A 57,671-nucleotide genomic window follows, 5' to 3' on the forward strand; every position below is an offset into this window, starting at 1 on the left:
AAAGCTATATGAGTGAACCCACCGCCAGTGCCGCAGATGGGTACGAGCTGCCCATGTCGCTGCGCGTCGCGCTGGGCCAGATGGCCGTGGACAAGTATCCACTCCCCCCGCACTGGGCATTAGCCTGGGCGCTCGCTGAGCCAAACATTTCCAGGCGCACACCTGTGACCCGTTGCCCTGAGCAATTCGCAGCACTCTTCAAAAACGAATTCGCAAAACGGTATCCCAATGGCCTTGTGCTGCCTCAGAACAAGACCAAGCTGAAGATTGCCTATCGCCCTGCTTCTTCCGGATTGAACATCCCGGCAGCAGCCGTGGGCGACCTCCCCGATGTCGCGGCAACCTCAGGAACGCGTAGCAAGCTGCAGGTTATAGTGGAAGAGTGCACCACCGTTCTAGACGCTTACAGTCGATATCTGGGCCGCAACCCAGACGCTGGAGATAGTCTGGAAGCCATCCTGCAGTTGCCAACAGAACTCTGGCCTGCTGAAGCAAAAGCCGAACTCGAACAGTTGGAACAACGCGTCGGCGGCGAAACTATCTGCATGAGTTTCGCTGAGCTGGCAGGCCGTTTCAAATCCGCCGGCGCGCTTTCCCGCGACAAAGTCGTGGCACTCGCCCGGGCCTTGGAAAGCAAGCGGATCGGATTAGAGCCCGATGTGCTTTCTGGCAGCCGTACGCCCAAGGCAGAAGACACCATTGCACTGTTCGCAGCGGACTCTGATGAAGGCACTCTTCGGTCGACCGATGCTTACAGCGCTGCAGCAGTGACTTTAGACCTGGCCAGTGCAGTGGCTGCGGTAGACGGTGACACCTCGCTAGAAGAGGTGGGTCTGCTGTCCGGCCACATTGACTCATGGGATCACCTCTGCGTCGCGCATCGAAAACGCTTGAAGGCGCACCTCCAGATTCAACTGAAGCAACCGCCGACATTGGCAAGCCTCAAGAAGAAGCTTGAGCCGCTGACGATCGAGGCCAAGCGGAAAATTGCAAGCTTCCTGGCCCACCTGGCACAAGCGGATGGCGAGGTGACGCCACAGGAAGTTAAGCTCCTTGAGCGCGTATACAAGTCGCTCGCCCTCGATCCGCAGTTCGTCTACAGCGACCTCCACAGTGCAGCTGTTCGTCCCTCCCATGGAGTGGAGGCACTGACTGCGAATGCCGCGCTGGCCACTGCGACACAGACATCAGAAAGCACTGGCTCTGGCTTTGCACTGGACATGGACAAGGTCGCTCGCTTGCAACAAGAAACGGCAGAAGTGTCGGCGCTCCTGGCCAGTGTCTTCAATGAAGAATCGCTGACTGAGACGCCTAGCGCCCTGGAGCCCGAGGCGCCCCAACGGCAGGAAGAAAGTACCGTCGAACAGCTTGCTACCGTACATGGTTTGGACGTCGAGCATTCAGCGTTCCTTCGGCTTCTGGTGTCACGGCCTGAGTGGAGTCGTGCCGAGCTGGAAGACGCAGCCAGTGATATGGAACTGATGCTGGATGGCGCCTTGGAGCGGATCAACGACACAGCGTTTGAGCTGTTCGACATGCCCGTGACCGAAGGTGATGATCCCATCGAAATCAACCCCGACATTCTGGATGAGCTAGCCCTATGAGTAAGATACGAGCTAAGGATCGCGACGCGGTCATTCAATCGCTGCGTGCGGGTGTAGTGCCCCGTGTTGGGCAGCATCTCATCCAGGTAGGTCGAGCGGGTGAACTCGATTCGCTGCTCAAAGATGTGGATCGTCTCGCGGATGGCGGCTCGGCTTTTCGCGTTGTCGTTGGCGAGTACGGCGCGGGCAAAACCTTCTTCCTAAACCTGGTGCGCGGCATCGCCATGGAGCGCAAGCTTGTCACCATGCACGCCGATTTGAATCCAGACCGCCGCCTTCACGCTTCAGGTGGCCAAGCGCGCTCGCTTTACTCGGAGCTGGCTAAAAACATGGCCACCCGCACCAAGCCAGAAGGCGGCGCTCTGCAGGGTATCGTTGAGAAGTTCATCTCCCAGGCTAAGACGGAAGCCAAGACCAAAGGTGTCGAGAGTGAGGCGGTCATTCGTGAGTACCTGGCAGAGCTCACCGAGATGGTCAATGGGTATGATTTTGCCGACGTCATTGCCGCCTACTGCCGCGGCTTCGAGGAAGGTAACGAGCAGCTCAAGGCTGACGCCATTCGTTGGCTACGCGGGGAATTCTCCACCAAGACTGACGCCCGCGCTGCGCTGGGCGTGCGGACGATCGTCGATGATGCTTCTGTCTACGACCAGCTGAAATTGCTGTCACGATTCGTACGCCTGGCTGGTTTCGGCGGCTTGATGGTATGCCTAGATGAACTGGTCAACCTGTACAAACTGGCAAACACCCAGGCCCGTAACGCCAATTACGAACAGATTCTGCGCATCCTCAACGATTCGTTGCAAGGTTCCGCTGAAGGCCTGGGTTTTGTATTGGGCGGCACACCAGAGTTTCTGATGGACACTCGTCGGGGGCTCTACAGCTACCCTGCCCTGCAATCCCGCCTCGCTGAAAACAGCTTTGCTAAGTCTGGCCTGGTCGACCTTTCTGGGCCTGTCATTCGACTCAGCAGCCTGACACCTGAAGACTTCTACGTGCTTTTGCAGAAGCTGCGCAACGTATACGCCTACGGTGAGCCTGAGAAGTTTTTGCTGCCGGATGAAGCCATCCCCGCTTTCATGGCGCACTGCAATCAGCGCTTGGGCGAGGCATATTTCCGGACGCCGCGCACGACCATTACGGCTTTCATCAACTTGCTCGCGGTGATCGAGCAAAACCCTACCGCGGATTGGCGAACCTTATTGGGGGCCGTGGAGCTGACCAAGGATGAGGCCGGGCAGCAAGATCTAGAAGTTGAGGCCGACGATGAGCTCGCCAGCTTCAAGCTCTGACTCTTCTTCGTTCGAGCGTTTACACCCGGAGGTTCAGCAATGGATCTGGTCACAGGGGTGGACGTCTCTGCGTGATGCGCAGGAGTGGGCGGTACCGGCATTGGTGGGCGCCGATCGCGATGTGATCATTGCAGCGTCCACTGCCGCAGGTAAAACAGAGGCCGCATTCCTGCCGATCCTGACCAACCTGCTCAACAACAGTGAGCCAGCAGGCGCGGTGCTGTATATCAGCCCGCTCAAGGCGCTGATCAACGACCAGTGGGACAGGCTTAGCCGGTTATGTGAGAGGCTCGAACTGCCCGTCGTTGCTTGGCATGGCGATGTGGCAGCAAGCAAGAAACAACGGTTTTTGAAATCGCCTGAGGGCATCTTGCTGATCACTCCGGAGTCCCTAGAAGCTCTATTCGTAAACAGAGGCTCAAGCTTAGCTGGGGCTTTTCAGAACCTTCGCTACATCGTCGTCGATGAGCTTCATGCCTTCATCGGAAGTGAGCGTGGAAAGCAGCTGCAATCGCTCATGCAACGGGTTGAAATTGTCGTGGGTAGAACGCTGCCTCGTGTAGGGCTTTCGGCGACGCTTGGGGAGATGTCGCTGGCCCGCAAGTTCCTGAGGCCAGTGTGCCCGGATGGCATCACGGTTATTGAGTCAAAGTCCTCTGGCCAAGAGCTCCAGGTACAGGTGCGTGGCTACATTGAGCAGCCCATGCAGCAGCTGGTGGTGGAGCACTCGGGGAATGCGTCAACAGATGAAGGCGCAGAGAAGGAAGACACCTCAGGTACCAAAGTGGCTATCGCAGGTCACCTGTACAAGGTGCTGAGGGGGCATAACAACCTGATCTTCCCCAACAGACGCCAAGAGGTTGAATGGTTTGCCGACCGTCTGCGCTCACTATGCGAAAACGATGGTGTACCGAACGAGTTCTGGCCGCATCACGGTAGCTTATCCAAGGAGCTACGCCAGGATGCCGAGCGGGCGTTGAAAGCGGGAGATCCTCCAGCTTCTGCCGTATGCACTACCACACTGGAACTGGGTATAGACATCGGTAGTATCAGGACGGTCGCACAGATCGGCTGTCCACCCTCTGTGGCAAGTCTCAGGCAACGGCTTGGCCGCTCTGGTCGTCGACCCGGTGAGCCTGCGATGCTCAGGGCATACTGCCGGGAGCGCCCTTTAACAGTTAAGTCGGATCTCTCCGATCAATTACGTGAGGGCCTTGTCCAAACGGTCGCTATGATCCGCTTGCTGATCAGTGGATGGTTTGAGCCGCCTCGATCGGGAGGCCTACACGCCTCGACACTGGTGCAGCAGTGTTTGTCTTCGATTGCTCAGCTCGGCGGTGCCTCGGCGGCGCAATTATGGGGAAATCTCATAGCAAGCGGCAGTTTTGCGAGCGTAACCAAGCCTGATTTCCTGGCTTTGCTCAAGGGTATGGGTGAGAAGGAATTGATCGTCCAAGACAGCTCAGGACTTCTGCTACCAGGCGAACTCGGGGAGCGGTTGATCAACCACTATGAGTTCTACACCGCCTTCACAAGCGATGAAGAGTTTCGTTTGCTCCGGGATGGGAAGCCACTTGGCTCGCTGCCCGTCAGCAAACCCCTGACCAAGGGACAGCGCATCATCTTCGGTGGAAGGCGTTGGCAGGTTCAGGATGTCGACCTTGAAGCGAAGGTGATAGTGGTCACGCCGGCTCGGGGCGGCGAGCCTCCTCAGTTTGATGGGCTTGGTGCCCAGGTGGATGATCGTGTCAGGCTTGAAATGCGAAACGTGTTGGTGGAAACCACGTCCTGTCCCTTCCTGGACAAACACGCTCAAGCTCTCCTAGACGAGGCTCGGAGTAACTTCCGGGCTCTCGGGTTGGGTGACGCGGCGATAATTGGCTCTGCCAGCGTAAGCCATGTGGCAACCTGGCGAGGGGATTACACCAACGATGCGCTGGCCTTGTTGCTCAGGCATGTGGGCATTCAGTGTGAAAACACCGGGCTATTCCTGGAAGTTGCATTCGGCGCGGAGGACACATTGCGAGCGTTGCGCGTGGTCGGTCAAATGGACATCTCGAACGTAGAGCCGATTTTGGAAAATGTTGAAAACATGATCCGAGAGAAATGGGATTGGGCCCTTCCTCGCCCGCTCCTCATGAAGTCGTTCGCCTCAAGCCATCTTGATCTCCAAGCCGCGGTCACCACAGCTCGACTCCTTACACTGGAGTCGCTGAGAGAGGAATAACGATAGCACTACTCTCATTCCGACGCCCATTTTTCGAGATCGGCATCGAAATTGGAAAGCTTCTGCAGCAACTCAGCTTCCCACTACTTCCTCGCGGCGATCTCGAACAGGGCATAACTAGCCTATGCGTTGGCCTGCTTGGCCAAGTCGGCATCAAACGCAATTTCAGGCTTGGTGCTGCCCCCCGGTTGCCCGCTCAACCTCGGAGGTAAACTTATGCGCCGCGCTTTCAGGCGGCGTTTTTGCTTCCTCCAGTCCACTAACTCCCATCAGGTTCCTCAGAGCATATCGATCCGTTAACATGGAGCCAAATGGCCATCACCAAAAACACACCGCGTGTGCCCTCAGAGCAAGGACGTCATGAGCATGAAATTCATCAAGGTTCAACACCGAGGTAAGCTCCAGCAGGATGCAAGAAACTCTGGGGTTTTGTATGTAGATAACTGGGACGACTACGGCTACAAAACTAAATTTGTCCTTATCATCTTTGATGGGTCTGGGGTCGAACATAGAGTTGGTGACTTGAAGATCGCTTACCAAGGGCAATCTGAAGGCTGGACTGAACATGGGATGCCTGATGAATTCACGTCGTTAGAACCCAAATTTTTCAGCCTGGGGCAGGACGTCGAATACTATCGGAAACTACTTGAGCTGTTTTCGCTGGAGGAGGCTCATGCAATCCTCCACGCGTTAGGGGATGTGGCTTTCTCCAAGGAGCGTCGGGAGGCTTCCTCTTCAGAGTTAGCGTTTAGCACTTCCCTGCTGCGGGCAGTGAACCCAACAACGATTGACCACCAATTCAAGAGGATCCTCACCGGGGACGCCCCATTGACCCCTTACGACTTCTTTTACGAAAAGGCAAGATCAGACGGAATCGCACCGCTGACTCTCGAGTTCAGTGTCGATCCAGATGTCAAACCCTCCAGTAATGTTCACATCTTGATTGGCCGAAACGGGGTGGGTAAGACAACCCTGTTGAATGGCATGGTTGACTCCTTGGTCACGCCAAGTGAGGAGGTGTACGCCAAAGGCTGCTTTTTCAACAAGAACATGTGGAGCTTCAGGCGACCGCTGACCAATGATGACTTTGCAGGTGTGGTGTCGGTTTCGTTCAGCGCGTTCGATCCATTTGATCCCCCGCCGAACCAGGATGACCCCAATCAGGGGATGAGATATCGATATGTAGGCCTTAAGCACAAGGTGCTAGCCGCCGAGGGAGAGGATGTTTGGGGGTTGAAAACCAAGCCCCACCTCTGCACTGATTTGGCCGATAGTCTCAAAGTCTGCCTTAGCCTAAGCGCAAAGAGAGCACGGTGGATCAAAGCTATTCACAAGCTCGAATCTGATTTCAATTTCGAGGAAATGAACCTCATCCAGCTGATTGAGGTTTTTGACGCCGATGGATCAGAAACCAAGGCCGAGTTCGTCCGACGCAGCACTACCATGCTCGAAGGGATGAGCTCTGGCCACGCTATTGTTCTGCTGACCATTACCCAGCTCGTCGAAACCGTAGACGAGAAAACGCTGGTGTTGATTGATGAACCAGAAAGCCACCTGCACCCTCCTCTGCTTTCTGCTTTCACCCGGGCATTGTCCGATTTGCTCACGGCGCGAAACGCTGTAGCGATCATCGCCACCCACTCACCTGTAGTTCTGCAGGAAGTACCCAAGTCTTGTGTATCCATCATCAACAGGAGTGGCGAGACAGCGACTGTCGACCGCCCGGATGCCGAGACGTTTGCAGAGAATGTTGGCGTCTTGACTCGACACGTCTTTGGTCTGGAGGTGAGCAAATCGGGCTTCCATGAGCTCCTAGCCGCCGACGTTCGAACGGGTGCTTCCTATGAGCAGATTAGGGGGGATTACGCAGGTCAGATTGGCACCGAAGGCCAGGCACTCTTGAGATCCATGACCATCGCACGTGACAAGCAGTGGGAGTCTGACCTATGAGAGCCATCAGCGTCCCCGCTCAGGATCCGCAACTGGTCTACGACCTCTGTGTAAACAGCATTGCTGACGAGGATCTGAGAGCTCGCTTGCAAGCCATTACAGCAGAGGTGGTTGCCGCTGCAGTAGACTACCAGCAGAAAGGCCTTATCAATCAACTCTTCACGATCCCCGCTATCGACTGCGATAACGACGACATCGTGGTTGGCCAAGTAACCAAGAAGGAGCTGAAAGCTACCTACTCCTCTCACATGGTGGGTGACTCGAAACCCGCTAGGCGGGTGTACACCGACATACTCGGTAAAGCTCCGCGCAAAAAGTGCCCATTCTGTGGGTTCGGCCAGGCGAGCACTCTCGATCACTACCTGCCGAAAGCCAGATTCCCGATTCTGTCCGTCTTGCCGTGGAACCTCGTACCCGCCTGCAAGGACTGCAATACTGGCAAAAATGCAGCCACTGCGACTGCGCAAAACCAACAAACCCTCCATCCGTATTTGGAGCATCCGCGGATAGTTAGTGACCAGTGGCTACACGCGCGGGTGCTTACTGGAACCCCGCCCGTTCTCGAGTTTTTCGTGAGCCCCCCAGAGGATTGGGATCAGGTCGATAAGACCAGAGTGCTAGCGCATTTCAGGGACTACAAACTGGCTTCAAGGTTCTCAATCGAGGCCAGTAACGAACTCGCGAATCTTAAGGACACGCTCGACCTGGTCTGGTCGGACTCCGCCCTAGCCGGAGTACAAGATCACCTTCGGGTAATTGCGGCCGGAAAAAAGGCTGTCCATGTGAATGCTTGGGACACCGCCATGTACCAAGCGCTTCTCAGAAGTGAGTGGTACTGCGACGAGGGTTTCCGGGCATTCGAGTAAGTATTCCGTTTCACCTACTCCAACGATAAGATCTGCCAAGGACTGCATGTCCTTCACTCAGATGTCCCGTTGGTGCGGGTGCCACCGAATGGAAGGTTGCGATCAATGAAGGCACTGCGCATACCGCCGGCTTTTGCCCAAAGCAATTGAAGGCATGGTTGGCAACGAATAGAACTTCGCCCTTCTCCACGCCTATGATTTCAGCCGCTTATGTGTAGGTGGCTGCATGGGATTTGAGCGAGCTGGCTTCGGCTATACAGACACTGGTAAGCCTGAAGTTAGAGGGTATGGCAGGCGCTGGTTCGCATGAGGACTACCTGGCTCGGATCGCGAGCTGCAAATTGAGAAGGAGTACAAATGTGCTCCGCGAAGTGCTAATGGGTTCAAGGTTCTCTGGATTACGCCTGCGATCCATCCGCCTCACTCGATTCGCGCAAAGCAATGAGCTCAGCCTCTGCGGTGGTGAGTTTGTGTGCCAGAGCCACCTCCCTTAGCTTCGCGGCTGACAATTGCGAATGAGACTCACCAGCCTCTTTATTCTTTGCTTCCAACTGTTGAGCGAGCAGTTCCTTCGCACCTTCTGCACGCGCAGTAATAGCATTGGCAATGCTCAGCTCACCCCGCAGGGTTTCGACAGCCCCACGATGTTGCGAGGCTTCCCTGGCATGCTGGCGATTTTCGGCAATGAAGCGCTCGTTATCCCGGATCAATCGGGTGATCTCCTCCTGCTTGACCATGAGCGTCTGCTGAAGGACGGTCAGCTCCTGCTGCATTTGGTAGACCTGGGACTCGTGGCGGTTCAGATCCTGGTCACGCTGTTCCTTGATCGAAGCACGGTAGTGTTCGAGGGCCTCCCGGGCATGCGTATGCTTTTGCTCCAGAGACTGGATCTGCCCATCCTTCTCTTGAATCCGGACTTCGAAATCACTGTTGCTCTGGGTGAGCCTGACGTTGCGCGTGATCTCAGTCTGCAGTGTGGACTGAGTGGTTTTGAGCTCTTCAGTTTGAGTAGCCAAGATATGCCCTTGCGCGTCGAAACGGAGCTTGAGTTCATCGAGCTCGCTCTCAAATGCCTCGGCTCGGGAGATCAATAGCTTGCGCTCGTGCTCGAACTCCGCACGTGCCTCAAGAAAGGCCTGGCTTCCCTCCTCCTGGACTTGATCCAACAAGCTTTCGACGACCCCGCGCAGCGCGCCGCTCATGCGTTCACGAGGGTTCGCTTCTGATCCTACAGATTCCAGCTGCTTTAGATACCGAGCGATCGTGGTCTTTGAGCCCGTATTTCCAATCTCCACCCGCACTGCATCGATGCTGGGATACGCACCGCGCATTAGCAGGCTGTTCCGCGCCTTTTGCACCACCGCTAGGTTAACGCCGCCTCGCGCCATACGCCCTCCAGACTATTTCGTGTCATGTCACATGTCATGCAATTACATAATACGAAAATGCCCAACCTTGCTAGTAAGTTGCCGACAACTGGCAAGATATAATCGAGGGTTATGGCTTGTTAGGCCTTTGAGCAGGGGTAAAATGGCCTGAATGGTGGTACGGCTGGTCAACGAGCCACTGCAGGCTCGAAACGGGGAAATCGGGTGGTAGAAGTGGTGAGCAAGGCAGACAGGTACCTAGAGGCGAGCGTTCGTCAGAACACGTCGAAAAGCTATGCAGCCGCCCTCTCCCATTTCGAAGTGGCCTGGGGTGGATACCTACCCACCACCACAGAGTCAGTAATCCGCTACATCGCTGAGTACGCCGACCAGCTGGCACTGAGCACGCTGAAGCAACGCCTGGCTGCGCTCGCAAACTGGCACCAAAGCAACGGCTTCCCAGACCCTACCAAAGCCCCCAAGGTCAGGCAGTTGCTGAAAGGCATCCGGGCGGTACACCCCGTGCAGCAGAAGCAAGCAGCTCCTCTGGCGTTACTGCACCTCGAAAAAGCAGTGGCACACCTGGAGGATGAGGTTGCTCAGGCAAGAGCCGTCGGCAACATGGCCGCCCTTCTCAAGGCGACCCGTGACATCGCCTTGCTCACCATTGGCTTTTGGAGGGGATTCCGCGGAGACGAGTTGGCCAGGCTCACGATCGAAAACACGCATGCCGAGCGCTACGTCGGAATCAGGTTTTACTTGGGAGCTACCAAGGGAGATCGGCAGAACATAGGGCGCGAGTACAAAACCCCATCGTTGAGCAAGCTTTGTCCGGTAGAGGCCTACCTTAACTGGATTGAAACTGCCGGCCTTACACGCGGTAGTGTGTTCAGGGGCATTGATCGATGGGGTAACATCAGCGATAAGCCGCTTGTGGCCCACAGTCTGATTCCTCTCCTTCGCGACATCCTTGATAGGTGTGGGTTGCCTTCCGAGATCTACAGCGCCCATTCGATCCGGCGTGGGTTTGCGACCTGGGCAGCGAGTTCGGGTTGGGATATCAAGACGCTCATGGAGTACGTAGGGTGGAGCGATATGAAGTCAGCACTGCGCTATGTGGAGCCAGCACAGCAATTTGGTGGGTTGATCAGAAAGCTAGAAGGGTGAGTGCTGCAATGGTGATTGCTCAAGCGGGCTCGGCTCAGCAGGGCAGCACTCTCGCATCGACAGGGAAATCTTTTTCCTGGGAAATAGCTCAACACTCCATCAATCGGGCATACCGCAGTGTTACGTTCGCATGCTCCCGCATGATCGACTCTGCTCTAGCTCCATGACCTAAAGAGATTGCCTCCACTACGTCATGATGCTGCATGTGCGCAAAATTAAAGCGTCGATACTCCTGCTGCAGATGTTCTCGGTCGACAGATAATGCACTGACTGACGCAAATGGCATTTGCGAATTCCGGGCGAGGGCCATCGCAATAGCTTCATTGCCGCTCGCCTCAACGATCACGTGATGGAATCGCCTGTTGATGTCGTGGTACTCCGCAAGATCCTCTTCTGTGACATACCCCTTTTCGAACAGTCGGTCTCCCTGCTCAATGCACTGCACAAGTGTTGCCTTGAAATCTGGCAGAACCCCTCTCTCCGCTGCCTGCCGCGCTGCCAACCCCTCCAGCACACCTCGTACCTCTACAGCCCCAATCAAGTCGTCCATGGTCATAGGGCGCACGCTAAAGCCACGCACACCTTGACGCACTAGCAAGCCTTCCTGCTCCAACACCCTAAATGCCATCCGCACCGGCATGCGCGATACGCCTAGCAGCTCAGCGGTAGGGATTTCTAGCACCCTCTGTCCCGCGGCCAACTCACCGCCCATGATCATCTTTCTAAGTAAGCTCAATACTCGCTGCCCAGGCCCGCTCATGTGCTATCCACTGGATCCATTGGAGAAGATCCTGACTTTAAACAAGCTAGGGCCAGCATCCCACCTATCTTTGGATGAGTCACGGGGCGTGCCAGATGACATCTCGATGTACGGCCTGATGAATCGCCCTTCTGCTATCGAAAGATAGTGTTTTTACGCCTGTCATCCCTCCATCGTTGGATCCAGAGAACAACAACAGGAGCCCGATGATGTTTCCTAAAAATGCATGGTACGTAGCCTGCACCCCGGACGAGATTGCGGTAAAACCGCTGGGCCGGCGTATCTGTAACGAGAAGATCGTTTTTTATCGTGGCCCAGAGGGTCGTGTCGCCGCCCTGGAGGACTTCTGTCCGCACCGCGGCGCCCCGCTGTCCCTGGGAACGGTAGAAGATGGAAAGCTCGTTTGTGGTTACCACGGATTGGTGATGGGGTGCGACGGTAAGACAGAGTCTATGCCGAATCAGAGGGTGCAAGGCTTCCCGTGCATCAAGAGCTTCCCAGTTGAGGAACGCTATGGGTTCATTTGGGTATGGCCTGGCGACCCCGAAAAAGCCGACCCTGCGCTCATTCATCATCTTGAGTGGGCTGAAAGCCCCGACTGGGCATATGGTGGTGGCCTCTACCACATTGCCTGCGACTACCGCCTCATGATCGACAACCTCATGGATCTAACCCATGAGACCTACGTACACGCGTCCAGCATTGGTCAGAAAGAAATTGACGAGGCGCCTGTGCATACCCGCGTTGAGGGTGAGAAAGTCGTCACCAGCCGCTTCATGGAAGGTGTAATGGCTCCCCCGTTCTGGAGAGCAGCTTTGCGTGGTAACGGGTTGGCCGATGATGTGCCCGTCGATCGCTGGCAGATCTGCAGATTCTCCCCTCCAAGCCATGTCCTGATCGAGGTCGGTGTTGCGCATGCCGGCAAGGGTGGCTACGACGCAGATGCCACACATAAGGCTGGCAGCATCGTGGTCGACTTCATCACCCCCGAGACAGATACCTCGATCTGGTACTTCTGGGGAATGGCACGAAACTTCAAGCCTGGTGACGAAGAGCTGACCGAAACCATCCGTGTGGGACAAGGCAAAATTTTCTCCGAAGACCTGGAGATGCTTGAACAGCAGCAGCAGAACCTCCTCGCCTACCCTGAGCGAGCACTGCTCAAGCTGAACATCGACGCTGGAGGGGTACAATCTCGGCGAATCCTTGATCGCATCATAGCCGCTGAACGCGAACCTTCTGCTCTACTCATCAAAGGAGCAGCGTCATGATGAACGTGGTGATTTCGGCGATCCGCCTCGAGGCTGAAGACATCATCAGCATTGAGCTCGTCCCTGCTAACGGGGGGGCGATGCCGGTGTTCGATGCAGGATCGCATATCGACGTTCACCTCCCTCAAGGGATTATTCGTCAGTATTCCATTTGGAACCACCCTGATGAAACCCATCGTTACTGCGTCGGCGTCCTGAAGGATCCTTCATCCCGGGGCGGTTCCAGAGCAGTTCACGAACAGTTGCGTGTCGGACAAGTCATTCAGATCAGCGAGCCTCGCAATCTTTTCCCCCTGGACGTGAAGGCGAAACGCAGCGTGCTTTTTGCCGGAGGGATTGGCATTACTCCAATTCTGAGCATGGCTCAGAGACTGGCCGCCAATAACCAGGATTTCGAGATGCATTACTGCGCCCGAGCAGAAGAAAAAGCTGCTTTTGTGCGAAAGCTGAAGGGGCTTCCTTTCGCGGATCGTGTGCACTTTCACTTCGACTCTGGCGCTGCTGAGCAGAAGCTGAATGCCCCGGCGTTTTTTACCCAAGAGCCCAAGGACAGTCACATCTATGTGTGCGGCCCGACAGGCTTCATGGATTTCGTTCTGAATACGGCCAGGGAGCACGGTTGGCCGGAGGCACACCTTCACAAGGAATATTTTGCCGCCGCACCTACCTCCAGAAGCGACGACGGTACCTTTGAGGTTCAGATCCACAGTACAGGCCAGATCTTTCAAATACCCTCGGATCAGAGCGTCATCCAAGTCCTGGATGCTGCCGGCATTTGTATCCCCGTCTCCTGCGAGCAGGGAATCTGCGGAACATGTGTCACCAGAGTACTCGATGGGGAACCGGATCATCGGGACTACTTCCTCAGCCCAGAAGAAAGAGCCAAGAACGACCAGTTCACCCCGTGCTGCTCCCGGGCTAAATCAGCTTGCCTCGTCCTGGATTTATAAACAGCCGCACATAGCCAGAACTGACGCTTGCCAAACAACAAACCCCTTGACCTTGGTCAGGGGGTTTGTTGTTTACGCTGCAGAAAGCTGAGCTTCGACACCCGGATTTGTCATGAGCCCCTTGGGCAAGCGCAGATTGCACAAACGGCTGTACGCTAGGAACGGGCCCACACCGTCCAGGTAGCTCTCAGTGAAGGCGAACCCCCGCCCTAGAAAACGACGCTACGTCGACGTCTGTTGTCGCCCAGAGCTCCTTCCTATAGATACGGAACCATGAAGCTGGCTGGAGAGGCTGCTACAGCCCTTCTAGGCGCAGAGATTGATGCTACCGCCGCACTCGACAGTGCTTTGAAACGCGAGCCGCTGCACGCAATGGCCGGCGTTCTGGAGCCCAGTGTGAACGTGGCGATGCAAACCAGTCCCGAGCTGAAACTCAGCAGAGAGATATGGCAAGAGGTCGTGAGTGAGTGCGACGCAGCGAGGCTGGCTGAAGATCGTTATGGCAACAACCCTTCTGGTGGCTGAAGTGCGGTTAGAAAAAAGAGAGGCAGCAGTAGCTGCCTCTAAATGGGCCCCGCACGAGCCCGCACCAGTGGAGCACTAGCACTTAATTGGTCATCTACTCAGCAGCCTACAGCTCCACCTGCCGCTTTGCGCGCTGAAGATGTCAGATAAAACTTTTGGTTTACAACATCGCCCTTGCAACCAGGCTTGATTAGAAGTCGGTAGTCGAGCGAAGTTTTAAGTTGGCCTATCGAAGATTTGGCCAGCCCGTGAAGGCTGCAGGCAACCCGAGGCAGGGATAATGTGGGTTAAAACATGCAACACCCAATGAGGGAGGCGTCTTCTTGGGAGGGACTATACCAATAGATATGATTACGAACAGACCGAGGCAAACTAGCATAACGAACATTTTTTTTATTTTCATTTCACCGCTCCGCTAGGGGAATGACTTGATACCATTTCATCCTTCCCTGGGAGGTTTTTAACCTATCTTTAGAAAGGCTAGCGATGATTTGGTCATGATCATTAGTCAGCACTATCAATGTGGGGCCAAGACACCGCCCACGTGGGACTGGGTCTAGTGAGCTCGCCCCCTCCCTCACATCTCACCGCCTGACAGCTTGAAACGGCAGCAACTACCTTTTCCAAACCATCAGGCGCCAGGCTTGAGTGTGGTCAGGCGACCGTGAGGCCTCCGTCCACTGCGAGGATGTGCCCTGTCACGAAGGAGGCGCTATCCGAAGCCAGCCAAGCGATTGCCGAAGCGATCTCTGAGGATTCCGCGATTCTCCCCATCGGAACCATATTGGCGATCTCATCGAGCTGGATGTGGCCACCTACCATCCTCTCCAACAGGCCTGTGCGTACGGGGCCCGGGGCGATTGCATTGATCCGTATATTGTTCCTGCCATGCTCAACCGCAGAAGCCTTGGTCAGTCCCGCAATAGCGTGTTTGCTGGCGCTGTACATTGCGACGTTCGAGATGGCTCTCAGACTCGCACTGGAGCCAGTGTTCACGATCACTCCGCCTCCTTGGGAGAGCATCTGCAGGATCTGATATTTCATTCCATGCCAGATGCCCTTGAGGTTGATGTCGATGATACGTTGGCAATCTTCATCCGAAAGCGCTTCCACGGGGCCAAAAGGCCCTTCGATACCGGCATTGTTGATGGCGATATCAATTCGCCCCCAGCACTCCGTCATTGCCTGAATCAACAACTTCACTGCCGACTCGTCTCGAACGTCAACCGCGTGGAAGGCGACGCTTCCAGAAAATTTGGCAACGATCTCCCGCCCCTGGTCTTCGTCTGGGCCTGCCACCATCACCTGAGCGCCAGAACTCGCAAACAGATCAGCTGTTGCAAGTCCGATCCCAGAGGTTCCGCCAATCACCAGGACTGTCTTGTCCGCGAAGTCGAACTTGAGATTACTCATGCCTTCTCCTTCTCGACGTGAAAGCATCGTTTCTCGGCGTCCTGCGTAGTGGCCGGTGCAGCGTTTTCAGCTTTCCTCCTTGAGTCAGGAAGAAGGAACGCGGCCAGGCTGGGCAGAAGAATCAGGGCGCCGAACATGTTGACCAAGAACATGAATGCCAGCAGCAAGCCCATGTCGGCTTGGAACTTGATCGGTGAAAACATCCAGGTCGCTACGCCAGCGGCCAGAGTCATCCCGGTGAGCATCACCACACGCCCAACAAACAACAGCGATCGGGAATATGCCTCGGACAGGCTGGCGCCGGCGCGCTGACAGGCTAACGTAACGCTGAGGATGTACAGCGCGTAGTCGATCCCAATGCCCACGCCCAACGCGGTGACCGGTAGGGTTGCCACCTTAAGTCCGATACCGAGCACCACCATCAGCGCCTCAGCCAGAATACTGGTCAGCAAAAGCGGTAGTACGGCAACCAGCACAGCTCGCCAGGAGCGGAACGCGAGTAGGCTCAACAAGACAACAGCGGTGTACACACCGAACAGCATCAGGTAGTTGTTGTGCTTGACCACCTGGTTGGTAGCAGCTTCGATACCGGCAGTACCGGCAGCCAGGAGGAATTTCACGTCATCGGTGTTGTGCTCTTGCGCAAAGCTTTCAATTTCTGAAACGACGCCTTGGAGGGTGGCCGCTCGATGGTCAGCCAGGTAAACGTACAAAGAAAGCAGATTGCAGTCTTCATTGAACAGGCCTCTAGGTGCCTGAGTCACAATGGAGTTCAACACACGTTGATTAGGTACGATCTCTGCCCATTTGAAACTTCCCTCGTTGAATGCCGAGCCCAGCTGTTTGGCGAGATCGGCAAACGAGTTGCTAAGCACAACCCCCGGTTGCTGCTCCAACCGTTGCTGCAGCGCGCGCATCTTTACCAAGGTCGCATAGTCTGCACACTTATCCGGGGGTGTGGTGATCATGACGGCCAGGAGATCACTGCTGGTTGCGTAATGCTTGGTGAGATAATCGTTGTCACGGTTGTAAGTAGAGTCAGCACGGAGCTCAGGGGCGCCGGCATCCAGGTCGCCGATCTGAAGGCGCGTTGAAATCGCTGCACCACCGACGCCTAACCCAATGGCGATCACGATGGCCAAGGCCGCCCAGCGGCGTTGAGTAAAGAGATCAAGAAAACTCCAGAATCCGCTCGGTGCCCCCAGCGCAGCCTTTTCCTGAGCGAGCGCGCGGGCAGCCGCCTGGTTGTTCACTCCGGTATAGGTCAACAGAATGGGCAGCAAGATGAGGTTGGTAAAGATTAGGATCGCCACCCCAATGCTCGCAGTGATTGCCAGTTGGCGAATCGCCTCAATGTTCACCAGCATAAGCACTGCGAAACCCACTGCGTCGCACACCAGCGCAGTGAAGCCGGCCATGAATAGACGACGGAATGTGTTGCGGGCTGCGTTCACTCGGTGCATTCCGCGGCCAATGTCCTGCATCACGCCATTCATTTTCTGGGCGCCGTGGCTCATGCCGATGGCGAAAATGAGGAATGGCACCAGGATTGAATAGGGATCAAGGCGGAATCCGATCATGGGCAGTAATCCGAGCTGCCACACCACCGCGACCAGAGAGCAAGCCACCACAATGGCCGTGCTGCGCAGGCATCGGGTAAACCAGAAAACCATGGCCGTGGCGATGACCACTGCTATGCCGAAGAAGATAAGGATTTGTAGGAGCCCATCAATGAGGTCGCCCATGACCTTGGCGAAACCAACAATATGGATGGTGATTCCGTCTTTCTGGTACTTGGCGCGAATGGTCTCCAGGCGTTTTGAGAGCATTCCGTAATCGAGTGCCTGATCGGCTTGCGCGTCGTAGTCCAGAAGGGGCACCACAATTGCGCTCGAACGGAAGTCCGAGGCCACCAAGCGCCCGACAATTCCAGATCTCATGATGTTGGTCTGAAGCTCTTCGATGCTCGCCTTGGAGCCATCGAACGAGTCCGGCATGACAGGGCCTCCGTCAATGCCCTCTTCAGTTACCGCCATCCAACGAACACCACGCGTCCAAAGCGATTGGACATAAGAACGTTCGACACCGGGCAGCAAAATCAACTCATCGTTGACCTTCTGCAGGGTGCTCAAGAATTCCGGGTCAAGTACATTGCCATTTTCAGTGGCTACGATTACCCGAAGGCTGTTGCCAAGGCCCTTTAGGTCGTCCTCGTGGGACAGGTAGTTTTGAATGTACGGATGATCATTTGGGATCACTGCTTTGAAGCTGGCATTCAGCTCCAGGTGCCTCGCTTGGAAACCCAGGAACAGCGTTACCAGCAGACACATGAGTACGATCAGGCCGCGGTGGCTGAACAGGACTCGCTCCAGTACGGTGCCGGCCGCAGGATCGAACGGCACATTCGCGTTTTGAATTTCAACTTTCATTGTGCAGACTCCACTGCCGACAGACTCAGGGTCTGCACCCCACTTGGGCCTACCAGTAACAACTGGTTGGTACCGATCTCGATTGCTTCCGCTGCCGGAGCAAGTTGCTGGTCAATGGCCTGAAACTTATTGGACAGCTTGTCACCCATGACGATCTGACCGTTCTCCGCAAACAGTAGGATGCGCCCGTCGTTCAACACCAAGCCGCTTTGAATGGAGGCGGATGTGCTGGTATCGATTTGCTGCCAACTTTGCCCGTGATCCAGTGAGCGCACTGCGTTGCCGCGTAGCCCGAACGCAATAGCAGCATTGTCATTCATGACCACGCCAAAGAGCGTGCCTGCATACGGCTGTTCAACAGGCTGGTAAGACCCATTTTCGAGGCTGCGAAGCAGCATGCCCTGCTCCCCCACCACCCACGCTATGCCGTCGCGTGAAGCGTTACCGTAGTAATGAAGCGACCCTGGGTTGAAGTCTTTTGCTTGCAACGGCAGCCAGGTTTTACCGCCATCGGGACTGCTCAACGCAAGGCCGAATGCACCGAAGATGGTGATCCGTTTTGCATCGTCCACCTGCATCGTCAGAAATGGCTTATCCGGGCCATCCTGCACCAGGAAATCAGCCTGACTGAGAGCTTTTGCTGCATCAGGGTCTTGATCGCCTTTTTCAGCAACAACGCGCTGAGCTTGATCCAGGAACAAGCTCGCAGCCTTTACACCATCGAGTTGTACCTCCCAGTTGGAGCCACCGTCACTCGTATGCAAGACCACGCCTAGATGACCGATTGCCCAGCCTTCCTTGGGAGTTACAAAGCGTACTTGGGTCAGCAGAACATTCACTGGGACGTTCGCCTGGTGCCAGGTCTTGGCGCCATCGTCGGACAGAATCACACGCCCGTTTTCACCGACAGCTACCAGGCGATCACCCGCTCTGACTACACTGAGCAGATAACTTTTTTCTGGATGAATGACCACAACACTTGGCTGCTTGAGTACTTCGGGGACTGGAAGCACTTCTGCGTGGCCCAGTTGAGCAGCACCACTCAGCATGAACGCCGCCGCGATTCGTCCAACTTTCTTATTAAACATACCATTCACCGATGTAAAAGCGATCGCGAAGCAGCGGCGTAGAACGCCGCTGCTCTCTCATTCAAGCAACTTAGCGAAGAGCGTCCTGAGTGAGTGCTTCAGCGGTGAAGTAAGAGCGGGGGCGCGGTTCAACCGGTGTGTAATTCTTGATATACCCAGCAATCGTGTAGGCACGTTGCTGGAAATCCAGGCTTTGATAAGGAAGAGTGATCACACCTGGCAGGTCATAACTGACCGCGGTGTAGCCAATACCACCACGCCACAGCTTGCCCTGGGCATCGTAAAGGTCGGACGCGACGATGGCCCAGCTATCCTCATCCATGAAGAGCTTGCGCTTTGGTGCCGCGTTGCGCTTGCCGGATTTCAGGGTGCCTTCCACCTCCCAGACACGGTGCAGCTCCCAACGAACTACGGACGGATCAATGAATTTCCCACCCAACGTTTTTTCAGGGTCTGCAGCGAGCAGTGCGTTCGTGTTATAGGGAATGTACATCTCACGCTTGGTTACCAGCTTCCAGTCGTATTGCTCAGGCGAGCCGAAGAAGCCATACGCTTCGTCAAACTGGGCCAGGCCGGAGACGTAGAAGTTTGGGGTGTCAAACTGAACGTTTGGAAGCTTGCGTACTCGACGCTGACCAGGCATGTACTGCCAGGAACCAGGTTGGCGGGCTTCATAGTCGTTCGGGAACAGGCCAACCAGCGCCTCGCCGGCGCTACGCCCGGGAGCAGTGGTCTTCGCTCGGTGCCACCACCACCAGCCATCGAAGTCTTTTTCACCGCCCGGTAAGGAGTAACGGAAGAATTCATTGATGTCGATGACGGACGTCAGTGAGCGACGTCCACTGCCATCGACCATGTAAAGACGGTACAGGGTATCAACCGCAGTCCCTTTCCAGGACAACAGGTGGTTCCACAACACCTCACTGCCGGTTTTCGGAATCGGGAATGGAGTGCCGCCGTAGGCGTTCTCGATAGCCAGGCCATCTTTGGCTGACGTGGCATTTACAGCATTCTTTGCCGCATAGTCGTAGAACCACTGCGGAGCTGACGCGGTACGGTGTGTGTCGTACACATCAAGGCGGTAGTCCGGGTAGTTCTTGAGCATGTAGTACACGCTCTCGGAGAGCTTCGCCTTGTATTCATCAGCGTTAGCAGCGGTGATTTGGAACTTGGCCTTTTCATCAGGGAATGGGATGGGCGAAAACGATCCTGGTTGGTGCCCAGCTGGTTTCTGCTGGAAGCCGCCTGTCCACTTGGGGATGGTGCCGTCAGCATTGCCTGCCACCTCTGCGCCAACAGGCGTCAACGTGGTGCCCAATTGCTTAGCTTGCTCGGCGCTAACAGCTGCGTACGCACTGCTTGCCATACAAAGCGGGAATAGCAGCAGCAAAGCCATCTTATTCTTGTTCATGCGTATGGTTCTCTTGTTGTTATTGCAGAGGCTAGTTCCGGCGGCGTATCGGGTTCGGCAGCGCAGTGAGTGCGAAGCCGAGGGCTCGATTGGCCTTTCCATTCCACACTACGAACGCCTCAGTGCCATCCTCTTGCACACTCAGGACATCGCCATGCGGGATCAGGCGCCTGCCGTTTTCGGCCTTCGGACAGACCGATGACTTAACCTATTTCTGCTGTCGCATGTACACACCTATCGAAAGATAGAGTCACTATCTAACTAAGCGGCCGAGGACGGGATCACTATCTTTCGGCAGGAGCGGCGCAGGGGGCCGGAGGCGGACAATGAGCATCGGGATTGAAGACTGCTTACCACGCAATACCGATAAGAAGTGCCTATCCAGAAACCCTGATGAGCGAAGAGATTGCTGACCTCACCTGCGACGTCATCGAGTAGATGTCGACTGCATCCTCAGCGCTCCCTTGCAAGGCAATGACTCATGGGGAATCCAAGCTCGCTTGCATCCGATATGACGTCGTGATGGCAACCGGAGCGCCTGCCCCTGGCCAAGCAGGTGCAGACGCCGCAAACCTCGCCGGTGAATGACCTCCATCCTGATCGATGTACGTCGAGGTCTGCCCTCCCCTTAGTGCCCCTCTTGCCGTGGCCGTTTAGCTTTGAAACCGCTTGACCCACCGCTGAAGTTCGATACTGAGATTCCTGACCTCCTCACTGTAGTGCCCACTTTCGCTCGCACTTGCAACGCCTGCCTCAGCTTCGTCCCGGACACGCAAGACACTGCGACTGACCTGCTCCGCGACATGGCTTTGCTGGACTGCCGCGGTTGCTATCTGATCACTCATCTCGCCAATGAGCGACGCTGACTTGGTAATCGCTTGCAGTGCGGTATCGGCAAGGCCCGCTTGATCAACGGCCTGGCGCGCTTGACCAAGGCAAACTTCACTCTGGGAAAGTGCGTGGCGGATAAGAGCCTGAAGCGAGTCAATCGTGGCGGATATCTCCAAGGTTGCGCCTTGGCTTCGCTTTGCCAGAGCGCGCACTTCATCCGCGACCACTGCGAACCCCCTACCCTGTTCGCCCGCCCGAGCAGCCTCGATCGCGGCATTTAGCGCGAGCAAATTGGTTTGTTCTGCTACAGAGCGGATGACCTCAAGAATGCTTCCAATCCGATCACTCTCCTTAGTCAGATCAATCATGCTCGTCCTTGTTGCTGTCACGCCATCTGCAAGCCTGTTAATGCGCTCGACCGCATCGGCGACTAGCTCGGCGCCTGATCTGGCTTGCTCCTCAGCTTGTCGTGCGGCATGCGATGCTCGCTGAGTATGCCCTGCTACTTCATTGACGCTTGCTGCCATCTGCACCATCGCCGAGGCACTTTGCTCAGCCTCTTCCGTTTGGCGACGGGCAGTCACACCTGCTTGAGAGCTCACGCCGTAGAACTCGGTCGCGACGTTACCCAACTGCTCGACCACTTGGACTACCCGCTCCACCATCCCCCGCAGTCCTAGTGTCATGCACTGCATAGAGGCCAGTAGTTGACCCGGTTCATCCTTCCTACGGTCATCAAATTCTGCCCGCAGATCACCATCAGCGATGGCGCGTAAGGCGCTTACCGATCGATGAAGCGGACTCACAATCTGACGACGCAGCACCATGGAAGAGCAAATGGCGACAATGACGAGCAAGAGAGAGCTCAGTCCCAGTAGTGCTAGCACTCGACGACTGACCTCAAGCATCTCCTCCCCTTGAGCAATGTAAGCGAATTCCCCTTTTTCGATGAGCCTCCTGGCTTGTTGCTCCAGCGCCTCAACCTCTGCCAGGCTGGCAGCTTCTACTTCTTGCTTCTGCCTGATGCGCTCAAAAAGACCTTGGTAGTCCGCAGCTGCGCGTCGCATTTCATCCAGCGCAGGCACCTGGGCACTGTCCGGATGCTTTTCAATCAGCGCGCTTAGCTTATTTTGCACCGCATCCAGCAACTCATTCGCCGTTCGAGCGGACTCCAGCACACCATCGATGCGATAGCTTTGCTGCGCGACCTCAGCTTTCAGCAGTAAAATCTGACTCTCAGATACCCCTGTCATCAAGTCCCCACGCTCGAAGAGCGAGAAGATCCCATAAAACCCTGTAGCAGCGACACCTAACGCCAATGCCGCAGTAATTCCAAAACCATAGGACAATTTCTTGCTCACCGAAATATTATCGAGTGACTTCCACATTTGGACTCCTTAGTCGACAGCAACTAACCCTGAGCAGCAACTCTCGTTCAGGCTTAAAAATTAAGTCATGCCTATTAATTGCTGGCCGAAATGTGCAACAGGCACCAAGCCTTCTAGCGAAAACTGACGGAGAGCTCCAGTATTCGCTGAAAGGTATAAGTGCTTGTAAATTTGATAACGACGCCCGACGGCATTTCAAATTAAAATGTCGGCGGGGCCTAGCAGGAAAGTTATTTAGTGCGGAGGCAATGGATGGACGACCTCATCCACCCATTACCACCAGGGAGTGTTTTACATCACCCATTGCCCGGATCAGGGCATCGGGCGCTAGGCCTCCCCGACCGCATAAGCGTTTGCTCTACTTACTGGCAGCAGGAGGTAACTGGAGGCCTAAGCAAACACAGCGACTCCCAAGAAGTAGTAAAGACCTAATATATGCGTCGTATGGATTTTACGAAAAGACTCCTGGCATTACATCATGCGCACATACAAATCAGAATGTATGGGTCAGGGAGGCCATCACAAAATCTCGCCCACTATAGTAGTTATTGTCTTCGCTGCCGAAGAAGTGCGTGACATTGAGGCCAAGCTTCCAGTCCTGCTGGTAAATGCCGACGATCCCGATGTTGACATCGCCACCTTCATCAGATCCGTAATTGTTGAAGGCAGCACTGATGGGCGACCGGCCTTTGATGTTGTAACCAACACCAATCGGAACCTGGATATCCAAACCTGGCATAATTTGGTAGTAGTCAAAGGTCGCCAGTCCTCGAACGCCGTAAGCAGTGTCATCTAACGTATCGTCACGTTGTTCGTTGTTTTTGGTGACTTTCGTCAGGTGATGTCCGGCCAGTTCGCCGGCGAGCGTATATCCGTCCCACAAAGCCCCAGCATTACCCACATAGATGGCGTTGATTTGTGCATGAACGGTGTCGCCGGTAACGTCCGGATCGAGGACATCAGCGGCGGCGCGCAGGGAGCCATCTTTGCGATACGACACCTCACCACCAATGTTCAGTTGACCAATGGTAGTGTTTGCACTGATACCGTAGAGCTTCACCCTTTCTTGATAGCGCAGGTGGTAACTACCAATGGAACCGGTGACAGGGTCGAAACCGCCCGACGGACTAACCACAACCTGGGGAGTTTTCTCATCGTATTGGATGGCATACAAGCCAAGATCGAGGTTTAAGGACTCCGGACGCCAGCGCAACGAGACGCCAAATTGAGGGGCGTCGGGTTCATCGTCGCTTCCACGATAGAAGTAAGCACCAGGCCCCGCGATAATCCGCTCCCCGCCCTCGTCAAGAATATCGGCTGAGGACAGGAAGCTGCCGGCTGGAGGAATGCGAGTTTTTTCCCACTGGAACTGATAGAACCCCTCTACTGTCCAGCCGCCCTCGAACATGGCGCTCATCGACAGCTGCTTGGTCGGCAGGAACAACTCTTGAGCCTTAGTGTTTGGAACACTCAAAGCCTTGTAAGCATCGACCGGCGCCATTGCTGCTGCGATGCCGTTGTCGGTGAAGAACAGGCTCTCCCCCCACAGAAGGGTATGCTGGCCAAGTCGAACGCTTACCGGTACATCGAAGGGACTGAACTGCCCGGAGACGAACGCGTTCATGAGTTCAATCTTGCTGCCTGCCCACTTTCGGGTTTGATCGGTGAATTCGTTGTTCGAAACCGAGTATGGGTTGAAGGTGCCAGGCGAGTCGTTGTCATTGTGCCGGTTGTAAACGTCGTCATACCAGGCTGCAGCGCTGAGAGACAAACCGAAATTCTGGTACCGCATGTTCAGTTCGGTCAGCCAGTCAAAGCGGTTCATCATCAGAGAACCACGTTCAAAATTGTGCTCTGGGTCATCCGTGTTGGCATTCGCAAGATTGGTATCACTGGGCTTGCTGATGCGCGAGCCAAGCGAATACTTCATCGTGTTATCCCAACTACCTTTGAGGTCGCCACTCTCAAACTCAACCGCCAAAGCAGTGCCACTGGTTGCCAGGAACATCGCGCCCACCAAGGCCGATAGAGTCAACGGCGGGTTCTGCGCAAGGCCAGCGGGCAGAGTCATTTTCTTCATTATTGTTGTTCTCCGGTTGTTGTGTGTCTACGCAGAGACCCGGCAAAGGCGCCCCAGCAGTCATGACGAACGAATCAGACACTGATCCTTACGATGCAAACTAGAGTCGGTACCAAACAGGAGCACCTATCCAAAGATAGAGAGATAGGTACCGCTTTCTTCAGCGAGGTCTGGCAGGCCAAACGTGCAAAATGAAGCACCCTTTTTTCCTTCCCTTTTACGGCTCGCGCTGCTCATGCAGACGCCGCCAACGCTTTGAGCTAGCGCGCCATCCACTGAAGGTTTGAGAAGCGAGCATGCCCGGCATTCGTCTGAGTGCCGGGCAGATGGGAGTCAGAGAGCAGTGGCGATGAGCTTAGGCTTGTGCCGCAGCGAACTGAACAACGGCATCCCCTTTGGCGTCTTGTTCAGCCTTCAGCATCCGCTCCAGGATCCATCGGAACTGGCCTAGCGCGGTATCGGAGGTCGTTGGAACGAGCACGGCATCAGGCGCCAGATTCATCGAACGTTGCTGCGCTTCGATGATCTCTCGATCCTCTCTGAATGCCATTTCTGCAATGGCAATCATGCCGTCAGCCAACTGAGTGCTGCCGCTTTTCAGCCGCGGCGCCCAGGAGTAGCAATAGCGCGAACGCTGCGCACTCATCGGCGTAATGGACTGATTTGTCACATCTCGTGTTATTGGCTCGATACCTACGGGAGGTTCGCCGTTGAAACGTTCAGAGGTGCCCGCAGGATAGCCCTCGGAATACATGACCATTACGCCAGGAATGTAGAAGTCATAGTACATCCACATGTCCAGGGCTTCTGAATCAGTTTCAGCCTTGATGTGATTTGGTACCGGCTGATTGGGTAACCAACGCTCTACCCTCACACTGCGCTCCATCCGGGTAACCTTTGGGCGAGTCAAAGCCCAGTCTTCACCCACACCGAAGCTATCTGGATGCACGTAGGTCAGATGCGAAAAGTCCAGCAGGTTGTCATGCACCAACTGGTAATTGGCATCGTAGTCCATGAAGCCGTGCCGGAAGATCCAGTTTGGGTCATCCAAGGCTACCGTAGGTGGAATAAGATCCGGATCTGCTTCGGCCTCTTCACCCAGCCACACCCAAATCCAGCTATTGCGCTCGATCACGGCAAAGCTGCGTACGCGGGCTTGCGGAGGGATGCGATCTTGCCCAGGAATTTCTACGCACTTGCCGGTCTCGTCAAACCGCAGCCCATGATAGAGACAGCGCAGGTGATCACCTTCACGGCGCCCGATCGAGAGAGGCGCGGCGCGGTGGCAGCAGCGGTCTTGAAGCGCTGCGAGCGAACCATCTGCCTTGCGGTAAATCACGATGGGCTCGTTGGCGATCTGGCAGGGAAACAACTCCTGCCCCTTCAAAACATCGCTCCAGCCTGCAACGTACCAGCAATTACGGATAAACATGACTCACCTCATAGGCGTTGTTGTTTTTGTGGCATTGATCGCCAGCATTCAAAGTACGCGGAGGGAATGATCGCAACCACGCCGATTTGTGCTAAAAATCGGCTGTATCTATCACACGGAGCAGAAAATGGATCTGTTGGGCGAAGTGCTTTTGTCGCTAAAAATTGGCGCGAACTCGGTCGGCATCTTCCACTGCGGAGCGCCTTGGGGGATGGATGTCCCTGCCATGACTCAAGCCAACGCATACATGTTCTGCGCGATCGATACACCGTTCTGGCTCATGCTGGAAAACAAACCGCCACAGCTCCTTGAGCCAGGAGATGCCGCGCTTATCCTGCACGGCCCTCGATATTCGTTTGCTTCGACTCCAAACGCGCCCTGCGTAGCACTCGAAACGTATTGGGAGCTAAAGCAACTCCCATGGCTCACTGCGGGCTCCAGGCAAAACACTCCACTACATGGACTGACCCTGGGAATGGCGCCACACACCGATCGCGTTCTGACCATGGGCATCCTCATCGGTGGCGCCACCGACAATCATCTGCTGCGGGCCCTCCCAGACGTGATCACGTTGAAACGTAGTGCCAGGGGGCAGTTTCCATGGATTCCATCGCTGCTGGAGTTTCTGGCCGCCGAACAGAGCGCAAACACGCCTGGCTACACAGCCACGGCCTCGCACCTGGCCGAACTGATTTTTACCAGTCTGGTTCGTGCGTACGTGCTGAATACGCCCGCCGGAAGCAGCAGCTGGCTTAGCGGAATCAATGACCCCCGAATCAGCCGGGCACTCGCAGCAATCCATAGCAAGCCAGAACACCCTTGGACACTGGAGCGCTTGGCTGATCAGGCAGGAATGTCTCGGTTCAGCTTCAGCCGGTTGTTTTCAAAGCGTACCGGGCAAACACCGATCGAGTACCTGATCGAGCGCCGGATGCAACTGGCAGCTGAACTCGTACTTGAGGGGCGAAGCAGCGTGGCCCGAATTGCCGAAGCCGTAGGCTATCAGTCGGAACGAGCATTCAGAGGACTCTTCATCCGCCATTTCGGCATGCCGCCTCGTGAGTACGCCAAACACCACTCAGATAGGCGCTGAGCGGCGATACTCTGCGACTATCTTTGGGTAGGTGTTGCAGCTGCGCGCTTAAGTAAACATCCCGATGAAAGTGATCCAGGACGGATCCCGTCAATAACATCATCGGAGCGCGCCGTAATGCCTGATCATTTCTCCCATGCCTACCGCTCATTGGTGAATCACAAATGAAGCGGCGTAGCGTACTCAAAGCAGGTCTCGCAACAAGCCTCCTTCCCCTGCTTGGTTTGGGTGGGGTCGCGAAAGCATTCGATCTGAAATCCAGCATTCAGCTGAAAGCCATCCTTTCTGACCGCCGCTTTCCAATGAGCAGTGCTTTCGGAGCCCGGGCGGCCGCCATGGGTATCCCACACCTAGCTACGAATGGAGATATCACGGCCATCTGGCTTAAGCACCTCGATCCACTATGGCGAGAAGGCAAAGCATCGATCATGGGCCTGACCACCCAAGATCAGCTCTTCTGCCTGGAACGCCTCGCGTGGGATCGCGGCATGAAAGTCCTCATGCGCGTCGAGCATCGGGATATGGGCCGGGGTGAAATCACCCACATCATCGACGCTCCGGCCCTGCTAACTGCGCAGTCAACGCTCGCGCTTCAACACGAAAACCTATGGCCGAGTGAGCTCGCCAGCCTTCTGGGCTCCTGCTCACCGTCGCAGTGCATCGGCCATCGCTCCAGTAGAGAAGTCACCAGCAAAGGGAGGCTGGGTGAGCACCTCGTTTCCTGGGTAATCGTCCCAGCAAGCCAAGTCTCCTAAGCGCCTTCCACTCCTTTACAAACATAAAAATAAGTAGCCAGGAGAACTCCAATGCTACCCCCCGGTATCGATTCCGCAACATTCCAGAAAGCTCTGAGCGCGTTCGCCAACGTGGTCGGAAAAGAATGGGTTTTTACCAGCGATGAAGACCTGAAGCTCTATCGCGATGCATATTCGCCCTACATGGGTGAAGCCGAAGAACGATTAGCATCAGCTGCCGTTGCCCCAGATACCTCCGAGCAAGTTCAAGAAATTGCTCGGATAGCAAATCAGTACAGCATTCCGCTCTACACCATTTCTACCGGCAAGAACCTCGGCTACGGCGGCTCGGCTCCAACCTACAGCGGTAGCGTCGTACTCGACCTCAAACGCATGAATCGCATCATCGAGGTCAACGAAAAACAGGCCTATTGCATTGTCGAGCCAGGTGTCAGCTATTTCGACATGTACCGCTACCTGCAGGAAAAGAAGAGCAAGCTGTGGCTTGACGTACCAGATCCGGGCTGGGGAAGCATGGTTGGTAACGCCATGGATCGGGGTGCGGGGTACACCGCGGCACAGTTTCGCAATCATTTCGATGCGCATTGCGGCATGGAGGTGGTGCTAGCCAACGGTGAGGTGATGCGTACCGGAATGGGTGCCATGCCCAAATCCAAAACCTGGGCAATGTATAAAACCGGTTTTGGCCCGGCAATCGACGGGATCTTCAGCCAATCGAATTTCGGGATTGTAACCAAAATGGGGTTCTGGTTGATGCCCGAGCCAGAGGCCTTCCTAAAAGGCCACATCCATCTCTCTCAGTACAGCGACATGGTTCCGCTGGTTGAGTTGATGACGGAGTTGGAGAACTCGAAGATCTTCACTGGCTATCCAGACATCAACAGCCCTGCCATGGGTACTCCTAGCCTCGCCGGCCTTCACGAGTTCCTCGCACACGGCCCAAAAGAGCAGGATCCCGAGTTCATGGCACTGCTAGGCCGAGGCGCCAAGCCGGAGGAGTACGAGGCCTACGCCAAGAAAAAGGGCATCCCCTTCTGGACGTGTGCCCTCACGTTTTATGGCCCAGAAAAAGTCATTCGCGCCCAGTGGGAATACGCTCAGGAGCGCTTCAAAAAGGCATTTCCTGACGCCAAGTTTGCTGAGCACGAGTTCTATAAACTCCCGCTCACACCTGAGCAAGCAGAAAAGGTCGAATACCCAGCGCAATTTGGCATCCCAAATTTGCGGACATTCGCCATCGGGGCCCGCTCGAACTGGAACCCAGCGCCGCCTACACATGGGCATGCTTGGTTTTCCCCTGTCATTCCTCGTGACGGTGCAGAAGTTCTCAAGATCAACGAAGTGCTGGGTACAGAGGCTCGTCGATTAGGCATTCCATTGATCTTCGCTATGATCGTGCCCGTCCCTTCATGGGAGCGAAGCTTCACGTTCATCATCCCGTTGTTCATCAGCGAGGATCCAGCACAGAACAAAAGAAGCCGAGAGGTGTTCAGACACCTGATCAAGGTGGCCGCTGACAATGGCTGGGGGGAGTACCGCACTGCTCCGACATTCCAGGCAGATGTGATGGATACCTATTCCTTCGGTGACCATGCCCTGCTGCGCTTCCATGAGTCGATTAAGGATGCTGTAGATCCCAAAGGGATTCTTTCACCAGGGCGTTATGGCATCTGGCCGAAACATCTTCGAGATAAGCATCGGTACAAAGGAGGCGACTCCGTATGAGGCTCCTAGTCGTTCTCACGAGCTCCTTGCTCGCCGCCGCCCAGTGCTTCGCCGCAGAAGGTAATCCGGATCTCGGCAAGCAGGTTTACGAAAAGTGGTGCTCTGCATGCCACGCACCTGGTGATGCCTATCCTGGAACCTTGGCCCTGAGAGCTAAATACAAGGGAGCCCTGCCTGAGGCTCTGGAGCAACGCTCCGATCTGACGCCGGACATGGTCAAGTACTTCGTGCGCAACGGGGTCACCATCATGCCGTTCTTCCGCAAGACTGAGATTTCCGATGTGGAGCTCAATGCGATCGCGGACTACCTAACCAAACAAGGAACAAAGCAGTGATCACCATCGGAGATATCAAGTTGCCCCGCATTCTTTTAGCTTCCCTGTTGGTAATGAGCTCCCCGGTTTTCGCACAGCAATGCGAGACAACCGTAGCTTCGACCGACCAAATGACCTACCTGCAGAAAGAGGTTTCCGTCAGCCGTAGCTGCAAGCAGTTCACCGTAACGCTTCAGCACACTGGACGAATGCCAGCCGCGGCAATGGGGCACAACTGGGTCTTGAGTAAAACCAGTGACGTTCAGGCGATCGCCACTGACGGTATCGCTGCTGGTAGCGCAAAAAGCTACCTGAGGGAGGATGACAGTCGAGTGGTTGCCCACACGAAAGTGATTGGAGGGGGTGAAAGCACCAGCGTCACCTTCAACGTAAGTGAACTGTCGCCTGCCGAAAGTTACACCTATTTCTGTTCATTCCCTGGCCACTCGGCCTTGATGAAGGGGCAGCTAAAGCTGGTGGACTGACATGGAGAAAATGGTCTTCCAGCTTGCGGTCATCGACGGCCCAATCGTAGTGCGGCAAGAGCCAGAGACAGGTGATCTCGTGATTGAATTTGAAAGCACTCATCGCGCAGCAGCCAATAAACGATTTCAAGTGCGGCTCAAGCCTGGTGCAGCAGACCAACTCTCCAGCGCTCTGGAGGCTGCCCTCCCTATCCATAGATAGGTGTAGGGCAGCTCCCCTAGCAGCACTCTCTGACCATCCAATATCACAATCATAAAAAGAAGGTATCTATGAGCACGCTTCCGAGTGGGGATCGCCGTGTCGATTTTTCGGGCTGGCAACGCCAGTACTACCAGATCGACGGCGCGGTCGTTGCTGTTCACCAAGCAGGTGAAGGTACCCCAGTGATGTACCTGCATGGCGGAGGTACATGGCATGGCCTCGGCTTTGCGTCGGGCCTGATGGATCGGCACAAAGTCTATCTGCCACATCACCCAGGTTTCGGTCTGTCTGAGGATAACGCAAGCATCAACTCTGTTTCGGATTGCGTCGACCATTACGCCAAGCTGCTCGACACACTGGGTCTAGAGCGCGTGCACCTTATCGGTAGTTCATTAGGTGGACGCATCGCTGCAGAGTTTGCGGCTCGTTACCCAGACCGTGTCACCAAGCTCGTTCTCGCCGCACCGGCGGGCCTCACCGTCCCAGAGCACCCACTGCCTGATCTCTCGGCCATCCCGCCCCAAGATTTCCCTTCCTACCTCGTAAACGACATGCAAGTTCTTCTGCCATTTCTTCCAAATGGGCCAGACGAAGAGTTCATGAGCATGCGAGCCAGAGAGGGTGGCGCTGTTATGCGACTGCTAAGTCAGAGCGGGCTGGATAACCCCAATATGGCGGAGCAGCTTCAACATATCGACGCCCCCACCTTGATTATCTGGGGTCGTCTAGACCGAATGCTTCCGGTTGGCCAAGCCGCGTCTTGGAAAAACAACATCTTCGGAGCTCAAGTGAAAGTTGTTGAGGACGCCGGTCACCTGCCACTTGATGAATCCGCAGAAGCGCGCCAAGCCCTCCTGGAATTCTTGGGCTGAAGCAGTGATGCGATAAGCCAGAGCACTATCTTTCGGCAGGTGCTGCTGGGTGACTCAATCGCAAAACTCACCTGAAACCGCCCAACATCCTGGAGCTTCAATGCAACCTTTTGTTTACAACGCCCTGCCAAGTCGTGTGATTTTCGGCTCCGGCACCATCGTGCAGCTTGCTGACGAGATCAAAGCCCTGGGTGCTTCCCGCGCCTTGGTTCTTACAACCAAGCATCAACAGCGCGATGGTGAGCGCCTTTGTGAGCAACTGGGAAGCTTGGCTGTAGGGCTCTACGCAAACGCGACCATGCACACTCCAGTCGACGTGACAAATGATGCCTTGGAGTATGTTGCTCGCACCAGAGCTGACTGCGTAGTTGCGCTGGGTGGTGGCTCAACCATTGGCCTTGGTAAGGCAATTGCACTTCATACCGACCTGCCGCAGGTCGTCATCCCGACCACCTATGCAGGCTCGGAAGCCACCCCGATCATTGGCCAAACAGAGAACGGCCTGAAAACAACCCAGCGCACGCTGAAGGTGCTGCCAGAAGTTGTGCTCTACGACGTCGACCTGACCCTCACGCTTCCCCCTGAAATCACCGTGACAAGCGGGCTGAATGCCATTGCTCATGCAGTTGAAGCGCTCTACTCCAAAGATGCAAATCCGCTGATCTCGCAACTGGCCGAACAAGGTATTGCGTCCTTGGCGAGTGCGTTGCCCCGTATCCAAAAGAATCCAGAAGACCTGGAAGCCCGCTCCGATGCGCTGTTCGGAGCATGGGCATGCGGCGTATGCCTGGGCGCGGTGGGGATGTCGATCCATCACAAGCTCTGCCACACCCTGGGTGGCACCTTCAATCTCCCCCACGCCGAAACCCACAGCATCGTCCTCCCGCACGCCACCGCCTACAACTCCGCGGCCGCCCCGGATGCAATGGCACGCATCTGTCGGGCATTGGGAGGTGTGAGTGATGCGGCAGCAGGCCTGTATGACCTGGCTGTGAGCCTTGGAGCTCCGACCCAACTGAAAGATATCGGTTTGCGCGAGCAAGACCTGGCGCAGGCCGTCGAAATTGCCTGTTCCTCTCCGTATTGGAATCCGAGGCCGATTGAGGCGGACGGCATTAAACAACTGCTTGCTAACGCGTTTCTCGGCCGCCGCCCTTAACAGGCGTTTGTTGACCCAACGCCCCTGGAGATAACCATGGAACTTAATCCGCACATTCTTCGCCATCACCACATCACGCTGAACGTGGGTGGTGCGCAGGAAGATTACGACTTTCACACCAAAGTCCTTGGCCTGAAAAGCGTCAAGAAAACTGGCTTGTACGACGGCTCAGAGCCGATCTACCACTTCTACTACGGCAACGATATCGGCGAGGAAAGCACGCTGATCACTTGCTTCCCAATGCGGCAATCCGGTCGAAAAGCGCGCCGCGGAAGCGGCCAGGTGAAGACCTTGGCGCTTTCGGTTCCGGAGTCGTCCCTGACGTTCTGGGCACGGCACCTGGCCAGCCACGGGTTCACCCCCATTCTGGTGGAGCGGTTCGGTGAGCGACTGCTGCATTTCACGCACCCGTGTGGCATCGAGTACGAGCTCGTCGGTATCAAAGACGACAACCGCAAACCGTACTCCAATGGTGTCATCCCATCGGAGTTCGGCATCCGAGGTACTCATGGCATCACTGTATCTGTGCGCGACATGGAGAACTCCGCTGAATTCATGCATTACGGCTGGACAGGCAAACTGCTCGACACCGACGGAGGGTTCTCCCGTTATCAGGTGGGTAATGGTGGCTCGGGCACCATCATCGATTTCCAGCTGGAGCCCAACTTGCCTCAAGGTTCCTGGGCATATGGCGAAGGCACAGTGCACCACTGCGCCTTCGAGGTCGCCGACCTCGATGTGCAACGCAGCGTGAAGCTTCATCTCGAAGGCATGGGTTACACCGACGTTTCCGACCGGAAAGACCGTGGTTACTTCGACTCCGTATACGTGCGTACTCCAGGTGGGGCGTTGTTCGAGGCTGCTGTATCTAAGCCTGAAGGCTTCCTTGTAGACGAACCGTTCGAGGATCTGGGCAAAACCATTCAGATCCCTCCGCAGTTAGGTGCTCGCGCCCAAGAGATTGCCGCCTACCTTGAACCCCTGAAGTACTGAGGTGGTTCATGACCACTAACCCCCACCTATCTAAATCTATCCACTTCCTCGGGCCTCAGCCTGGGGAAGTAGGCGTAGCCACAGTGTTGATTCACGGTCGACACCAATCACCTGCGGACATGTTTGCGGTGGCTCAACGCATTGGCCTCGACGAAATGCCTTATCTGGCACTGGAGGCGGCAGACAACACCTGGTACCCAAACCGGTTCATGGCACCTGTTGAGGAAAACAGCCCATGGCTGGATTTCGCCCTAGACAGCATCACCACTGCCCTCACCACGCTTGAGCAGATGTCCGTCAAGCGGGAAAAGCTCGTACTCCTGGGGTTCTCTCAAGGCGCATGCCTGGCGTGTGAGTACGTGTACCGCAATCCAGGCACCTACGGTGGATTGATCTCGCTCACTGGAGGGCTCATCGGCCCAAGGGGGATGACATGGTCAACCGGAGCTGACCTGGGGGAAACCCCGATCGTTATGACCAACGGGGACGAGGATGAGTGGGTTCCTTTGGAGCGCACAAAAGAAACTCTCCAAGTCTTCACCCAGATGGGAGGCCGCGGTCGGTTAAGCATTTTCCCGAAGCGACCGCACGAAGTGAGCGATGTGGAGATCAATCTCGCGCGCTCTCTTCTCCAGCGCTTACTCACATCCCAAAACACCATTGCCTGAATGGCACCTCACCGGAGAACGCAGTTCGATGTCCACTCCTAAGTTCGGATTTATTGGCCTTGGAACCATGGGAGAGCCAATGGCTCGTCGCCTGGTTCAGGCAGGTTACGCGCTCACTGTTTTTGATCTGAATGAAGCGGCTGTCGATCGCCTACAGGCACTGGGAGCTACCCATGCGGCTGATCCGAAAACCGTCGCTGACAATGCTGAAATCGTATTTGCCAGCCTCCCGACGCCGGACATCGTCCAGAAGGTTGCGCTGGGCGATGCCGGGGTAATACACGGCGATAAGGTTCGCGTTTTCGTCGACTTGTCCACCACCGGGCCACGCACTGCCAAAGCGGTGGCCACAGGACTTCAATCCAAGAATGTTGTAGCCGTAGACTGTCCGGTCAGTGGCGGCGCAGCAGGTGCGGAGAAAGGCACCCTCGCACTGATGGTGGCTTGCCCGAGTGCCACCTATGAGGAGCTGCTTCCGATTCTGAAGTGCATCGGAAAGCCGCTGTTCTGTGGAGAGGCGCCAGGGCTCGGCCAGACCATGAAACTGGTCAACAACCTGGTATCCGTAACCGCACTGGCAGTTTCCTGCGAAGCTCTTGTAATGGGCGTGAAGGCGGGGCTCGACCCGCAAGTCATGCTTGACGTGTTCAACGCCGGCAGTGCGCGTAACAGCGCTACCGCAGATAAGCTGCCGCGCGCCGTGTTGCCGCGCACCTTCGATTTCGGATTTACCACTGCGCTGTCATTGAAAGATACCCGTCTCTGCCTCGACGAGGCTGAGGCTATGGGTGTTCCTATGCCAGTTGGAAGCAGCGTTCGCCAGGTGCTCAACATGACTCGCGCAGCCTTTGGAGATAACGCTGACTTCACCCGCATCACCTGCCTGATCGAGCAATGGGCCGGCGTCGAAGTTCCAACCCGTCCTCATAACCCCAACTGAAATTAGGATCTCGCAATGAGCAATGATCTCTTTGATAAAGGCTTTGCCAACCGAAAAGCAGTACTCGGTGCCGCGCATGTCGAAAAGTCCTGGTCGGCTGCAGATGACTTCAATCGCCCGATGCAGGCACTCGTCACTGAGTACTGCTGGGGCGCTGTATGGGGCGATGACACCCTACCCTTCAAAACACGCAGCATCATCAACCTGTCCGCCCTGACGGCCATGAACCAGCATCACGAGCTAGGTGTTCATGTGAAGGGAGCTCTGACCAATGGCGTTACCAAGGAAGAAATCCGCGCCGTGCTGATGCAAGCCGCAATTTACTGCGGAGTACCCGCAGCCCTCGCTGCATTCCGAGTGGCTAGCGAGGCAATAAAAGCCTGGGAAGCAGAGCACGCCTGATCTGAGGCCACTGATCAATGATCAGTGGCCTAAACGCAATTTGGAGGCACCATGAACGCACTACCCGAGTACCAGGTATTCGCGATTCGATATGCCTATGTGGATCGTGTGCGTCGAGAAAACTTCATCGATACCCACGACGCCCATGATCTGCCCATGCCAATGGACTATTTCATCTGGCTGATTCGTCGCGAAGAGCAAGTTTTCCTTGTTGATACCGGTTTCAATCAAGCTGCTGCAGACGCGCGTGGTCGTCGTCTGCTCCGCTGCCCAATACGCGCACTGGAAGCGCTGGGGTTGAGTACAGCGGATGTCACCGAGGTGATCATCACCCACATGCATTATGACCACGCCGGAAACGTGGATCTGCTCCCGCAAGCCCGATTCCACCTGCAAGAGTCGGAAATGCGATTCGCCACCGGGCGATACATGCTGTATCGCCCGCTACGTCAGTCATTCAACGTGGAGGATGTGGTCAACCTCGTTCGAGGCGTTCATCAACAGAGGGTGGTGTTCCACGAGGGGGATGTCGAGTTGACCCCAGGCATTGAACTACTCCACATCGGTGGCCATACGATGGGCCTGCAGGCCGTGCGAGTGCATACCGCAAGAGGGTGGGTCGTGCTTGCCTCTGATGCCAGCCACTATTACTCAAACATGGAAGAAGACTGCCCATTCCCAGTCGTCTTGGACGTGGGTGCCATGCTGGATGGCTATCGAAAGCTCCTTGCAAGGGCCAGCTCCCCGGATCATATAGTGCCTGGCCATGACCCTCGTGTGCGTGAAATCTACCCGTATCATGGCGATCCTGACGATGACATTGTCGCACTTCATCTGCCCCCGAATCGCGACGTAGACAAATAGCCCGCTGATAAGAGATAACGAGCTATACGCCCCTTTGAAGGGCTTAAAGTAACAAGAGGTCGAAAAATCGACCCTAGCCGCGGAGAACCGCTCCATGCGCACAAGCATGAATAGCCTGTTCCAGACCCAGCATGCCCCGCTGCAATTGTCTTTGATTGCCTCCAAGCTCTGCCCGTTCACTGCCTGCAACAGCTTGGTGCCGTTTCCTCGGCTCCTCAAGCGCATGATGGAATCATCCACAATTCCAATGGCTCTGGTGCAAGCGCCCCCAGGCTACGGAAAGACCGGATTGCTTAAGCAGTATTATCAACAGCTTAAACAAGATGGTGCGAGAACGGCTTGGCTGTCACTCGAAGACGGAGACGGAGATCTGCCCCACTTCAGTGCCTACCTCAAGGCAACGCTGGAGCTCGTTGGCCAGCCGATACCCGTCAATGGCCTTCTGACTCGTGTTGGGGAGACCAGTCTCAGCAAAGCGCTCACAGCCCTTCTGGAGCTGCTTCAGGGAGACCAATCGCCGATTTACCTGTTTATCGACGATGTCCATCATCTTGCTGGGAGCGATGCTGTTCGTTGTTTGTCCATGCTGATCGAGCGCGCCCCTCCACACTTGCACTTCGTCCTCAGTTTCAGAGGAGAGCCCTGTCTCTCCGTAGCTCGACAGCGGATGCAAGGATTGGTATCCGACATCAACGTACGCGAGCTCCGCTTGGGGCATGAGGAGGCGCTGTGCCTTCTCAATCATCTTGGAGTCGAGTCTGTTCCCGAAGAGCAATTGAGGCAGCTCCAAAACCGTCTTGAAGGCTGGGCTGGGGGACTGGTCTTGGTCGCGCTCTTGCTGCGCCATGATCCTGATCAGGTTTACAACTTGGCCAACTTCTCAGGTGAGAGACGCCAGTTTTCAGAGTTTTTTCTGCAGGACGTTTTGTCTCGTCAACCCCAGGATATTCGGGAGTTTTTACTCCACACCTCCATTTTGGATCGGCTCGATGCAGATGTCTGCAACGCCCTCACTGGCCGGTTGGACAGTCAAGCACGGCTGCGGGACTGTGAGAGTCGGGGGTTGTTCTTGATGGCGATGGATGAGGAGCAAAAGAGCTATCGATACCATCCCCTCTTCGCTGAGTTTCTTAAGCGCGAACTCCGTCAGACCAATGAGAAGCTCATGCTTCAACTTCACATGGTCGCCAGCGAACTCTTGATACAAACAGGTGACTACGTGGGGGCTTTCAACCAGGCCTTTGCCACGAAAGATTATCTTCGTGCAGCCGAGATTATCGACACCTACAACGTTGAAATTTTTTCGTCGTACGTAAATGCCTGGGCGCTTGTAGATAGGCTTCCGGAAGATATCGCCATGCGATTTCCTGCAATCATCCTCAGTCAAATTTGGCAGTTGGAGGTGCGCTGGCAGTTCGAAACGTGCCGTACATTGCTCGAAAAAGCTCGCCTACGCCTCAACCAAATTGAGCGAGACCACCTCCTCCCGCGAGAGCGTATTCAAACGCTGCGCAATGAGTGGCTACACCGTGAGCTGATGCTAGGCATGATGGGCGATGACCCTTCTACTATCCAATCTCAAGCACAGTACCTGCAGGCAAATTATTCGGATGCAGCACCGTTGGTGAAGGGCAGCTTTTATACTGCCGAGCTCTATGCTCGTCGGGAGCACTACCAACTCGATGAGGTTGAGCGTTTGAATACTCTGAGTATGGAATGCCTCAATCGTCTTCCGCATGAAGCCGCCCACGTGTTCCACAATGCGGTTCTCGCACCAGCAAGGCTGCTGGCAGGACGCACGCATGCAGCCATCCAAGCTCTGACTATAGCGTTGCGCTCAGCCGTCAACATCTCCGGACATGGTTCGCCGTTGCCCGCGATGCTTGCCGTTCATTTGGCAAAGGTGCATTACGAACGTGATGAGCTTCAGCAGGCTCGTGTATTGCTTGAACAGTACCTTCACCAGGCCACCTACATTGGCTTTGTCGACCAAGCCATCGCAGGTTGGTTGACTTGCGCTCGCATTTCAATGTTCGATGGCGATAAGGCTAACGCCTTCCGCATGCTCGACGAGGCAGATGTCTTTGCCAATGAGCACGGTTTCGAACGGCTCCGACTTTTCAGCTTGGCGGAGCGTATGAAGTGGCTCTTACGCCAAGGCGAAGTAGATGAGGTTATTCGGCTTGGACGTAAAAACAAACTCAGAGGGCCGGCAAGCGACGTTGCACCGCAGAAGGGGGTGAGTACTCGTGATGAGGCCCGAGCATTGTGCTGGGTCAGGGTCGCCCAAGCTGAGGATCGGCTACCAGAGGCGTTGAACCTTGCCAAGCTCTGGCATCGTCACCTTGAAGCCGCCAATGCAATTCGTAGTGCGCTGCGCTGGAGCGTCATCATTGCTCATCTTGCGCTGCTGACTGGGGATCAACGAGCTGCACAACGAGCACTGCGTCGGGCCTTGTTCCAAGCGGCTCCTTGCGGGTTCATTCGCGTATTCCTTGATGAGGGTGAGTGGTTGGTACGCTTGCTGCGTGATCAACTCCAGGCGGCAAAGCTTGATGGAGAGCCTGTGGATGCGTTTGCCAGCGACCTGTTGGAACGTGCGGGTGGTGAGATCCCAACCTCCCAGGCGCAGGCCGCCGTCTCCCCCGAGCAAGGGAGTGCCATTTTCGGCGCCTTGAACAGTCGTGAGCTAGATATCCTGGAGATGGTCAGCATCGGGATGCTTAACCGTGAAATAGGGATCAAACTGGGCATGACAGAAGGCTCCATCAAATGGTACCTCCAGCAGATCTACGACAAAATCGGAGTTCGGCGGCGTTCCCAGGCTGCTGAACGGGCCCGTCAGCTCGGCATCCTTCGATAAGTGAAGCTGCAAGCCAGGCTTGCAGCTTTTAACCTTCCTCTACGCTATCCATGGATAGGTGCTTGGTCTGATTGCTTGTCGCATCGTGAACTTATCGATTCGATAAAAACAAGAGGAACCAAGCATGTCCACGGCTTACGACGTTGTAGCCATCGGCTCCGGCCACAATGGCCTGGTAGCCGCTGCATATCTCGCAGCAGCCGGCAAAAAAGTCCTGGTGCTCGAACGTAACGCCTGGTTTGGCGGTGGCGTGGTCACCCGTGAACTCACGGTGCCGGGGTTCAAACATGACCAACACAGCGTTGGCCATATCTTCATCCAGGCGAACCCGCTGATTCGCAACGATGAGCTGGGTCTCATCAGCAAGTACGGCTTGAAGTACATCTACCCTGAAGTTCCTCTGATCTCGGTGTTCGATGACGGCACTACGTTGAGCTTGTACCGCGATCGTCAGCGTAACTACCAGGAACTGGCGAAATTCTCCCAGAAGGATGCTGAGGCCTACCTCAAGTTTTCGGAGATTGCAGCTCACTACCTGCCGATGCTGATCGGTACCCTCTACTCTGCCCCTGTGCCAATGGGTGCGCAGTTCGCCATGATGGATCAGAGCCCGGAAGGCCGGGAGATGTTTGCCACCATGATGAAGAGCAGTTGGGAGATCATCACCGACTGGTTCGAGCACGAGAAGGTACGCCTGCACTTCGCGCGCATGGTAGGCGAGAACCTGGCAAGCCCCGAAGAGCTTGGCTCGGGCATCAGCTTGTTTATGTTCCTGGCCTTCATGGAAAAGTACGGTATCGGCATTCCGGTAGGTGGCAGCGGCGCACTCACCGCTGCGCTGATTCGCTGCATTGAAGACCACGGTGGAGAGATCATCTCCGAAGTGGACGTATCGGTTATTGAAACCAAATCTGGGCGTGCTACTGCAGTTCAGACCCATGACGGTCGTCGCTACGAAGCTCGGGATGCTGTGATTGGCGGTATCCACCCTCACCTTTTGCGTGGTTATTTGCAGGATGCAGGGGTCGCACCTCATGTATTTGAGCGTGCCGAGCGAACCACGACATCGCCTTGTGCCTGCATCACCATTCATGCGTCGCTGCACGAAAAGCTGCGTTTCAAAGCGGGTGAACATGTCGACCAGGCAGCCTTCATCGAACTCCTCCCAGTCAGTGAGTCCCGCTTCCGTCGTTCATTCGACGATGTTCGCTATGGAGAGCTCCCGAAAGACCCCCTGCTCGCTCTCGCGTCTCCGACCAATCTCGACCCAAGTCGCGCTCCCGCAGGGAAGGCCACCATGCACGCCTGGGCGTACGTACCCTTTGAAGTCGGAAATCATCCTGCCGAGTATTGGGACGAGATCAAGGAAGCTTATGCAAGCCAGCTAGTCGAGCGTATGTCGCCCTATTTCCACAACCTCACCAACGATTTGATCATCGGCCGCCATGTCGACACGCCACTCGATATGCAGCGCACTTCCCCTAGCTTCCAGCGCGGCGATCTGCATGGCATTGCCGGGCACCAGCACCAGTTCGGCTCTCACCGTCCAACTCCAGAATTGGGGCGCAACACGGTACCTGGAGTGGAGCGACTTTACCTCGTTGGCCCATTCCAGCACCCGGGCGGCGGTGTTTTCGGGGCCGGCCGTGCAGCCGCTATGCGCGTGTTTGACGACCTCAAGATGAACTTCAGCAAATTCAATAAGGCCTGACGCAATGAAACTTTATTCCCCCGATGGCAGCGAACTAATGAAGATCGAAGCCCTGGAGCGCGATGGTAATCGCCTGGTTTTGAAAGGCACCGCTTTCGGCGCTATGCCAATTTCTGCCCAGCTTCGCCCTGAAGAGTTGCGTGGCGGTTTTCGGCTGTTGAGCACGAAGCTGGCCCTTTTCCTGATCAGCATGCTGGTAAGGCGCTAGGGGATCCTCATGAAAACTTCACCGAACCGGCTGCTCGCTCTGGAGTACCTGGCCCGTATCGAGGCTGGCAATCTATCGGCAGCCCTGGAGCTTGCAAGCGACGATGCGGTCTTTTGGCTGCCTAACACCGGAGACATGGATAAAGCGGCATTCTCAAACTTTCTCGGGGCCGTCCTGCCTGTCATCCATACCATGAAATTCACGGTTCGCGGCGTGACGGAGGAAGGTGAACGTGTTGCCGTCGAAGTAGATGGCCGTGCTGAGCTGAGCAACAAGCGGATCTACGCCAACCACTACCACTTCCTTTTCATTATCAGAGATGGGTTGCTGCAACAGGTGAAAGAGTTCACCGACACCGCACCAGCCGCAGAAGCTTTCAGGCCCTGAGCCAAATCGCCAGGATAAAACAACAAGAGGAATTCTCGATGGCTGCTGGTAAACGCATCATCATTGTGGGGGCCGGGCCTGCCGGTCTTGTAACTGCATTTGGGCTGGCTCAACGGGGCGCTCAGGTGACCGTCATTGATCGTGAAGCCACGGTAATCGACTCGCCAAGAGCGATGGTCTACCTCCCCTCGACGGTTAAAGCCCTGGATAAGATCGGACTGCTGGAAACCGCCAAAAAACTGGGGCCGGAGAGCTATGAGTACCAATGCTACTTCGCGCAGTCAGGCAACGTGGGGCGCATGGATCAGCGTTTGGTTGAAGACCTTACGCCCTACCACTACATTCTGCATTTTGGGCAGGACGAGCTTGCCCATATGATCCTGCAGCGATTCCTGGCGATTCCGGGTAGCGAAATCCAGTGGGGAACCACCCTGGAAGGCATTGAGCAGAATGACCATGGCGTCGTTGCACGCGTCAGTGACAAAGATGGCCAGCGCATGATTGAAGCCGATTGGCTGATCGGCGCTGATGGTGCACGCAGCACGGTTCGAAAGCTGATGGGCGCAAGTTTTGATGGCTTCACTTGGCCAGACACCTTCATGGCCACCAACATCTTCTTCGACTTCAGCAAGCACGGCTATGCGGCGTCGAACATGATTTCAGACCCGGTTAATTGGGCTGTGATCGCAAGGGTCAATAGCGATAACCTGTGGCGTGTAGCGTATGGCGAAGATAGCGATGCAACGGATGAAGAACGTCTCGCCCGTGTAGACCAGCGGCTTCGTTATTGGCTCCCTGAAGGAGCTGAGTACCGCCTGGAGCGAGCGAACTCTTACCGTGTTCACCAACGAGCTGCATCCACCTTCCGTAATGGTCGAGTGCTGCTCGCCGGCGATGCTGCACATGCAACCAACCCTATCGGCGGCATGGGCTTCACCTCGGGTGTCCAGGATGCGGTCACACTCATTGATTGCTTTGAGAAGCTCTTCAACGGCCAGGCCGATGATGATGTGCTCGATTGGTACGCCTATGAGCGCCGCCGTATCTTCCTGGAAGTGGCGAACCCGACGGCGATCGAATTCAAGCGCAGAACTCAAGAATCCGATCCCGACAAGCGAGCTGAGGACGAGCGCAATTTCCTCTTCATGACCAACAAACCCGACATTCTGCGTGGTGCGTTGATGTCGATTTTCGGCCTGGAAAGTCGGGCATATCAACCCGACTGGAAAGAAACGCTGGTCAGGCAGGATGCGGAGCGAAGTGAAGCAGATAAACAAAAAGAGTTAGTCGGCGGCACTACCAGCACGCTCCGTCAGACCAGCGAGATCGAATGACCTTCTAGGCAACGACTTGGTTGGGCAGAGTCACCTTCCTTTAGACCTATTCAAATCCCGGCCCGCGGCCGGGTTTTTTGTTTCTAGGAATTCGGTATTTTGCATTCAAACCATTAAGGCTCAGTCGAGTGCACCGCTATCCATCGATAGGTGCCTGTACTCTACCTCTTCGGCATGTTGGGGCAGCAAACAATACGAGCATTCTTATGATTTTCGACATGTGCAGTTGGTTTGCAGCAGCCCACTTTATGCCAAACAGGAGGACGCAGATGAGCGTTTTTACGCACGTGACCGTCGGTACCAATGACTTAGAAAAAGCCCGGTTTTTTTACGACGATGTCCTGGGTCAGTTGGGGTTGAAGCGCATTGCAGACCTTGAGGAGAACGGTTCGATCTGGGGGCAGAATGCCCCATCGTTTTTTGTGCTGAAACCTGCCAATGGCGCTCCAGCCACGGTCGGCAATGGTGTCACTGTTAGCTTCGAAGCTCCAAGCCGATCCGCAGTCGATGCTTTCCACGCCGCAGCTCTGAATGCCGGAGCCAAGGATGAGGGGGCACCTGGCCCTCGTGGTTGGGCGGACAACGCCTATGCCGCCTACGCACGCGATCTAGATGGCAACAAACTGGCAGTCTACTGCTTCCAGCCTGCCTAAACGGTTCTCGGGGCGCCAGACAGCTTATGAGCGCATCCTCTCTGTTGGTTGAGCCCTACCCCTTTGCATCTACACCCTTTGGCACCGTACGGGGCCTAATAACAAGAGGTATCGGTATGTCTGGTAATCGTGGCGTGGTTTATCTTGGCGCTGGGAAAGTTGAAGTCCAAAAAATCGACTACCCCAAAATGCAAGATCCGCGCGGCAAGAAGATTGAGCATGGTGTCATTTTGAAGGTCGTCTCTACAAACATCTGCGGCTCTGATCAACACATGGTGCGGGGTCGAACTTCAGCTCAGGTGGGCCTCGTGCTGGGGCATGAAATCACCGGCGAGGTGATTGAAAAGGGACGCGATGTCGAACACCTGAAAATTGGTGACCTGGTATCGGTTCCGTTCAACGTCGCATGCGGACGCTGCCGGTCGTGCAAGGAGCAACACACCGGTGTCTGCTTGACCGTCAACCCCGCACGGGCCGGTGGTGCTTATGGATACGTGGACATGGGGGACTGGACAGGTGGCCAGGCCGAGTACGTCATGGTGCCGTACGCGGACTTCAACCTGCTCAAGCTGCCTGACCGTGACAAAGCGATGGAGAAGATCCGAGACCTCACCTGCCTTTCCGACATCCTTCCCACTGGCTATCACGGTGCTGTCACCGCCGGCGTTGGCCCAGGAAGCACTGTCTATGTTGCCGGCGCCGGCCCGGTAGGACTCGCGGCGGCCGCCTCTGCACGCTTGCTGGGCGCCGCGGTAGTTATCGTGGGTGACGTCAACCCAGTGCGTTTGGCCCATGCGAAAGCCGTCGGATTCGAGATCGCCGACCTGTCTCTGGACACCCCGCTGCATGAGCAGATCGCAGCGCTGCTGGGCGAGCCGGAAGTGGATTGCGCGGTCGATGCTGTCGGTTTCGAGGCACGTGGCCATGGCCATGCGGGCGTCAAGCAGGAGGCTCCAGCTACGGTACTCAACTCTCTGATGCAGGTCACTCGGGTAGCGGGCAAGATCGGCATCCCTGGTCTGTACGTTACCGAAGACCCAGGCGCAGTTGATGCCGCCGCCAAAATTGGCAGCTTGAGTATCCGCTTCGGTCTCGGCTGGGCGAAGTCGCACAGCTTCCACACCGGACAAACCCCAGTGATGAAGTACAACCGTCAACTGATGCAGGCCATCATGTGGGATCGACTGAACATCGCCGAAATCGTAGGCGTTCAGGTCATCAGCCTGGATGATGCGCCGAAAGGGTATGGCGAGTTCGACGCGGGGGTGCCGAAGAAATTCGTCATCGATCCGCACAAAATGCTCGTTGGCTGACCCCTGCCCCTTACTCGTTGACAATGAAAAATCCCGGGCTTGCCCGGGATTTTTTGTTCCTGCCCCAACGATTCATACGCCACCAGGTGTAACGACTTTAGATAACCGGGGGCGCGATGTACGCCGCCCCTGGCTAGCCGGTTTACTTGGCGTAAGGGACGTCTATTGCTGCAGGGGCGCGCCTACCCAGGATCATATCGGCGGCCTTCTCAGCAATCATGACTACCGCGGCGTTGGTGTTGCCAGCGATCAGTGTCGGGAACACCGAAGCATCGACAACCCTCAGCCCGCGGATGCCCCGAACCTTGAGCTGAGGATCCACCACAGTCGTTTCTGGATCACTGCCCATCCGGCATGTGCAGCCTGGGTGGTGCACGGTCACAGTCGTTCGGCGAATGTAGTCGTCCAACGCCGAGTCCTGCTGCACCTCCGTCCCAGGAAGAATTTCCCTGGCTTTGTAGCGATCAAAGGACGACTGACCGAGAATTCTCCGCGCCAGGGTTAACCCGTGCCGTACCACAGCAAGGTCGTCCTTATGTGCATAGAACTCCGGATCGATGAGAGGCTTCGTTGCTGGATTAGCGTCTGCCAAGCGCACTCGCCCGTAACTTTTCGGGCGGGCTGCGATGGAGAGCACGCCATATCCATGGCCAATGGGCAGCAGCGTTGGCTTAGGCCCGCGGTGTGCAGGCATAAACACCAGCTGCAGGTCAGGGCGATCGAGTTCTGGGGAGGTACGCAAGAACCCCGTCGCTTCGAAGACATTGCCACCGATCGGGCCACGACGCCAAAGCATATATTCGGCCACGTTGCCGATGTTACGGAGCATCGAACGGGCCGATACGCCATACGACGTGTAGTCCTTGTCTGTGTACATCTGCACTGCAGCACTGGGGTGGTCTCGCAACCCAACGCCCACGCTCGGGAGATGATGCTGCACAGGAATGCCATGACGTACCAGTTCTGCCGTGTCACCTACACCTGAGCGAAGCAGCACCGCAGGTGAGCCGTATGCACCTGCGGAGAGGATCACTTCCAGACGAGCGCGAACGTTGCGAGGCTCGCCTTTGACCAAGAAGCTGACGCCGACCGCCTGGCCATTGTCGAGCAAGACTTTGTCCACCAAGGCATCGGTAATGACGGTCAGATTCTTACGCTGCAGCGCTGGACGTAGGAAGGCGGTCGACATCGACTCACGACGACCTTTACGAATCGTCGCCTGGCGCAACCCCAGCCCCTCAGGATTCGCGGCATTGAAGTCATCGCATTGTGGCAGTCCCATTTCGCCGCTGGCTTCAAGGAAGCTGTGTACCAATTTGTTAGGGCGTGGCGGGCTGGAAACCCGCATTTCGCCCTTGTCACCGTGATATGGGGAGTTCGCGAACGCCGGGTTGTCTTCTGAGCGAATGAAGTAAGGGAGTACCTCGCGATAGCTCCACCCAGTCGCGCCCTCATTCTCAGCCCAGTCGTCAAAGTCAGCCGGATGGCCACGGAAATAGACCATGCCATTAACTGAGCTTGAGCCACCCAAAACCCTACCCCGCGGGATTGGGAATGGACGAGATCCTAGCCCGAGTTGAGGCGTGCTTTCATACCCCCAGCTGAACTGCGGCTTGCTCAATGCCGCAGCCACGCCAGTGGGTATGGTCAGTACCCAGTGATCGTCTTTTGGGCCGGCCTCAATAAGCGCCACGGTGTTGCGACCATCAGCCGACAGGCGATTGGCCAAGACACAGCCAGCCGATCCACCGCCGACGATCACATAGTCAAAGATGTCGTTCATGGGCTCAGCTCACACTACGGCCGAAACGGCGAGATCAGACAGACGCTGGAAGCGCTGGATGTTGGCGGCTTGAGTCATGACACCTGCAGTAAGGCAGCTGAACACCAGATCCAAGGTCGGATCGATCCAGAACATCGTGGTGCCTGCACCGTAGTTACCGAACGTCTCCCTGGACGTGAGCGTCCCGAACTGGTGATGCACGATTTTCTCGCCCCGTACGCTGAAGCCCAACCCGATGTATGCAGGTGGTGGAGTAAGCCAACCAGCGCGGAGCGCGACAGCACGATAAAGCTCGTTGTAAAGATCGCCAGTATGGTTGCGACGTGCGACCTCGATCATGCGGGGAGAGAGGATTCGAGCGCCATCGAGTTCACCACCCCGACGAAGCATCTCTGCAAACCGCCACATGTCACGCGTCGTCGACACAGCGCCTACATGAGGAGCCTCGCAGACCTCCTCTTCAAACAAGCTGAACGGCCCAGGCTGCGTGCGCCCAAGGCATTTGATCGGAATGACGCCACGCATGTCGGGGACGATCTTGCGCGCCCGCAGGTCTGGACGAACACCCATGTGGGTGTCATGCATCCCGAGTGGTTCGAAAAGGTCTTCGCGGATCAAATCACTGAAGCTACGACCCTTAGGATCAGTACGACGCAGCATTTCGCCAATCAATACTTGGTTAGCAACAGGTGAGTAGTCGCAACGTTCGCCGGGCGGAACGCTCCCATGAACGTTTTCGCAGACTGCCTGCACCAGCTCGTCCAGGCGATCCTGGTACATGTCTGCTTTAGGAATCCATACCCCAGGCATCCCGGTCGTGTGGGTAAGCAGATGAAGCAAGGTCACCTGCTCACGCGGGGCCCCTTTGAACTCAGGAATGATGTCGACAACGCGCGTAGTGAGCGCCAGGCGCCCAAGCTCGATCGAACGCAGCGCCAGCACGTTGGTGAGCGCCTTGGTCAGGGAGAAGATGCTGAAAACAGAGTCAACCGACAAGGGTTTGGTCTGATTGGCGTCGGCGCTGCCGATCGCAGCATCCAGACCGACTTTCCCGCCCAACGACACGCGAATTACAGCACCGTGATAGTCCCCTTGGGCAATATCACGTTCAATGACTGCCCGGAGTTCCTGAAGGCGACCTTCATCAAATTGCCGCTCTACCTTATCTGCACTCATGTGCACCTCGAAAATGAAATTGGCCGTTAACCCGCAGCGACGATGCCGCCGTCAACACAAAAGACAGAGCCGTGAACAAAAGCGGCGTGAGGGCTAAGTAGAAAAGCAATCGCCTGGGCAATGTCCGCGTCCTCTCCCAAGCGGCGCAAAGGTATGCTCGCAGCGCGTTTGGCGTACTCATCCTGGGAGACATAGGCGACGGCACCGGGAGTCGGTACCGAACCTGGAGAAATAGCGTTTACGCGCACACCACGCGGCCCCAGCTCAGCCGCCATCGAACGTGTCACTGCATGCACGGCACCCTTCACGGCGGTATAGGCAGAGGTGTTCGCGAAGCCTTTATGAGATACCGGCGATGCGTAATTGATGATCGTGCCGCCAACCGCACCATCCATATTGGCGAGCAGCGCTTGAGCGCCCCAGAACACTGTCTTCAGGCCTGCGCCAACCATGAGATCAAGCGTCTGTTCATCGATCGAGTCGATAGGCGCATAGCGCAGAATCGAGGCGTTGTTGAGGACGGCATGCAGCGGCCCCACCTCCTCCGAAAAGGCCGAAGCAACGCGTAGAAACTCGGCGCGTGACGCCAGGTCTGCCACGTAACCGTGAGCTTTTCCACCGGCCTTGCGAATCAGTTCTACCGTTTCCTCGCAGCCGACAGCATCAATGTCGGCGATACCAACTGTTGCACCCAAGGTCGCCAAGTACGCAGCCGTCGAACGCCCAAGCCCCCTTCCCGCTCCCGAAATGAACACATTGAAGCCAGAGAAGTCGTGGTTCATGGCTGCCCATCCAAAATATTGGTCACCACGTAGTGACTGTCCATGTACTCGCGGATGGCTTTGATACGACCGTCGCGAATCTGGAATGCCCAAGCGTAAAGGTTGGTGTAAGAGCGCCCGTTGCGTAGCTGGCCGATACCTCGTGTTTCGCACATGACCTTGTCATGACTGGAGACGATGTTGTCGACGTGCACCTTGGGATCACCATCGACGAACAGGCCACGGACTGGAGCAAGAAACTCTCCGCAAATAGCTTTGCCCGTATGGGTACCCGCGCCTGGCACATTTTCGATCATGGGCGTCCAGGTGGTATCAGCATCGATGAAAGTGCCCAGTTTTTCGAGATCGCCCGTGCTCAGAGTCGCAAAGAAATCCAGCACCAGTTGTTCATTCGCATTGGCTGCCTTGGTCACGCTAGGTTCTCCTTTTGAGGTTGTCTGGGTATCACTAACCTGCCCCTCGAAACGCCAAGCGGATTCGTAACTGAGCACATGGCCTGCGGTGGGTTCAGGGAAGTGACTACCGATGACCAAGGCATCGCTGTCTTGGTAGCGGGTCAGAAAAGTTTGACGGGTGCAGCAGGCCTGGGCCTTGTCGTGATCGAACGCACACGGCTTGTTCGGAATGGCCATCTGCAGGGGGTGATGCATGATGTCGCCGGTGATTACCGCGACTTGCCCCTGAGACTCGATATGGATGCTGACGTGCCCAGGTGTATGGCCAGGAGTGGGGAGCAGTCTGATCTCGGAACACACCTCAAAATCAGTGTCGATCAAGTCTGCCAACCCCGCCTCCTGGATGGGAATCAGGCAGTCAGGAACATGCCCTGCGTGATGCCAATCCCCCGCCTCCGCGAGCCCCAGCATGTACTCCCACTCGACCTTTCCGAACAGGTAGCGGGCGTTGGGGAACGTCGGTACCCATTTTCCATTGACCAGTTGCGTGTTCCACCCGACATGGTCGTAATGCAGGTGCGTGCAAAGGACGGTGTCGATGCTTTCTGGTGGATAACCTGCACTGTGCAGATCCTGCAAAAAGGGGTTCTGCATATCGTTGAAGATGTCGAAGTAGCGCTTACGATCGTTACCAATGCAGGTGTCGACCATGATTCGACGATCAGGGGTTTCAACGACAAAACACTGCCATGCCACAAGCATCTGCCCTTCGTCATTCAGGAAATGAGGCTGGAGCCACTCCTGATGGGGCGCGATAAGCGAATCGTCATCCTCGGGAAACATGAGGGACACGGGGGCACCAACGGGTGCTGTCTCGACAATGCGGGTGATGCGTACATCACCAACCTGCCAGCGACGAAAATTCTGAACGGTCATGGCAAGTCCCTCAGCCTTTGAGGACTACGCTGCCGCGGCGTTTTGAGAACCGCCAGCCCTCGCCTGTCAGAACGAACTCATCGTCAAACTGGCCGTACATGGGCGCTCCTTCTACTGGAGCAGGCTGAGCTGCCGAAGCATCACTGTTGGAGACATACATGAGGTAGCAGCGGCCACGTGCGGTAGTCGCAGAGGTCGGCTCAATCAAGATGGTGGTCATAATGTGCAGAGCCAGCCGTTGCGGCCGGTCACGGAACATCGAACGGATCGCTTCACGGCCCTCGAAGTAATCCTCTGGGGCCAGAGGGCGCGAGAAGCGTGCGTCCTCAACGAAAAGCGCGGCAATACCGTCATGATCTTGGGCGTCATTCAACTGAGCGAACTGCTTAACCAGACGCTCACACGCCCACTCGGCAGCTATACGCTCTTCACGAGAGATGGCTTGGGACATGGGGTTCTCCTTTTATTATGGTGATCCCATGTTCCCGTCATCTCTGCGTGCGAATCGCCTCTCGAAAGATAGGCGCCCGTACAAACCTGCATTCGTATGATCCCCTCCACACCCTTGAATGTCGTGGAGATGCACGCACTTCCTTGTTCCTAACAGGTGGCGAGCATCCCGCTTCGGACTGATTTTTCAGCCCTTCCGAGCTGTGAAAGGAGAACAAAAATGAGTGCAGTGACCGTCGACTCGATGCAATCGCACCCAGTACCTTCCCGACCGACTTCAATATTTCCGCTAGATCATTGAATACCGGGAAGCGTTAGCGATATGGAAAGACAGCGCCCGCGGGTAACCATGCAGGAGGTTGCAGATCAAGCCCAGGTCTCTATTGCCACCGTTTCTCGGGTGCTATCGGGTACCCGGGGGAACGTTGCATTGGAGACTACAAGAAAGGCTTGGAAGATCGCCTGCGGGCTTGGGTATCAGCCTTGCAAGTCAGCGATGCATGTGACGGTTCAAGATCAATCCGAAAACTCAGCGCATCCTTCTGAAGGGAATGGTTGAGTCGAGGCTGCGTCGCACTCAATTGCCGGGATAGCTTGAGCCTATCCGGCCCACACGGCACAGGCGGGATCAGGTCGTGAGAGCGGCCTGATTGATAAGCACCAGGACTGTCCTCACGAGCAAATAATCGCCGTGATGAACAGCTACCACCCATTTTACTACCGCAGGCTGCCCCCTTAATGGCCAGCCTTCTGAGCCAACAGCCACGCTGCTGATTTCGCCGTCCTGAAACTGCGTAGAGCATTTCCACGGCGATCGGCGAGAGGCTGTTGGTGCTTTGATTACATAGAATTGAGGGAAGCACCGTGGGTATTTTTGACTGGAAACACTGGATCGTTCTGCTCCTCGTCGTGGTACTGGTCTTCGGTACGAAAAAGCTGAAAAACCTAGGTGGCGATCTGGGCGAATCGCTCAAAGGCTTTCGTAAGGCGATGAGTGATGAGGATCAGAGGTCGGACGTACCGGTCTCAGCATCAGTCCATTCCAAGCCATATGCGCCAGGCATTTCGAGCCGGCAGGAATCCACCGTCGACGGCCTGGCCCAAGCGGTTAACGAGTCCCACCATAAAGGTTGATCCTTAGCTTTAGCGAACGGCTTCTCATCGGCTTGGTCGCCCTTCTGGTACTCGGCCCGGAAACGCACCGGTTGAGCGCTGCTGGTAGCCATGTAAGTACTTTCGCAAGCCATCCCGAACCTGACCCAGTTTGAGGACTGAAATGCCTGGAATGCGGGCCTAGGGGCTTCGTCAGGGAAATGACAGGATAGGTCTTCTCTAATGGGAGTAACTCACAGTGACCGGAAGCGGCAATCCGAAGACTCGGTTACCATCGGGTTCCCCCCTCCGCAACCTATGACTTAGAGCGTTTTCCGGTAGCGACCAAACTTCGGATCTGGGCGTTTCTCATCACGCTCGATGGCGTCCGTGAGCTCATCTGACCTTTAGCGCAGCTTTGCTGCCATCCTCCAGCGCGTAGTCGAACTCTTGCATCATCGCTTCGAACTCCAGAGCTGTCAGGGCTCCGGTTTTTTTCTTACTGTGCATGTCACCTCCTTTAAGCTCTACAGCAGCGCAGATCGTCTTCGGGTAATCTTCCGGCTGGCCTCAAAACGGAAGCGAGTTCGTGACTAAGAGTAAGAGTCAAAGGGAAGTAGCCATCTTCACACGAGGGATCGCCGTTGCGTTGGCTAGGCTTTGTACGAAGAGTTTGTCCCATCCATCGCTCCGGGAAAGGGCTGCCCCCACGACCTACCGCGCCCGGCATTCGCGGCGTCTTTGACATTAGTTGATTCGAGTGCAGGAGCGCTTCGCACTCCATCGCGGAATAAGCCCGAGGCCACAAAAATAGAGCCTAGAACTGTGAAAATAGAGACCGCCGAGTTGCTCGACAGAATTGATGTGTTTTTGTCGGAAAATGATCCTCGCCAATCCGAGTTATTGCTTTCAGAGATTCTTCTCCCGCTACTGGAGCATGAGGGGTATGGTTCGATCAGGCATAATCACTCTATTAAATCTACGCACACTCGTGCAGTCGACCAATGGGATCTAGTGGTTGAGCGTCAAGGAAATGACATTTTCATGGCGGATTCTATTGGCGTCGAAGTTAAAACCTATGCCAGGCAGAAAGTAGAGAGAAATACTGTAGAGCACACTTTAAGCAGAGCCCACTGCTCCGGCCTAAAAAGAACCTTGATATTTTCAAAAACAGGCTTTAGTCAGAGTGCTTTAGCTTTGGCTGCCAAGTATAAACCGCAGCAACTTGAATTATTCGACGCGCAAGCTCTAAGAAATTGGGCTTCAGGGATAAATACCAAATCTGATGACGAGGCAAAGCGCGAAGTACAACTTATTATAAAAACCGCATCTAAGCTTCTTATCAATGCGGTAGCGAGCAACCCAAGGGCGCTTGACACTCTTGAGTGGCGAGACCTAGAAAGATTAATGGCTGAAGCTTTTGAAGGCATAGGATTTTCGGTAACTCTTACGCCCTCAAGCAAAGATGGAGGTAAAGATTTAATCTTACAGGGTGAAGTGAAAGGCTCACTCAAAACCTATGCTGTCGAAATCAAGCACTGGCGAGCGGGAAACAGGGTTGGGCAGCTTGCAGTAGAGTCATTCATGAACGTTCTCATCAAAGAAAAATATGACGGGGGAGTTTTTATATCAACCTACGGCTTTACTGGCAATGCCTTTGAATCACTAACCAAAATACAGAGAGAGGCTTTAAAATTCGGAGGCGAAACAAAGATTGTTGCGCTATGCAAAACATATACGAGAGTTAATCAAGGATTGTGGTCTCCTGAAGAAAACCTAACGGACTCTTTATTTTCTGAGACCGCTTAACCTTTAAGTTATTTTTATGCTGGCGCCAGCTATAGAGTGATATCCAACATCCAAGTGTCGACCGTGCCCAAATTGAAACTTGGAACATGCTATGAGTCTCGAAACCTCCTCTACCTTTTCTCGTAGAGGAGATCTCGGCAAATTTATCGCTGGCCATGCGTCTTCAAACACCCGAATCGACTGCGATCCCAGCTCTGGGGCATCCTGGGGCACGGCTAGCGAGGTAGGCGAGATTTTGATTCCGCATGCAGCTGCCGTGGCCTCGACTCCATGGCCGTGAATCAAAAGCCAGGGTAGATCGTCAGGTGATATGACGCGCCCCTGCTGCAAGCCTGGCCGCAGAAGCCTCACTAGGGGTTCTGTTGGCTCTGAATCTCGAGAAGCGTGCTCAAGGTATCGAAAATCACCCAAATATAATCTGGCTCTCCCCATGGATAGGTAGCGGTCAATTCAATTTCTGAACGCTATCGAACCATGATGCCGTGGCTTTGCAGGTCGCCTACCAGCGTCTCTCGCCGTAGCATTCTAGGAATTGTGAAGAGGCTTCGATATCCGTAAAACAAACCCACGGGGATAACCAGGAGACCAATTCCAAAAGTCGCCGTGGCGATAATCAATCCTGCAGGAACCGCAGCCAAAGTGAATACAATTCCTTTTAGCACGCTAGATCTGGCAACAAGCTTCATGTGATCAAGGTCATACTCAACCTTACCATTGCCCTTTTCGCAAGCAACTAGAACGATAGATTTCTTACCGAGATGCTTGTAATACCAGACCCTAGGACTGTCAGTCGCAATCGCGCCGTGTCTCTGCAGGTAGCTCAGCATGCAGACTTCTTTGAAGTGGAATGTATTACCCTCACTGTCCTCACATCGAACTTGAGTATAAAGTGCATCGAGCTCGCCGCTGGCTTTGAGGTGATAGTTTTTGACAGTCAATGTCATCTTTTTCAGATCAGACATGCATTTTCCTTAGTGCATTTAGTTTTGAGACTGCCGGTAGCTCGATACCACCGGAATACGCACGCACACAAAAAGTCCACGGGTTGTGTCAGCGGGATACAAAGAACGTAAATCAGAGGCGCTCGTCGCGCCTCACCAACCGTTACAGCTTTAAAGGGCCTTCAGGCTGGCTGGTAAGCCAACCCAACAAGGCTGATCACTGCGACTCACTTAGCTCGCTAGCGATCACGAAGTGGTCTTGACCATCGAAGCTGCGCATCAGCTTGAAGCCCGCCCTCGACTCAACCAGGCAAAGTGGAGGGGTAGCAACTGTCATTCCGTCCGAGCAAACCCCAGACTGATCGCTGTAAACAAGCGCCGCGTAGCTCTGCCCTGCCCTCGCGGCCTTGATCAGGTAAGCATCCACTACTACTCCCCAGTCTATGCCCTGCGCCTGAATGACCTCAGAGGGAAGATCCCGCTCGAGCTCTATCGGCTCGACGGCGTGGTCAATAAAGTGCTTCATCGCCGAAGTGGCCATTAGATTTGGATCTCGAAGTAAGGGTCAAAACCGGTGTTCTCTCCGGGGTAGCCACGGGGGTTTGAGATCACCCGGCAGCCAGCCAGCTCAACATCTGTAGCCTCATGCGTGTGACCGAACACCCACACATTGGCCTCCTCGATTAGGTGCTGCCAGTCGTTGGTGTACGCTGCAGTAAGATGCCCTTCATGCTGCTCACCAATCACCACGGGAGATGGTGAGTGATGGGTTACCACTACCGTTTTGCCATCAAACGGTTGAGCAAGCTCTTGGGTGAGCCAGTCCTTGGCGATGTGGTTCCGGGTAACCAGGTCATCCGGTCTCAATCTTCTGTAGTTCGAGTCTGCCCTGATGTACTTGAAGTCGTTCATGCCTTGCCTGGCAGCGTTGGTGGCCGCGACCTGGTTCCCTGTTGACGTGAAGTCAGTCCATGCTGTGCTGCCGAGGATTCTGACATCCCCCAGAGTCAGCGATTCGTTGTCCAGAACATGCACGTGGCCGGCCGCGGCGTCCTTCATCTTCTGCAAGGTGCGATCAAGGTGCCCGTCGTAATACTCGTGGTTCCCTGTGACGTATACGACTTGGCAGGCGAACGTCTCGTTGGCCCAGTGGACGCCCCTGGCCTTTTTGTTGATGTCACCCGCGAGGATTACCAGCTCAACACCAGCGTCGAGGGGTGGCGGGTCGAAACGGTGGAACTCGGCGTGGAGGTCTGAGTAGATTCTGATTCTCAAAACGCTGACCTTGAGGATTTAGCTATAAATTGATGCAGACTGGGTTACAGAGCGCATGCTTGCCGAGACTGCCGGCGCGATGGAGCGCAAGCATCCCAGCCTTCAGTTACTCGACCAGGACAACGCACCAAGCGTGGCGCACAGTTCATTTCACAGCACTATATTGCATGGAGTCGAACCTTGCAATATGGCTTTATCCTCGGCTTTGGGTATACCAAATGTCGTTGAGAGAACCACTGGCTGCAGTCTTAAGACTGACACGTACCGCCCGAAACCTGTCTCAAGAAGATTTTCATGGCCGGGTCGAAGCTCGGCACATGAATAACCTCGAGCGCGCGAAAAGCAGCCCCACCCTGTCCTCGCTCGAAGACATCGCCATTGCATTGGACGTTGACCTTGTAGCGCTCGTGGCGGTCGCCAGCGCTCATGTCCGTAGCCAGACCCCGAAGGAATTTTTGAAACACCTGGCCGGTGAGATCACCAAACTTGAGAAGCTCGGTGTCCTGGACAAGCTCGACGGCGAGTTTACCGACGGCAAGCTTCAATCAGTGCACGGTCGCATTCGGTCAGGCGCTGCCAATCGAGCGGCGGTGCTTCAATGCAAGGCTGAAGGAAAGACGCAGAAGGAGACCGCGGAGCTGCTGGGGCTTGCGAAGTCGACGGTGAGCGTGCTGTGGAGAAAGCAGCCGGACGGCGAACCTATTCAGTAAATCTGATTTGGACAGAGATTTGCGCCTTTTAAAAAGATTTCTAATACCCGTCCAGCTGCCACTTAGCAAGATAATAGTGTTCACTGCGGTCATTCGTTGAGTAAGCTTCCGACCTGCCGGTTGTAACGTGCAACCGCGCTACGCATTAACGAATCAAAATTTCGTTTCGCGATCTCGCGCACGGTCGCGCGACTGCCATAGACTGTAACTGGAAAGTCGTAAAAGATGTCCAGGAAGGCGTCTACCACATCCTCGTGCTTCTGGGTGTCTGATGTTTTGTTGGCGTTGAACTTCGATGTCTTTGTTAGGCCGGACGCCAGCAGTCCAGGAAAAATCATGCGAGGCGATACTACCGGATACTTCGCTACGTGGAACCACGTTATGATCCGCCGAGAGGGCAACAAAACAAGCATTCCGACCTTCGCTTGCTCGCCAAAAAACTCGCCCTCCTCAGTCATAGCCACAGCCAGTGAGAATGTGACTTGAATAACAAGATTCATTTGCAACTCCACCTCCGATCGTTTGCTATCCACGCCCGCTACCGAATCCAGCGATGAAGTCCCTAAGATAAGGGCTCTCAGTATCTTGAGAGAGTTCCAATAATTGACTTAGGAGCTGCAGTCCCCGTTCAGGAGTAAATATATTTGCTGACCTGCCCAGTCCGTACATATTGTCGAAGTAGTGGTGGCGATGATCATAAGACTCCAAATACCGCTCCGCTGCAGGTCTATCTGCTTGTTCGACATAATTAAAAAGCAGGCCTGTGAGGAGCACAGCAACCCGTCGACGAATCGCCTGACTGATTAAAGGCCCGAGGTTGAGGTTATACCTGAACAGTTGAGAATCAGTGCTGACCGGCTGCTTGGGGAACAGGGAAGTTATTAATCCGTGCCTTGGATAGAGCAACACTCGGATAATCAATTGTATCAGTCGCCACTGACGATCATCTTCCCTCTTCTGGCATTGCATCTCAAATTTTGACATCAGAGACTGTACTTTCAGCAATGCCGATAGTACACCAGTCTCCATACTTGATGACTCCTTTGAAACAATATTGGAATTGGAATGGTAGTGACCGAATAGCTTTAAAGCCATGTTGAGTTTGTAATTATATATCCCAGGAGTATCGAGTATGGGAACCAAGTGCCGAGGGCAAACTGTGTGAAAGACGGAACACCACTCCGTTAGCATCGTTGGCAGCCGAAAATGCCTAATGTGCTCACAGAAGCACTGGTAGCAGAACGCCCCTCGATAGTATCGGGGTATCAACCACGAGCTTGTTGTATCGAAACCCTTGAAGTCGGACTGTGACATCCCCATGAGCTCAAGG

52 protein-coding genes and 1 pseudogene are annotated in these 57,671 nt (G+C 55.3%); 33 read left to right on the plus strand and 20 right to left on the minus strand.

What is annotated here, in order from left to right:
- The 5 genes from BLX42_RS10625 to BLX42_RS10645 form a co-directional block, all read left to right on the plus strand.
- On the plus strand, positions 1–1,604 hold a 1,604-nt coding region (locus BLX42_RS10625), incomplete at its 5' end, for a TerB N-terminal domain-containing protein (RefSeq protein WP_161871755.1).
- Entirely contained in the window at positions 1,601–2,896 is a 1,296-nt protein-coding gene (locus BLX42_RS10630; RefSeq protein ID WP_017135672.1) for an ATP-binding protein, read from the plus strand. The genes BLX42_RS10625 and BLX42_RS10630, both read left to right, overlap by 4 nt.
- A gap of 43 nt (positions 2,897–2,939) precedes the next feature.
- Positions 2,940–5,123: a DEAD/DEAH box helicase gene (locus BLX42_RS10635; protein ID WP_169840243.1), complete on the plus strand. Its 2,184-nt coding sequence runs from the start codon at positions 2,940–2,942 to the stop codon at positions 5,121–5,123.
- 366 nt (positions 5,124–5,489) lie between these two features.
- On the plus strand, positions 5,490–7,073 hold the full coding sequence (locus BLX42_RS10640) for an AAA family ATPase (protein ID WP_105641259.1): 1,584 nt from the start codon (positions 5,490–5,492) through the stop codon (positions 7,071–7,073).
- The gene (locus BLX42_RS10645) at positions 7,070–7,939 is read left to right on the plus strand and encodes an HNH endonuclease (RefSeq protein WP_105641258.1); all 870 of its coding nucleotides are present in this window, start codon (positions 7,070–7,072) and stop codon (positions 7,937–7,939) included. Before BLX42_RS10640 ends, BLX42_RS10645 begins: the two co-directional genes overlap by 4 nt.
- A gap of 398 nt (positions 7,940–8,337) precedes the next feature.
- Here BLX42_RS10645 and BLX42_RS10650 read toward each other — a convergent pair whose 3' ends face one another.
- A complete protein-coding gene (locus BLX42_RS10650; RefSeq protein ID WP_105641257.1) occupies positions 8,338–9,327 on the minus strand; it encodes a DNA-binding protein in 990 nt (329 codons plus the stop codon).
- A 216-nt stretch (positions 9,328–9,543) separates the two neighbouring features.
- On the opposite strand from BLX42_RS10650, the gene BLX42_RS10655 reads away from it, so the two are divergent.
- Positions 9,544–10,473 (plus strand): tyrosine-type recombinase/integrase, encoded by a 930-nt coding sequence (locus BLX42_RS10655; RefSeq protein WP_146117311.1) that lies wholly within the window; start codon positions 9,544–9,546, stop codon positions 10,471–10,473.
- Positions 10,474–10,561: 88 nt separating this feature from the next.
- Here BLX42_RS10655 and BLX42_RS10660 read toward each other — a convergent pair whose 3' ends face one another.
- Entirely contained in the window at positions 10,562–11,233 is a 672-nt protein-coding gene (locus BLX42_RS10660) for a GntR family transcriptional regulator (RefSeq protein ID WP_105642515.1), read from the minus strand.
- A gap of 209 nt (positions 11,234–11,442) precedes the next feature.
- On the opposite strand from BLX42_RS10660, the gene BLX42_RS10665 reads away from it, so the two are divergent.
- From BLX42_RS10665 to BLX42_RS10675, 3 genes are all read left to right on the plus strand, one after another.
- The gene (locus BLX42_RS10665) at positions 11,443–12,504 is read left to right on the plus strand and encodes an aromatic ring-hydroxylating dioxygenase subunit alpha (protein ID WP_105642516.1); all 1,062 of its coding nucleotides are present in this window, start codon (positions 11,443–11,445) and stop codon (positions 12,502–12,504) included.
- The gene (locus BLX42_RS10670) at positions 12,501–13,454 is read left to right on the plus strand and encodes a PDR/VanB family oxidoreductase (RefSeq protein ID WP_105642517.1); all 954 of its coding nucleotides are present in this window, start codon (positions 12,501–12,503) and stop codon (positions 13,452–13,454) included. Before BLX42_RS10665 ends, BLX42_RS10670 begins: the two co-directional genes overlap by 4 nt.
- A 273-nt stretch (positions 13,455–13,727) precedes the next feature.
- On the plus strand, positions 13,728–13,979 hold the full coding sequence (locus BLX42_RS10675) for a hypothetical protein (RefSeq protein WP_105642518.1): 252 nt from the start codon (positions 13,728–13,730) through the stop codon (positions 13,977–13,979).
- 654 nt (positions 13,980–14,633) lie between these two features.
- Here BLX42_RS10675 and BLX42_RS10680 read toward each other — a convergent pair.
- The 8 genes and pseudogenes from BLX42_RS10680 to BLX42_RS10710 form a co-directional block, all read right to left on the minus strand.
- Positions 14,634–15,392, minus strand: a complete 759-nt coding sequence (locus BLX42_RS10680) for an SDR family NAD(P)-dependent oxidoreductase (RefSeq protein WP_158259242.1) — start codon at positions 15,390–15,392, stop codon at positions 14,634–14,636.
- Positions 15,389–17,821 (minus strand): RND family transporter, encoded by a 2,433-nt coding sequence (locus tag BLX42_RS10685; protein WP_105642520.1) that lies wholly within the window; start codon positions 17,819–17,821, stop codon positions 15,389–15,391. Before BLX42_RS10685 ends, BLX42_RS10680 begins: the two co-directional genes overlap by 4 nt.
- Entirely contained in the window at positions 17,818–18,909 is a 1,092-nt protein-coding gene (locus tag BLX42_RS10690; protein ID WP_105642521.1) for a YCF48-related protein, read from the minus strand. Before BLX42_RS10690 ends, BLX42_RS10685 begins: the two co-directional genes overlap by 4 nt.
- A gap of 70 nt (positions 18,910–18,979) precedes the next feature.
- Entirely contained in the window at positions 18,980–20,320 is a 1,341-nt protein-coding gene (locus tag BLX42_RS10695; RefSeq protein ID WP_158259243.1) for a DUF1329 domain-containing protein, read from the minus strand.
- Positions 20,321–20,973: 653 nt separating this feature from the next.
- Positions 20,974–21,846: a methyl-accepting chemotaxis protein gene (locus BLX42_RS27185; protein WP_146117348.1), complete on the minus strand. Its 873-nt coding sequence runs from the start codon at positions 21,844–21,846 to the stop codon at positions 20,974–20,976.
- 9 nt (positions 21,847–21,855) lie between these two features.
- Positions 21,856–22,539 (minus strand): annotated as a pseudogene (locus BLX42_RS27190) (HAMP domain-containing protein); the annotation flags it as partial.
- Positions 22,540–23,032: 493 nt separating this feature from the next.
- Positions 23,033–24,619, minus strand: coding sequence for a DUF1302 domain-containing protein (locus BLX42_RS10705; RefSeq protein ID WP_105642524.1), 1,587 nt, complete (start codon positions 24,617–24,619; stop codon positions 23,033–23,035).
- Between the two features lie 355 nt (positions 24,620–24,974).
- Positions 24,975–26,051, minus strand: coding sequence for an aromatic ring-hydroxylating dioxygenase subunit alpha (locus BLX42_RS10710; RefSeq protein WP_105642525.1), 1,077 nt, complete (start codon positions 26,049–26,051; stop codon positions 24,975–24,977).
- A gap of 127 nt (positions 26,052–26,178) precedes the next feature.
- Here BLX42_RS10710 and BLX42_RS10715 point away from each other — a divergent pair, with 127 nt between their 5' ends.
- From BLX42_RS10715 to fdhA, 20 genes are all read left to right on the plus strand, one after another.
- Positions 26,179–27,144, plus strand: a complete 966-nt coding sequence (locus tag BLX42_RS10715; RefSeq protein WP_105642526.1) for an AraC family transcriptional regulator — start codon at positions 26,179–26,181, stop codon at positions 27,142–27,144.
- 164 nt (positions 27,145–27,308) lie between these two features.
- Entirely contained in the window at positions 27,309–27,899 is a 591-nt protein-coding gene (locus tag BLX42_RS10720) for a hypothetical protein (protein ID WP_105642527.1), read from the plus strand.
- Positions 27,900–27,950: 51 nt separating this feature from the next.
- Positions 27,951–29,624, plus strand: a complete 1,674-nt coding sequence (locus BLX42_RS10725) for an FAD-binding oxidoreductase (RefSeq protein WP_105642528.1) — start codon at positions 27,951–27,953, stop codon at positions 29,622–29,624.
- 26 nt (positions 29,625–29,650) lie between these two features.
- Positions 29,651–29,959: a cytochrome c gene (locus BLX42_RS10730; protein ID WP_218274692.1), complete on the plus strand. Its 309-nt coding sequence runs from the start codon at positions 29,651–29,653 to the stop codon at positions 29,957–29,959.
- Positions 29,960–30,012: 53 nt separating this feature from the next.
- Positions 30,013–30,423 (plus strand): azurin, encoded by a 411-nt coding sequence (gene azu / locus BLX42_RS10735; RefSeq protein WP_105642582.1) that lies wholly within the window; start codon positions 30,013–30,015, stop codon positions 30,421–30,423.
- 1 nt (position 30,424) lies between these two features.
- Entirely contained in the window at positions 30,425–30,625 is a 201-nt protein-coding gene (locus BLX42_RS10740; protein WP_105642530.1) for a hypothetical protein, read from the plus strand.
- 68 nt (positions 30,626–30,693) lie between these two features.
- Positions 30,694–31,497: an alpha/beta fold hydrolase gene (locus BLX42_RS10745; protein WP_105642531.1), complete on the plus strand. Its 804-nt coding sequence runs from the start codon at positions 30,694–30,696 to the stop codon at positions 31,495–31,497.
- 100 nt (positions 31,498–31,597) lie between these two features.
- The gene (locus BLX42_RS10750; RefSeq protein WP_105642532.1) at positions 31,598–32,656 is read left to right on the plus strand and encodes a maleylacetate reductase; all 1,059 of its coding nucleotides are present in this window, start codon (positions 31,598–31,600) and stop codon (positions 32,654–32,656) included.
- A gap of 36 nt (positions 32,657–32,692) precedes the next feature.
- Entirely contained in the window at positions 32,693–33,649 is a 957-nt protein-coding gene (locus BLX42_RS10755) for a VOC family protein (protein ID WP_105642533.1), read from the plus strand.
- Between the two features lie 8 nt (positions 33,650–33,657).
- Complete coding sequence (locus BLX42_RS10760; RefSeq protein WP_105642534.1) at positions 33,658–34,317, plus strand: alpha/beta hydrolase; 660 nt, start codon at positions 33,658–33,660, stop codon at positions 34,315–34,317.
- A 28-nt stretch (positions 34,318–34,345) separates the two neighbouring features.
- Entirely contained in the window at positions 34,346–35,257 is a 912-nt protein-coding gene (locus BLX42_RS10765) for an NAD(P)-dependent oxidoreductase (RefSeq protein WP_161871757.1), read from the plus strand.
- Positions 35,258–35,272: 15 nt separating this feature from the next.
- Entirely contained in the window at positions 35,273–35,659 is a 387-nt protein-coding gene (locus BLX42_RS10770; RefSeq protein ID WP_105642536.1) for a carboxymuconolactone decarboxylase family protein, read from the plus strand.
- A gap of 51 nt (positions 35,660–35,710) precedes the next feature.
- Positions 35,711–36,523, plus strand: a complete 813-nt coding sequence (locus BLX42_RS10775; RefSeq protein WP_105642537.1) for an N-acyl homoserine lactonase family protein — start codon at positions 35,711–35,713, stop codon at positions 36,521–36,523.
- A gap of 106 nt (positions 36,524–36,629) precedes the next feature.
- The gene (locus BLX42_RS10780; protein ID WP_158259244.1) at positions 36,630–39,386 is read left to right on the plus strand and encodes a LuxR C-terminal-related transcriptional regulator; all 2,757 of its coding nucleotides are present in this window, start codon (positions 36,630–36,632) and stop codon (positions 39,384–39,386) included.
- A gap of 124 nt (positions 39,387–39,510) precedes the next feature.
- Positions 39,511–41,097: an NAD(P)/FAD-dependent oxidoreductase gene (locus BLX42_RS10785; protein WP_105642539.1), complete on the plus strand. Its 1,587-nt coding sequence runs from the start codon at positions 39,511–39,513 to the stop codon at positions 41,095–41,097.
- A 37-nt stretch (positions 41,098–41,134) separates the two neighbouring features.
- The gene (locus tag BLX42_RS10790; protein WP_256671962.1) at positions 41,135–41,305 is read left to right on the plus strand and encodes a hypothetical protein; all 171 of its coding nucleotides are present in this window, start codon (positions 41,135–41,137) and stop codon (positions 41,303–41,305) included.
- Between the two features lie 9 nt (positions 41,306–41,314).
- Positions 41,315–41,692 carry a nuclear transport factor 2 family protein gene (locus tag BLX42_RS10795; protein WP_105642541.1) on the plus strand — a complete coding sequence of 126 codons (378 nt, stop codon included), beginning with the start codon at positions 41,315–41,317 and terminating at the stop codon, positions 41,690–41,692.
- 38 nt (positions 41,693–41,730) lie between these two features.
- Positions 41,731–43,026: an NAD(P)/FAD-dependent oxidoreductase gene (locus BLX42_RS10800; RefSeq protein ID WP_105642542.1), complete on the plus strand. Its 1,296-nt coding sequence runs from the start codon at positions 41,731–41,733 to the stop codon at positions 43,024–43,026.
- Between the two features lie 269 nt (positions 43,027–43,295).
- Positions 43,296–43,679, plus strand: a complete 384-nt coding sequence (locus tag BLX42_RS10805) for a VOC family protein (protein ID WP_105642543.1) — start codon at positions 43,296–43,298, stop codon at positions 43,677–43,679.
- 116 nt (positions 43,680–43,795) lie between these two features.
- A complete protein-coding gene (fdhA, locus tag BLX42_RS10810; RefSeq protein WP_105642544.1) occupies positions 43,796–44,992 on the plus strand; it encodes a formaldehyde dehydrogenase, glutathione-independent in 1,197 nt (398 codons plus the stop codon).
- Positions 44,993–45,134: 142 nt separating this feature from the next.
- Here the strand turns inward: fdhA and BLX42_RS10815 are convergent, their stop codons facing one another.
- Genes BLX42_RS10815 through BLX42_RS10835 form a run of 5 tightly spaced genes read right to left on the minus strand, consistent with a single transcriptional unit; the run spans position 45,135 to position 50,515 of the window.
- Positions 45,135–46,775: a GMC family oxidoreductase gene (locus tag BLX42_RS10815; RefSeq protein ID WP_105642545.1), complete on the minus strand. Its 1,641-nt coding sequence runs from the start codon at positions 46,773–46,775 to the stop codon at positions 45,135–45,137.
- Positions 46,776–46,784: 9 nt separating this feature from the next.
- On the minus strand, positions 46,785–47,951 hold the full coding sequence (locus BLX42_RS10820) for a serine hydrolase (RefSeq protein WP_161871758.1): 1,167 nt from the start codon (positions 47,949–47,951) through the stop codon (positions 46,785–46,787).
- A gap of 26 nt (positions 47,952–47,977) precedes the next feature.
- A complete protein-coding gene (locus BLX42_RS10825; protein WP_105642547.1) occupies positions 47,978–48,733 on the minus strand; it encodes an SDR family NAD(P)-dependent oxidoreductase in 756 nt (251 codons plus the stop codon).
- A complete protein-coding gene (locus BLX42_RS10830) occupies positions 48,730–50,064 on the minus strand; it encodes an MBL fold metallo-hydrolase (protein WP_105642548.1) in 1,335 nt (444 codons plus the stop codon). The genes BLX42_RS10825 and BLX42_RS10830 overlap by 4 nt, the downstream gene beginning before the upstream one ends.
- 10 nt (positions 50,065–50,074) lie before the next feature.
- Complete coding sequence (locus tag BLX42_RS10835; RefSeq protein ID WP_161871759.1) at positions 50,075–50,515, minus strand: nuclear transport factor 2 family protein; 441 nt, start codon at positions 50,513–50,515, stop codon at positions 50,075–50,077.
- Positions 50,516–50,863: 348 nt separating this feature from the next.
- Here BLX42_RS10835 and BLX42_RS27195 point away from each other — a divergent pair, with 348 nt between their 5' ends.
- From BLX42_RS27195 to BLX42_RS10850, 3 genes are all read left to right on the plus strand, one after another.
- Positions 50,864–51,073 carry a helix-turn-helix domain-containing protein gene (locus tag BLX42_RS27195; RefSeq protein WP_105642550.1) on the plus strand — a complete coding sequence of 70 codons (210 nt, stop codon included), beginning with the start codon at positions 50,864–50,866 and terminating at the stop codon, positions 51,071–51,073.
- A 305-nt stretch (positions 51,074–51,378) separates the two neighbouring features.
- Positions 51,379–51,648 (plus strand): twin-arginine translocase TatA/TatE family subunit, encoded by a 270-nt coding sequence (locus tag BLX42_RS10845; RefSeq protein ID WP_105642551.1) that lies wholly within the window; start codon positions 51,379–51,381, stop codon positions 51,646–51,648.
- 783 nt (positions 51,649–52,431) lie between these two features.
- A complete protein-coding gene (locus tag BLX42_RS10850) occupies positions 52,432–53,415 on the plus strand; it encodes a restriction endonuclease (RefSeq protein WP_158259245.1) in 984 nt (327 codons plus the stop codon).
- A gap of 464 nt (positions 53,416–53,879) precedes the next feature.
- Here the strand turns inward: BLX42_RS10850 and BLX42_RS10855 are convergent, their stop codons facing one another.
- The 3 genes from BLX42_RS10855 to BLX42_RS10865 all read right to left on the minus strand — a co-directional run bounded on the left by BLX42_RS10855 (position 53,880) and on the right by BLX42_RS10865 (position 55,631).
- Positions 53,880–54,377: a hypothetical protein gene (locus BLX42_RS10855; protein WP_105642553.1), complete on the minus strand. Its 498-nt coding sequence runs from the start codon at positions 54,375–54,377 to the stop codon at positions 53,880–53,882.
- A gap of 196 nt (positions 54,378–54,573) precedes the next feature.
- Positions 54,574–54,882, minus strand: coding sequence for a hypothetical protein (locus tag BLX42_RS10860; RefSeq protein ID WP_256585926.1), 309 nt, complete (start codon positions 54,880–54,882; stop codon positions 54,574–54,576).
- 14 nt (positions 54,883–54,896) lie between these two features.
- Positions 54,897–55,631, minus strand: a complete 735-nt coding sequence (locus BLX42_RS10865) for a metallophosphoesterase family protein (RefSeq protein ID WP_105642555.1) — start codon at positions 55,629–55,631, stop codon at positions 54,897–54,899.
- Positions 55,632–55,948: 317 nt separating this feature from the next.
- Here BLX42_RS10865 and BLX42_RS10870 point away from each other — a divergent pair, with 317 nt between their 5' ends.
- A complete protein-coding gene (locus BLX42_RS10870; RefSeq protein ID WP_256585927.1) occupies positions 55,949–56,341 on the plus strand; it encodes a helix-turn-helix domain-containing protein in 393 nt (130 codons plus the stop codon).
- 89 nt (positions 56,342–56,430) lie between these two features.
- On the opposite strand, the gene BLX42_RS10875 is transcribed toward BLX42_RS10870, so the two are convergent.
- Together BLX42_RS10875 and BLX42_RS10880 are read right to left on the minus strand one after the other, a co-directional pair.
- Positions 56,431–56,841, minus strand: coding sequence for a hypothetical protein (locus BLX42_RS10875; RefSeq protein WP_105642557.1), 411 nt, complete (start codon positions 56,839–56,841; stop codon positions 56,431–56,433).
- A gap of 25 nt (positions 56,842–56,866) precedes the next feature.
- Positions 56,867–57,370: a hypothetical protein gene (locus tag BLX42_RS10880; RefSeq protein ID WP_105642558.1), complete on the minus strand. Its 504-nt coding sequence runs from the start codon at positions 57,368–57,370 to the stop codon at positions 56,867–56,869.
- Positions 57,371–57,671: the final 301 nt, after the last annotated feature.

Source organism: Pseudomonas sp. SG-MS2 (assembly GCF_009933855.1).
Classification (GTDB): domain Bacteria; phylum Pseudomonadota; class Gammaproteobacteria; order Pseudomonadales; family Pseudomonadaceae; genus Aquipseudomonas; species Aquipseudomonas putida_E.

Excerpts from the sequence above, each read along its gene's own strand:
- BLX42_RS10630 (WP_017135672.1), top strand. The coding sequence starts at position 1,601 with ATGAGTAAGATACGAGCTAAGGATCGCGACGCGGTCATTCAATCGCTG.
- BLX42_RS10640 (WP_105641259.1), top strand. The coding sequence starts at position 5,490 with ATGAAATTCATCAAGGTTCAACACCGAGGTAAGCTCCAGCAGGATGCA.
- BLX42_RS10645 (WP_105641258.1), top strand. The coding sequence starts at position 7,070 with ATGAGAGCCATCAGCGTCCCCGCTCAGGATCCGCAACTGGTCTACGAC.
- BLX42_RS10650 (WP_105641257.1), bottom strand. The coding sequence starts at position 9,327 with ATGGCGCGAGGCGGCGTTAACCTAGCGGTGGTGCAAAAGGCGCGGAAC.
- BLX42_RS10660 (WP_105642515.1), bottom strand. The coding sequence starts at position 11,233 with ATGAGCGGGCCTGGGCAGCGAGTATTGAGCTTACTTAGAAAGATGATC.
- BLX42_RS10665 (WP_105642516.1), top strand. The coding sequence starts at position 11,443 with ATGTTTCCTAAAAATGCATGGTACGTAGCCTGCACCCCGGACGAGATT.
- BLX42_RS10670 (WP_105642517.1), top strand. The coding sequence starts at position 12,501 with ATGATGAACGTGGTGATTTCGGCGATCCGCCTCGAGGCTGAAGACATC.
- BLX42_RS10675 (WP_105642518.1), top strand. The coding sequence starts at position 13,728 with ATGAAGCTGGCTGGAGAGGCTGCTACAGCCCTTCTAGGCGCAGAGATT.
- BLX42_RS10680 (WP_158259242.1), bottom strand. The coding sequence starts at position 15,392 with ATGAGTAATCTCAAGTTCGACTTCGCGGACAAGACAGTCCTGGTGATT.
- BLX42_RS10685 (WP_105642520.1), bottom strand. The coding sequence starts at position 17,821 with ATGAAAGTTGAAATTCAAAACGCGAATGTGCCGTTCGATCCTGCGGCC.
- BLX42_RS10690 (WP_105642521.1), bottom strand. The coding sequence starts at position 18,909 with ATGTTTAATAAGAAAGTTGGACGAATCGCGGCGGCGTTCATGCTGAGT.
- BLX42_RS10695 (WP_158259243.1), bottom strand. The coding sequence starts at position 20,320 with ATGAACAAGAATAAGATGGCTTTGCTGCTGCTATTCCCGCTTTGTATG.
- BLX42_RS27185 (WP_146117348.1), bottom strand. The coding sequence starts at position 21,846 with ATGCAGTGCATGACACTAGGACTGCGGGGGATGGTGGAGCGGGTAGTC.
- BLX42_RS10705 (WP_105642524.1), bottom strand. The coding sequence starts at position 24,619 with ATGAAGAAAATGACTCTGCCCGCTGGCCTTGCGCAGAACCCGCCGTTG.
- BLX42_RS10710 (WP_105642525.1), bottom strand. The coding sequence starts at position 26,051 with ATGTTTATCCGTAATTGCTGGTACGTTGCAGGCTGGAGCGATGTTTTG.
- BLX42_RS10715 (WP_105642526.1), top strand. The coding sequence starts at position 26,179 with ATGGATCTGTTGGGCGAAGTGCTTTTGTCGCTAAAAATTGGCGCGAAC.
- BLX42_RS10720 (WP_105642527.1), top strand. The coding sequence starts at position 27,309 with ATGAAGCGGCGTAGCGTACTCAAAGCAGGTCTCGCAACAAGCCTCCTT.
- BLX42_RS10725 (WP_105642528.1), top strand. The coding sequence starts at position 27,951 with ATGCTACCCCCCGGTATCGATTCCGCAACATTCCAGAAAGCTCTGAGC.
- azu (WP_105642582.1), top strand. The coding sequence starts at position 30,013 with ATGAGCTCCCCGGTTTTCGCACAGCAATGCGAGACAACCGTAGCTTCG.
- BLX42_RS10740 (WP_105642530.1), top strand. The coding sequence starts at position 30,425 with ATGGAGAAAATGGTCTTCCAGCTTGCGGTCATCGACGGCCCAATCGTA.
- BLX42_RS10745 (WP_105642531.1), top strand. The coding sequence starts at position 30,694 with ATGAGCACGCTTCCGAGTGGGGATCGCCGTGTCGATTTTTCGGGCTGG.
- BLX42_RS10750 (WP_105642532.1), top strand. The coding sequence starts at position 31,598 with ATGCAACCTTTTGTTTACAACGCCCTGCCAAGTCGTGTGATTTTCGGC.
- BLX42_RS10755 (WP_105642533.1), top strand. The coding sequence starts at position 32,693 with ATGGAACTTAATCCGCACATTCTTCGCCATCACCACATCACGCTGAAC.
- BLX42_RS10760 (WP_105642534.1), top strand. The coding sequence starts at position 33,658 with ATGACCACTAACCCCCACCTATCTAAATCTATCCACTTCCTCGGGCCT.
- BLX42_RS10765 (WP_161871757.1), top strand. The coding sequence starts at position 34,346 with ATGTCCACTCCTAAGTTCGGATTTATTGGCCTTGGAACCATGGGAGAG.
- BLX42_RS10770 (WP_105642536.1), top strand. The coding sequence starts at position 35,273 with ATGAGCAATGATCTCTTTGATAAAGGCTTTGCCAACCGAAAAGCAGTA.
- BLX42_RS10775 (WP_105642537.1), top strand. The coding sequence starts at position 35,711 with ATGAACGCACTACCCGAGTACCAGGTATTCGCGATTCGATATGCCTAT.
- BLX42_RS10780 (WP_158259244.1), top strand. The coding sequence starts at position 36,630 with ATGAATAGCCTGTTCCAGACCCAGCATGCCCCGCTGCAATTGTCTTTG.
- BLX42_RS10785 (WP_105642539.1), top strand. The coding sequence starts at position 39,511 with ATGTCCACGGCTTACGACGTTGTAGCCATCGGCTCCGGCCACAATGGC.
- BLX42_RS10790 (WP_256671962.1), top strand. The coding sequence starts at position 41,135 with ATGAAGATCGAAGCCCTGGAGCGCGATGGTAATCGCCTGGTTTTGAAA.
- BLX42_RS10795 (WP_105642541.1), top strand. The coding sequence starts at position 41,315 with ATGAAAACTTCACCGAACCGGCTGCTCGCTCTGGAGTACCTGGCCCGT.
- BLX42_RS10800 (WP_105642542.1), top strand. The coding sequence starts at position 41,731 with ATGGCTGCTGGTAAACGCATCATCATTGTGGGGGCCGGGCCTGCCGGT.
- BLX42_RS10805 (WP_105642543.1), top strand. The coding sequence starts at position 43,296 with ATGAGCGTTTTTACGCACGTGACCGTCGGTACCAATGACTTAGAAAAA.
- fdhA (WP_105642544.1), top strand. The coding sequence starts at position 43,796 with ATGTCTGGTAATCGTGGCGTGGTTTATCTTGGCGCTGGGAAAGTTGAA.
- BLX42_RS10815 (WP_105642545.1), bottom strand. The coding sequence starts at position 46,775 with ATGAACGACATCTTTGACTATGTGATCGTCGGCGGTGGATCGGCTGGC.
- BLX42_RS10820 (WP_161871758.1), bottom strand. The coding sequence starts at position 47,951 with ATGAGTGCAGATAAGGTAGAGCGGCAATTTGATGAAGGTCGCCTTCAG.
- BLX42_RS10825 (WP_105642547.1), bottom strand. The coding sequence starts at position 48,733 with ATGAACCACGACTTCTCTGGCTTCAATGTGTTCATTTCGGGAGCGGGA.
- BLX42_RS10830 (WP_105642548.1), bottom strand. The coding sequence starts at position 50,064 with ATGACCGTTCAGAATTTTCGTCGCTGGCAGGTTGGTGATGTACGCATC.
- BLX42_RS10835 (WP_161871759.1), bottom strand. The coding sequence starts at position 50,515 with ATGTCCCAAGCCATCTCTCGTGAAGAGCGTATAGCTGCCGAGTGGGCG.
- BLX42_RS27195 (WP_105642550.1), top strand. The coding sequence starts at position 50,864 with ATGCAGGAGGTTGCAGATCAAGCCCAGGTCTCTATTGCCACCGTTTCT.
- BLX42_RS10855 (WP_105642553.1), bottom strand. The coding sequence starts at position 54,377 with ATGTCTGATCTGAAAAAGATGACATTGACTGTCAAAAACTATCACCTC.
- BLX42_RS10860 (WP_256585926.1), bottom strand. The coding sequence starts at position 54,882 with ATGAAGCACTTTATTGACCACGCCGTCGAGCCGATAGAGCTCGAGCGG.
- BLX42_RS10870 (WP_256585927.1), top strand. The coding sequence starts at position 55,949 with ATGAATAACCTCGAGCGCGCGAAAAGCAGCCCCACCCTGTCCTCGCTC.
- BLX42_RS10875 (WP_105642557.1), bottom strand. The coding sequence starts at position 56,841 with ATGAATCTTGTTATTCAAGTCACATTCTCACTGGCTGTGGCTATGACT.
- BLX42_RS10880 (WP_105642558.1), bottom strand. The coding sequence starts at position 57,370 with ATGGAGACTGGTGTACTATCGGCATTGCTGAAAGTACAGTCTCTGATG.